This is a genomic window from Alteromonas gracilis, assembly GCF_002993325.1.
In the GTDB taxonomy this organism is placed as follows: Bacteria; Pseudomonadota; Gammaproteobacteria; order Enterobacterales; family Alteromonadaceae; genus Alteromonas; species Alteromonas gracilis.
In genome coordinates this window covers 173,015-230,685 of sequence record NZ_PVNO01000026.1, presented here as the reverse complement: position 1 = coordinate 230,685, position 57,671 = coordinate 173,015, and the positions used below count along the sequence as shown (strand labels likewise).

54 protein-coding genes (2 of these 54 running past the window's edge) are annotated in these 57,671 nt (G+C 45.1%); 18 read left to right on the top strand and 36 right to left on the bottom strand.

Going from position 1 to position 57,671, the window contains the following annotated elements; genetic code table 11:
- The 3 genes in view from C6Y39_RS12865 to C6Y39_RS12855 are tightly spaced (at most 38 nt apart) and all read left to right on the top strand, a layout consistent with a single transcriptional unit that may run on beyond the window.
- Positions 1-195: the end of a proline--tRNA ligase gene (locus tag C6Y39_RS12865; protein ID WP_105931661.1), read on the top strand. The gene continues 1,524 nt to the left of window position 1, outside the view; the window shows 195 of its 1,719 coding nt (coding positions 1,525-1,719); the start codon falls outside the window, past its left edge; it ends in the stop codon at positions 193-195.
- Positions 196-233: 38 nt separating this feature from the next.
- On the top strand, positions 234-1,076 hold the full coding sequence (locus C6Y39_RS12860; RefSeq protein WP_105931660.1) for an MBL fold metallo-hydrolase: 843 nt from the start codon (positions 234-236) through the stop codon (positions 1,074-1,076).
- Between the two features lie 35 nt (positions 1,077-1,111).
- On the top strand, positions 1,112-2,131 hold the full coding sequence (locus tag C6Y39_RS12855; protein ID WP_105931659.1) for a phospholipase A: 1,020 nt from the start codon (positions 1,112-1,114) through the stop codon (positions 2,129-2,131).
- 104 nt (positions 2,132-2,235) lie between these two features.
- On the opposite strand, the gene C6Y39_RS12850 is transcribed toward C6Y39_RS12855, so the two are convergent.
- The 4 genes from C6Y39_RS12850 to guaB all read right to left on the bottom strand — a co-directional run bounded on the left by C6Y39_RS12850 (position 2,236) and on the right by guaB (position 8,195).
- The gene (locus tag C6Y39_RS12850) at positions 2,236-3,138 is read right to left on the bottom strand and encodes a histone deacetylase family protein (protein ID WP_105931658.1); all 903 of its coding nucleotides are present in this window, start codon (positions 3,136-3,138) and stop codon (positions 2,236-2,238) included.
- A 99-nt stretch (positions 3,139-3,237) separates the two neighbouring features.
- A complete protein-coding gene (locus C6Y39_RS12845; protein ID WP_105931657.1) occupies positions 3,238-4,860 on the bottom strand; it encodes a methyl-accepting chemotaxis protein in 1,623 nt (540 codons plus the stop codon).
- Positions 4,861-5,076: 216 nt separating this feature from the next.
- Positions 5,077-6,654, bottom strand: a complete 1,578-nt coding sequence (gene guaA / locus C6Y39_RS12840; protein ID WP_105931656.1) for a glutamine-hydrolyzing GMP synthase — start codon at positions 6,652-6,654, stop codon at positions 5,077-5,079.
- Between the two features lie 71 nt (positions 6,655-6,725).
- Positions 6,726-8,195 carry an IMP dehydrogenase gene (gene guaB / locus C6Y39_RS12835; RefSeq protein ID WP_105931655.1) on the bottom strand — a complete coding sequence of 490 codons (1,470 nt, stop codon included), beginning with the start codon at positions 8,193-8,195 and terminating at the stop codon, positions 6,726-6,728.
- A gap of 100 nt (positions 8,196-8,295) precedes the next feature.
- Here guaB and xseA point away from each other — a divergent pair, with 100 nt between their 5' ends.
- Both xseA and C6Y39_RS12825 read left to right on the top strand, forming a co-directional pair.
- Positions 8,296-9,648, top strand: a complete 1,353-nt coding sequence (gene xseA, locus C6Y39_RS12830; protein ID WP_105931654.1) for an exodeoxyribonuclease VII large subunit — start codon at positions 8,296-8,298, stop codon at positions 9,646-9,648.
- A 15-nt stretch (positions 9,649-9,663) separates the two neighbouring features.
- Positions 9,664-10,824, top strand: a complete 1,161-nt coding sequence (locus tag C6Y39_RS12825) for a hypothetical protein (RefSeq protein ID WP_105931653.1) — start codon at positions 9,664-9,666, stop codon at positions 10,822-10,824.
- A gap of 71 nt (positions 10,825-10,895) precedes the next feature.
- Here the strand turns inward: C6Y39_RS12825 and C6Y39_RS12820 are convergent, their stop codons facing one another.
- The 24 genes from C6Y39_RS12820 to C6Y39_RS12710 all read right to left on the bottom strand — a co-directional run bounded on the left by C6Y39_RS12820 (position 10,896) and on the right by C6Y39_RS12710 (position 34,396).
- On the bottom strand, positions 10,896-11,060 hold the full coding sequence (locus C6Y39_RS12820; protein ID WP_105931652.1) for an exodeoxyribonuclease VII large subunit: 165 nt from the start codon (positions 11,058-11,060) through the stop codon (positions 10,896-10,898).
- Positions 11,061-11,120: 60 nt separating this feature from the next.
- Positions 11,121-11,846, bottom strand: a complete 726-nt coding sequence (locus tag C6Y39_RS12815; RefSeq protein ID WP_105931651.1) for a choice-of-anchor E domain-containing protein — start codon at positions 11,844-11,846, stop codon at positions 11,121-11,123.
- A gap of 432 nt (positions 11,847-12,278) precedes the next feature.
- Positions 12,279-13,724: a ribosome biogenesis GTPase Der gene (gene der / locus C6Y39_RS12810; protein ID WP_105931650.1), complete on the bottom strand. Its 1,446-nt coding sequence runs from the start codon at positions 13,722-13,724 to the stop codon at positions 12,279-12,281.
- 296 nt (positions 13,725-14,020) lie between these two features.
- Positions 14,021-14,146 carry a hypothetical protein gene (locus tag C6Y39_RS18970; RefSeq protein ID WP_276309297.1) on the bottom strand — a complete coding sequence of 42 codons (126 nt, stop codon included), beginning with the start codon at positions 14,144-14,146 and terminating at the stop codon, positions 14,021-14,023.
- Positions 14,147-14,297: 151 nt separating this feature from the next.
- Positions 14,298-15,557: an outer membrane protein assembly factor BamB gene (gene bamB / locus C6Y39_RS12805; RefSeq protein WP_105931649.1), complete on the bottom strand. Its 1,260-nt coding sequence runs from the start codon at positions 15,555-15,557 to the stop codon at positions 14,298-14,300.
- A 46-nt stretch (positions 15,558-15,603) separates the two neighbouring features.
- The gene (locus tag C6Y39_RS12800) at positions 15,604-16,224 is read right to left on the bottom strand and encodes a YfgM family protein (RefSeq protein WP_105931648.1); all 621 of its coding nucleotides are present in this window, start codon (positions 16,222-16,224) and stop codon (positions 15,604-15,606) included.
- A 12-nt stretch (positions 16,225-16,236) separates the two neighbouring features.
- Positions 16,237-17,520, bottom strand: coding sequence for a histidine--tRNA ligase (gene hisS, locus C6Y39_RS12795; protein ID WP_105931647.1), 1,284 nt, complete (start codon positions 17,518-17,520; stop codon positions 16,237-16,239).
- 82 nt (positions 17,521-17,602) lie between these two features.
- Positions 17,603-18,721, bottom strand: coding sequence for a flavodoxin-dependent (E)-4-hydroxy-3-methylbut-2-enyl-diphosphate synthase (ispG, locus tag C6Y39_RS12790; protein ID WP_105931646.1), 1,119 nt, complete (start codon positions 18,719-18,721; stop codon positions 17,603-17,605).
- Between the two features lie 8 nt (positions 18,722-18,729).
- Positions 18,730-19,764 carry a RodZ domain-containing protein gene (locus tag C6Y39_RS12785; RefSeq protein WP_105931645.1) on the bottom strand — a complete coding sequence of 345 codons (1,035 nt, stop codon included), beginning with the start codon at positions 19,762-19,764 and terminating at the stop codon, positions 18,730-18,732.
- A 6-nt stretch (positions 19,765-19,770) separates the two neighbouring features.
- Positions 19,771-20,961 carry a type IV pilus biogenesis/stability protein PilW gene (gene pilW, locus C6Y39_RS12780; RefSeq protein ID WP_105931644.1) on the bottom strand — a complete coding sequence of 397 codons (1,191 nt, stop codon included), beginning with the start codon at positions 20,959-20,961 and terminating at the stop codon, positions 19,771-19,773.
- A 24-nt stretch (positions 20,962-20,985) separates the two neighbouring features.
- A complete protein-coding gene (gene rlmN / locus C6Y39_RS12775) occupies positions 20,986-22,104 on the bottom strand; it encodes a dual-specificity RNA methyltransferase RlmN (protein WP_105931643.1) in 1,119 nt (372 codons plus the stop codon).
- Between the two features lie 310 nt (positions 22,105-22,414).
- Positions 22,415-22,846 carry a nucleoside-diphosphate kinase gene (gene ndk, locus C6Y39_RS12770; protein WP_012519000.1) on the bottom strand — a complete coding sequence of 144 codons (432 nt, stop codon included), beginning with the start codon at positions 22,844-22,846 and terminating at the stop codon, positions 22,415-22,417.
- A 314-nt stretch (positions 22,847-23,160) separates the two neighbouring features.
- Positions 23,161-23,571: a SufE family protein gene (locus C6Y39_RS12765; protein ID WP_105931642.1), complete on the bottom strand. Its 411-nt coding sequence runs from the start codon at positions 23,569-23,571 to the stop codon at positions 23,161-23,163.
- Positions 23,572-23,631: 60 nt separating this feature from the next.
- On the bottom strand, positions 23,632-24,165 hold the full coding sequence (sufT, locus tag C6Y39_RS12760) for a putative Fe-S cluster assembly protein SufT (RefSeq protein ID WP_105931641.1): 534 nt from the start codon (positions 24,163-24,165) through the stop codon (positions 23,632-23,634).
- A 50-nt stretch (positions 24,166-24,215) separates the two neighbouring features.
- Positions 24,216-24,572, bottom strand: coding sequence for a HesB/IscA family protein (locus C6Y39_RS12755; RefSeq protein WP_105931640.1), 357 nt, complete (start codon positions 24,570-24,572; stop codon positions 24,216-24,218).
- A 9-nt stretch (positions 24,573-24,581) separates the two neighbouring features.
- Complete coding sequence (locus C6Y39_RS12750) at positions 24,582-25,799, bottom strand: aminotransferase class V-fold PLP-dependent enzyme (protein WP_105931639.1); 1,218 nt, start codon at positions 25,797-25,799, stop codon at positions 24,582-24,584.
- Positions 25,796-27,052, bottom strand: coding sequence for a Fe-S cluster assembly protein SufD (gene sufD / locus C6Y39_RS12745; protein ID WP_105931638.1), 1,257 nt, complete (start codon positions 27,050-27,052; stop codon positions 25,796-25,798). The genes C6Y39_RS12750 and sufD overlap by 4 nt, the downstream gene beginning before the upstream one ends.
- Positions 27,049-27,810 (bottom strand): Fe-S cluster assembly ATPase SufC, encoded by a 762-nt coding sequence (gene sufC, locus C6Y39_RS12740; protein ID WP_105931637.1) that lies wholly within the window; start codon positions 27,808-27,810, stop codon positions 27,049-27,051. Before sufC ends, sufD begins: the two co-directional genes overlap by 4 nt.
- Positions 27,811-27,813: 3 nt before the next feature.
- The gene (gene sufB, locus C6Y39_RS12735) at positions 27,814-29,250 is read right to left on the bottom strand and encodes a Fe-S cluster assembly protein SufB (protein ID WP_105931636.1); all 1,437 of its coding nucleotides are present in this window, start codon (positions 29,248-29,250) and stop codon (positions 27,814-27,816) included.
- A gap of 339 nt (positions 29,251-29,589) precedes the next feature.
- Entirely contained in the window at positions 29,590-30,756 is a 1,167-nt protein-coding gene (locus tag C6Y39_RS12730; protein ID WP_105931635.1) for an IscS subfamily cysteine desulfurase, read from the bottom strand.
- A gap of 18 nt (positions 30,757-30,774) precedes the next feature.
- Entirely contained in the window at positions 30,775-31,260 is a 486-nt protein-coding gene (gene iscR / locus C6Y39_RS12725) for a Fe-S cluster assembly transcriptional regulator IscR (protein WP_105931634.1), read from the bottom strand.
- Between the two features lie 174 nt (positions 31,261-31,434).
- Positions 31,435-32,343 carry an alpha/beta fold hydrolase gene (locus C6Y39_RS12720; RefSeq protein WP_105931633.1) on the bottom strand — a complete coding sequence of 303 codons (909 nt, stop codon included), beginning with the start codon at positions 32,341-32,343 and terminating at the stop codon, positions 31,435-31,437.
- A gap of 30 nt (positions 32,344-32,373) precedes the next feature.
- On the bottom strand, positions 32,374-33,846 hold the full coding sequence (locus tag C6Y39_RS12715) for a flavin-containing monooxygenase (RefSeq protein WP_105931632.1): 1,473 nt from the start codon (positions 33,844-33,846) through the stop codon (positions 32,374-32,376).
- Positions 33,847-33,949: 103 nt separating this feature from the next.
- Positions 33,950-34,396 (bottom strand): Lrp/AsnC family transcriptional regulator, encoded by a 447-nt coding sequence (locus tag C6Y39_RS12710; protein ID WP_236547194.1) that lies wholly within the window; start codon positions 34,394-34,396, stop codon positions 33,950-33,952.
- 152 nt (positions 34,397-34,548) lie between these two features.
- Between C6Y39_RS12710 and putA the strand changes: the two genes are divergently transcribed.
- From putA to putP, 3 genes are all read left to right on the top strand, one after another.
- A complete protein-coding gene (gene putA / locus C6Y39_RS12705) occupies positions 34,549-38,055 on the top strand; it encodes a bifunctional proline dehydrogenase/L-glutamate gamma-semialdehyde dehydrogenase PutA (protein ID WP_105931631.1) in 3,507 nt (1,168 codons plus the stop codon).
- Between the two features lie 52 nt (positions 38,056-38,107).
- Positions 38,108-40,669: a TonB-dependent receptor plug domain-containing protein gene (locus C6Y39_RS12700; protein ID WP_105931630.1), complete on the top strand. Its 2,562-nt coding sequence runs from the start codon at positions 38,108-38,110 to the stop codon at positions 40,667-40,669.
- Between the two features lie 70 nt (positions 40,670-40,739).
- Positions 40,740-42,224: a sodium/proline symporter PutP gene (gene putP, locus C6Y39_RS12695; protein WP_105931629.1), complete on the top strand. Its 1,485-nt coding sequence runs from the start codon at positions 40,740-40,742 to the stop codon at positions 42,222-42,224.
- Positions 42,225-42,276: 52 nt separating this feature from the next.
- On the opposite strand, the gene cysE is transcribed toward putP, so the two are convergent.
- Both cysE and trmJ read right to left on the bottom strand, forming a co-directional pair.
- The gene (cysE, locus tag C6Y39_RS12690) at positions 42,277-43,101 is read right to left on the bottom strand and encodes a serine O-acetyltransferase (RefSeq protein ID WP_105931628.1); all 825 of its coding nucleotides are present in this window, start codon (positions 43,099-43,101) and stop codon (positions 42,277-42,279) included.
- A 6-nt stretch (positions 43,102-43,107) separates the two neighbouring features.
- Complete coding sequence (gene trmJ / locus C6Y39_RS12685) at positions 43,108-43,872, bottom strand: tRNA (cytosine(32)/uridine(32)-2'-O)-methyltransferase TrmJ (RefSeq protein ID WP_105931627.1); 765 nt, start codon at positions 43,870-43,872, stop codon at positions 43,108-43,110.
- Between the two features lie 359 nt (positions 43,873-44,231).
- On the opposite strand from trmJ, the gene suhB reads away from it, so the two are divergent.
- Positions 44,232-45,008 (top strand): inositol-1-monophosphatase, encoded by a 777-nt coding sequence (suhB, locus tag C6Y39_RS12680; RefSeq protein WP_105931756.1) that lies wholly within the window; start codon positions 44,232-44,234, stop codon positions 45,006-45,008.
- Positions 45,009-45,223: 215 nt separating this feature from the next.
- Here suhB and secF read toward each other — a convergent pair whose 3' ends face one another.
- The 6 genes from secF to C6Y39_RS12650 all read right to left on the bottom strand — a co-directional run bounded on the left by secF (position 45,224) and on the right by C6Y39_RS12650 (position 51,375).
- A complete protein-coding gene (secF, locus tag C6Y39_RS12675) occupies positions 45,224-46,165 on the bottom strand; it encodes a protein translocase subunit SecF (RefSeq protein ID WP_105931626.1) in 942 nt (313 codons plus the stop codon).
- 10 nt (positions 46,166-46,175) lie between these two features.
- Positions 46,176-48,020, bottom strand: coding sequence for a protein translocase subunit SecD (gene secD, locus C6Y39_RS12670; protein WP_105931625.1), 1,845 nt, complete (start codon positions 48,018-48,020; stop codon positions 46,176-46,178).
- Between the two features lie 55 nt (positions 48,021-48,075).
- Positions 48,076-48,411, bottom strand: coding sequence for a preprotein translocase subunit YajC (yajC, locus tag C6Y39_RS12665; protein WP_105931624.1), 336 nt, complete (start codon positions 48,409-48,411; stop codon positions 48,076-48,078).
- 24 nt (positions 48,412-48,435) lie between these two features.
- Positions 48,436-49,548 (bottom strand): tRNA guanosine(34) transglycosylase Tgt, encoded by a 1,113-nt coding sequence (gene tgt / locus C6Y39_RS12660; protein WP_105931623.1) that lies wholly within the window; start codon positions 49,546-49,548, stop codon positions 48,436-48,438.
- Positions 49,549-49,695: 147 nt separating this feature from the next.
- Positions 49,696-50,742, bottom strand: coding sequence for a tRNA preQ1(34) S-adenosylmethionine ribosyltransferase-isomerase QueA (gene queA / locus C6Y39_RS12655; protein WP_105931755.1), 1,047 nt, complete (start codon positions 50,740-50,742; stop codon positions 49,696-49,698).
- 429 nt (positions 50,743-51,171) lie between these two features.
- Complete coding sequence (locus C6Y39_RS12650) at positions 51,172-51,375, bottom strand: DUF6471 domain-containing protein (RefSeq protein WP_233095149.1); 204 nt, start codon at positions 51,373-51,375, stop codon at positions 51,172-51,174.
- Positions 51,376-51,710: 335 nt separating this feature from the next.
- On the opposite strand from C6Y39_RS12650, the gene C6Y39_RS12645 reads away from it, so the two are divergent.
- From C6Y39_RS12645 to C6Y39_RS12605, 9 genes are all read left to right on the top strand, one after another.
- Positions 51,711-52,100, top strand: coding sequence for a DUF2170 family protein (locus C6Y39_RS12645; protein WP_105931622.1), 390 nt, complete (start codon positions 51,711-51,713; stop codon positions 52,098-52,100).
- Positions 52,101-52,124: 24 nt separating this feature from the next.
- Complete coding sequence (locus C6Y39_RS12640) at positions 52,125-52,805, top strand: PspA/IM30 family protein (protein ID WP_105931621.1); 681 nt, start codon at positions 52,125-52,127, stop codon at positions 52,803-52,805.
- 149 nt (positions 52,806-52,954) lie between these two features.
- A complete protein-coding gene (locus C6Y39_RS12635) occupies positions 52,955-54,010 on the top strand; it encodes a potassium channel family protein (protein WP_205664201.1) in 1,056 nt (351 codons plus the stop codon).
- Between the two features lie 12 nt (positions 54,011-54,022).
- Positions 54,023-54,667 carry a YjfK family protein gene (locus tag C6Y39_RS12630; protein ID WP_105931620.1) on the top strand — a complete coding sequence of 215 codons (645 nt, stop codon included), beginning with the start codon at positions 54,023-54,025 and terminating at the stop codon, positions 54,665-54,667.
- A gap of 16 nt (positions 54,668-54,683) precedes the next feature.
- On the top strand, positions 54,684-55,100 hold the full coding sequence (locus C6Y39_RS12625) for a DUF350 domain-containing protein (RefSeq protein ID WP_105931619.1): 417 nt from the start codon (positions 54,684-54,686) through the stop codon (positions 55,098-55,100).
- Between the two features lie 10 nt (positions 55,101-55,110).
- Positions 55,111-55,779: a DUF1190 family protein gene (locus C6Y39_RS12620; protein ID WP_105931618.1), complete on the top strand. Its 669-nt coding sequence runs from the start codon at positions 55,111-55,113 to the stop codon at positions 55,777-55,779.
- A gap of 2 nt (positions 55,780-55,781) precedes the next feature.
- Positions 55,782-56,948, top strand: a complete 1,167-nt coding sequence (locus C6Y39_RS12615) for a glutathionylspermidine synthase family protein (RefSeq protein ID WP_105931617.1) — start codon at positions 55,782-55,784, stop codon at positions 56,946-56,948.
- A 22-nt stretch (positions 56,949-56,970) separates the two neighbouring features.
- Positions 56,971-57,510 (top strand): rhomboid family intramembrane serine protease, encoded by a 540-nt coding sequence (locus C6Y39_RS12610; RefSeq protein WP_105931616.1) that lies wholly within the window; start codon positions 56,971-56,973, stop codon positions 57,508-57,510.
- A 46-nt stretch (positions 57,511-57,556) separates the two neighbouring features.
- On the top strand, positions 57,557-57,671 hold the 5' end (the start) of the coding sequence (locus tag C6Y39_RS12605; RefSeq protein WP_105931615.1) for a VC0807 family protein. The gene runs 587 nt beyond the window's last position; the window shows 115 of its 702 coding nt (coding positions 1-115); it begins with the start codon at positions 57,557-57,559; its stop codon lies beyond the right edge, outside the window.

Genomic DNA, 57,671 nt, shown 5'->3' with positions numbered 1-57,671 from the left:
GAAGTACTGTTTGACGACAGGAAGGAGCGTCCGGGTGTTATGTTTAATGACATGGAATTGATTGGTATACCTCACAGTATTGTTATCGGCGAAAGAAACCTCGATAATCAACAGGTTGAGTATAAAAATAGACGTACTGGCGAGAAGCAGTTATTAGACCTCAGCGCAGCAAAAGACTTTGTAGCCGCACTCTAACATCTGAACTTGCCCCAAAGTTAAAGAAAAGAGGGCGTATGCGGTTAACATTCTATGGCGTAAGAGGGTCTATACCCACACCGGGAGCAGCTTTCGTTCGCTATGGCGGTAACACAGCATGCGTTCATATCGAGCTTGAGGACGGTACAGATATCGTCCTCGACTCAGGTACTGGTATTCGCCTTCTTGGCGAGCACTTAGCGAAAAAGAACACCCCTATCCATCTTTTGCTGAGCCATAATCATTGGGACCACATACAAGGTTTCCCCTTCTTTCCTCCCATATATCAAGCCGAACGCGAAATAAATATCTATCCAGGACAAACTCTGTTTGAAGAGCCGGACCAAATTTTAAAACAAATGGAAGGATCGTTATTCCCCGTACCAAGAAGTGCGCTCAGAGCAAACATCGCGCTTATTGAAATACCGAAAGCGGACAACACCTTTGTAATAGGAAGCGCAAAAATCACGCGACTTGCAATGAATCATCCGGGAAGCGGCAGTGCCTATTGCATAAACGCTGACGGTGTGAAGGTTGCTTACATTACAGATAATGAGCTTTACCCTCCTTATAAAAAAGAAACCGACTTTATCGATTTTGCTAAATTTGCTGAGAATGCAGACTTACTTATCCACGATGCACAGTATATGCTGTCTGATATGCCTGCTAAAAACGGATGGGGCCACTCTGTGGCTGAGGAGGCGGTTAAACTGGCTATGGCGTCCAATGCAAAAAAATTAGCACTGTACAGTCATGATCCAGAACGCACCGATGACGATATAGATGATGTTGTAAAACATTGTAATGAGTATGTCACAGTAGCAGAGTCTACTTTACACGTATTTGCATCTTCCGAAGGCCTCACACTGGACTTCAGTTAAGCATAAAAATAACCCCATGTTACGGAGAATTAAAGGTGTCTGTGTTAAAGCCTTTTGTATTTTTGGCAGCGTTTGCTGCTAGCACGAGTGTGTGTGGACAAGAAACATCCTCAGATGTTGTTAGCACTCAACCTCAAATCGTCGATAGCAGCGAGCAACAAATAAGCAATCAAAAAGAAACCAACGATCCCTCTCAAGATGAAGAAGGTATCGAAGTCATTGATATTATAAAGCGTGATACCACCTCAGAAAGCGCGTTAGATGACCGTTTAGAAGGTGATAAGGAAGCGCTGGATAATGTGTTTGCTATTACGCAACACCGCCAAAACTACTTTCTTCCCATCACTTACGTTTCCAATCCGAATACCACGGGTAATGAAGATTTGACGGATGAGAACGTAGACAACAAAGAAGCAAAGTTTCAGGTTAGTGCTAAACTGCCTCTTTATTTGGAAGATACGGGATTCGATGGCGTGTATTTTGGGTTCACGCTGACCTCATTTTGGCAGCTTTATAACAGTGAAGCATCAAAGCCTTTTCGAGAAAATAACTACGAGCCAGAAATTTTTTGGCAGGAAACCGCTGATTATTCCGTACTAGGGTATAAATTTAATACCTTCCAAGTAGGCTTCAATCACATGTCTAATGGTCAAAGCGGCCTACAATCAAGAAGCTGGAACCGCTTATTTGCCTCTATTGTATTCAGTGATAACGACGATATTTATTACCTAAAAACCTGGTATCGCATTCCTGAAGACGAAAAAGAAGACCCATTAGATCCTACGGGCGATGATAACCCTGATATAGAGGATTATTACGGACGTATGGAGTTTGGTTATGGTAGAAAAATTGGGGCTTTCAAAGTGCTTGCCCTATTGAGAAACAACCTGGACTTTGATGAAAACCGAGGCAGCATTCAGCTAGACTTCACCTACCCGATTTCAGACCGCTACGAAGTACTTCTTCAATATTTTAACGGGTACGGTGACTCGCTTATTGACTATAACCGCTCACAAGAGCGCATTGGTATCGGATTCCAGTTGCTCTTCTTGTAAAACGACTAAGCATGCTTAAAACAAAAATGCGCGCTACAAACGATTCGGTTCTTTATCACTTCGTTTGAGCGTGCTTTTTATTTTTCGCTTAATACACATTGCAGTTAATCAATCACGCCGGCTGCGCGATAAAGCTGAATATGCACATCTACCAGTGCTGCAATATCTCGTTGGTAACCCCCGCCAATGACTGCTGCTATTGGAACACCTAAACGATCAGCTAACGCGAATACCTGCTTATCTCTTTCATAAACGCCTTGGGTAGAAATATGCAGATGCCCTAAGTCGTCATTTACGTGCACATCGACACCTGCATCATAGATGATGGCGTCTGGCTGAAATTGCCGTAAAGCTAATGTCAGCGCTTGTTCAAGCGTAGTTAAATATTCATCGTCTTCGGTGCCTTTAGCAAGACCAATATCAATATCTGAATGCTGCTTCCTATGCGGAAAGTTTTTTTCTCCGTGAATGGATAAGGTAAAAATATCTGAATCATTCTCAGCAAGCTTTGCCGTACCGTCGCCTTGATGTACATCTAAATCAACGATAAGCACATTATCGATAGATGAGTTTTTCTGCATAGTTTTAGCGGCAAGGTATAAATCATTGAATAAACAAAAACCAGAGCCGAAATCTGCGAAGGCATGGTGATACCCCCCTGTGAGGTTGAGGGCTTTACCGCTCTCGAGAGCTAATGACGCAGTTAAACAGGTACCAGCAACCGCTGTGCGTGTTCGTTCGATAAGCTGCTGCGACCAAGGGAACCCAATACGCCGCATGGCGTTTTTATCTAACGAACCTGCGGTGAGCGCTTTAACATATATAGGATCATAGAAGGTAGTGAGAGTCTCATCGCTGATAGGCTCGGGCTTAATAAACCGCGCCGCACTCACACCGCGCTTTATGAGTGCATCACGAATACCCACATACTTTTCTATTGGAAAACGGTGGCGGTCGGGAAGGTCCAGCTGGCTATAAATCGGGTGAAAAACAAGTGGTGTTGTCATTAGAATCAGCGTAATTTCTCGAAAAAAAGCGAACAATGCGCTATGAAAAAAGGAGCAAAACGCTCCTTCAAGTTATCGATTCATACTGACAAATAGGGACTAGCGGGTCAAACTATTCACCACTTTTTCCACGTTATCTGACATACTTTTCATGGAGCGAGACATATCGTCACGCTGCGCCAACTGGTGATATTTCTCTGACGACGTAACCACATTACTAATAATTGCCTCAACCTGATGCAGCACCGCTTCCTGTTCATCAGCAGCATCATTAAGGGCAACAACGACGCTCGCAGTTTCCTTTATATCTCTCACCACGTTGTTAAGCGTCTCAAGTGCGGCTGCCGCTTCAGCAGCATTAGTATCGGATAGCTGTTTACCCGACGACATGGCTGACACTGCACCCTTTGCCTCAGCCTCAAAGCTGCTCAATATATCGTTAATTTCTTTCGTCGACTGTTGTGTTTTAGCCGCTAGTGCGCGAACCTCGTCTGCAACTACTGCAAAGCCTCGACCGTGCTCCCCTGCCCTAGCAGCTTCAATTGCTGCGTTAAGCGCAAGCAGGTTCGTTTGATCTGCAATCTCGTTGATAACGTTTACTACTTTCAAAATATTCGTGCTGCGCGTTTGAAGGTCTAATACGATGTTACTCGATTCTGTCACCGTTTTAGCTAGCTGTTTAAAGCCCGCGTTTGCACTTTCAAAGGTGGCATAACAGCTTGCCACATTTTTTTCTGAGTTATTCGTCGCTACAGCGACTTGGTCAGTAATTGCTACCAAGTTTTGCACAATTTCTCTAAGCTTATCTGTACTGTTATCAAGGGATCGGGATGCATCTCGCTGACCATTCGCGCCTTCCATGATTGATTGACTAACATTACCTAAAGTTCCGAACGCTTTTTCCATTTCTATCTCAGCTTGCTGCAATTGCGCCACCGAGTCTTTTAGCTTGAACTGTAATGCACGAGCTGAATCTGCCAGCATCCCGAGTTCATGGTCGCTTGAATACGTTAAGCTGTAATCATAACGACTGTTGGCAAGGTTTGATATGCACGCAGCGACTTGTTTCGTTGGCTTAATAACTTGAGAGCGCAGTCGAGCAATCACATACACCATAGAAAGTACAGACAGTACTATGGCGGCCAATAAAATCATCCAAAGCATAGCCCGAGTATTTGATTTAAGCTCAGCAATGGCATTTGCTGAATCTGTTGCAATATCTGACGCTATGGCGGTTAAAAGCTCAGCGGGCTCACGATCAATTCCCCGTACGTAACTATCTCCCACTTTTGGGTCAAACCCTGAATTGACAAAAGCGTCATAACCCTCTCGGTATTTTTGTGCCATGACCGAGTGAGCTTGCTGAAACCTCCGTATGTCAGATTTAACAGCATCACTAATGACACCGTTTGCTAGCATCATGTCAAACTGGCGGGTGATCTCAGCTTCCCGTTTTTTGAAGCGATCCCAGTACTTTTCTCTATCACTTTCCTTGTAGCCACGAAGCAATACGTTTTTCCACTCTTGCACCTGAGTTTTAAACGTACTAAGCGTAGTATTTACGTCACGTTCTGACTGAACAAGGGTGTTCTCCAGCTCGTCAAAAGAGTTAAGCAGTGAAAACGACTTATAGATGGACGCGCCGTTTAGTAGGACAAGAATGAGAAAGCTGGCGAGGACGGGCGTCATCACCAAACGGCTGATACTTGTGTAGTTGAACACGGCTTAACCTTTAGTATGAATTAGAAGTGGGACGTCGCCATTAAATGATATTTTTGTGACATTTAAGTGACACATTAGGTATGATAACGAATACTTTTATATTTATCTTTATACTAAATTTTACGTAGTATTTTACGAGCAATAAAAAAGAGCCCGGAGGCTCTTTTAGTATAGTAGCTGAGAATAGCTAGCTAAAAATAGGCTGTAAACTTCGACCTATTCCCACTCAATCGTAGCTGGTGGCTTACCTGATATATCGTAAACCACACGGCTGATACCATCGATTTCGTTGATAATCCGGTTCGACACTTTACCTAAGAAATCATATGGAAGGTGTGCCCAATGCGCTGTCATAAAGTCGATGGTTTCTACCGCACGTAAACTTACTACCCAGTCGTATTTACGGGCATCACCCATTACGCCTACCGAGCGCACTGGAAGGAATACGGTAAACGCTTGGCTAACTTTTTGATACAAATCAGCCGCGTATAGTTCTTCGATAAAGATTGCATCTGCACGACGCAGTAAGTCGCAATACTCTTTCTTTATTTCACCAAGTACACGTACACCTAAGCCTGGGCCAGGGAAAGGGTGACGGTAAAGCATGTCGTACGGTAAGCCTAGCTCAAGGCCGATTTTGCGAACTTCGTCTTTGAATAGTTCACGCAATGGCTCAACAAGGCCTAGTTCCATATCTTCTGGAAGACCGCCCACGTTGTGGTGAGACTTAATCACGTGAGCTTTACCTGTGGCAGAGCCCGCTGACTCAATCACATCTGGATATATAGTCCCCTGCGCTAACCATTTGGCGTTCTCAAGCTTGCCCGCTTCTTCATCAAATACTCGAACAAACTCATTACCGATAGCTTTACGCTTAAGCTCTGGATCTTCAATACCTTTAAGGCGATCAAGGAAGCGTTCTTCAGCATCGACGCGGATAATGTTTAGCCCAAAGTGGTCACCAAACATTTCCATAACCTGATCGGCTTCGTTTAAACGAAGCAACCCATTATCAACAAACACACAGGTTAGGTTTTTGCCAATAGCACGGTGAAGCAACATCGCGGTTACTGATGAATCAACACCACCAGATAGCCCTAAAATAACTCTCTCATCGCCTACCTTTTCTTTAATGCGCTCAATGGCGTCATCAATGATAGCGTCAGCAGTCCAAAGCTTCTCGCATTTACAGATGTCCATAACGAACTGGGTGAGCAGTCGCATGCCTTGGCGAGTGTGCGTTACCTCAGGGTGAAACTGTACCCCGTAGAATTGTTTTTCAGCGTTATACATAGCTGCATGCGGGCAAGATGCAGTTTGCGCGATGGTTTCAAAACCTTCAGGAATCGCCGCTACCTTATCACCGTGACTCATCCATACATCTAAAAGTGCTGCGCCATTATCACCAATAGCATCTTCAATTTTATCTAGCAGCGGGCTTGGCTTTATTACTTCAACTTGTGCATAACCAAACTCACGTTTGTCTGAACCTAGTACACCACCACCTAATTGCTGAGCCATGGTTTGCATGCCATAGCACACACCTAGCACGGGTACGCCGGCTTCAAATACGTATTCAGGCGCGCGTGGTGAGCCTTCTTCGGTTACCGACTCAGGGCCGCCTGACAGAATAATACCCTGCGGGTTGAATTCGCGGATTTGTTCTTCGGTCACATCCCAAGCCCAAAGCTCACAGTAAACACCGATTTCGCGAACACGACGCGCTATCAACTGCGTGTATTGCGAGCCAAAATCCAAAATAAGTATGCGTTGGTCGTGGATATTTGTGGTCATGTTTTATTTTTACCCGTTAAATAAAAGAACAAAGGCTGGTGTAAAAACCAGCCTCGCAGTCGTCGGTCGCCTTAACCTAAGCGGTAGTTTGGCGCTTCTTTAGTGATGCTCACATCGTGAACGTGGCTCTCGCCCATACCGGCAGAGGTCACACGCACAAACTGTGCTTTAGTATTGAGTTCTTCAATTGTAGCACAACCGGTTAAACCCATGGCTGAACGCAAGCCGCCCATTTGCTGGTGAATAATGTTTGCAATTGGACCTTTGTACGCAACGCGGCCTTCAATACCTTCTGGTACCAATTTTTCCGCGTTATCAGACTCTTGGAAATAACGATCTGACGACCCATGGCTTTGATCCATAGCGCCCAGTGAACCCATTCCGCGATAGGATTTGTAGTAACGACCTTGGAAAAGCTCCACTTCACCGGGTGCTTCTTCAGTACCTGCCAGCATGCTGCCAACCATTACGCAGCTTGCGCCAGCCGCCAGTGCTTTGGCAATATCACCAGAAAAGCGAATACCGCCATCAGCGATAACGGGAATGTCTGTGCCTTTTAGCGCTTCAACCGCATCAGATACCGCGGTAATTTGAGGTACACCACAACCAGTAACGATACGGGTTGTACAAATTGACCCTGGGCCAATACCAACTTTAACCGCGTCTACGCCTGCATCGGCCAGTGCTTTTGCACCGTCGCCCGTTGCAACGTTACCTGCGATTATTTGAACTTCAGGATAGTCAGCGCGTACTTTCTTAACGCGGTCAATAACGCCCTGTGAGTGGCCGTGAGAGGTGTCAATCAGCAATACATCAGCACCGGCTTCAACCAATAGTGCAATGCGCTCGTCAGTACCTGGGCCAACGCTTACTGCTGCACCTACGCGAAGACGGCCAAGCGAGTCTTTACATGCATTCGGTTTATTTTCTGCTTTTTGGAAATCTTTAACTGTGATCAAACCGGTTAGCTTAAACGCGTCGTCAACCACGAGTATTTTCTCAATGCGGTGCTCGTGCATAAGGTCTAGCACAACGTCAGAGCTTGCACCCTCTTTAACGGTAACCAGATCATCCTTACCAGTCATTACGTTACTAATAGGAAGGTTTAAACGTTTTTCAAAACGAAGGTCGCGGCCAGTCACAATACCAATTAGGTTATTGTCTTTGTCTGTTACTGGGAAGCCAGAGTAACCAAGACGCTTAGATAGCGCGATAACTTCACCGATAGTAGCGTTCTCTTCTACCGTTACCGGGTCAGATACCACGCCACTTTCGTATTTTTTAACTTCACGTACGTGCTTAGCTTGCTCTTCAGGTTTCATATTCTTGTGAATGAAACCAATACCACCCTCTTGAGCCAGCGCAATAGCGAGTCGGGCTTCAGAAACCGTGTCCATGGCAGCAGACACCATTGGAATATTCAGCGTTACACCGCGCGTTAGACGGGTCTGTAAATTTGCAGTATGGGGAAGGACGGTCGAGTGGCCGGGAACCAGCAACACATCGTCAAACGTCAGGGCTTCTTGGATGATACGTAGCATGCAACAACACCTATTCAGTTGAGGGTTAATTGCGGCGCAATTGTAGTGTTTTTTGTTTTTCAGGTAAACTCTAAATGTATTAAACCCTGTGATTTTTTTTATGTTTACAAATTCGCCATCTACATCTCGACAAATTTTAACAGTTACCAAGCTAAATCGCTTAGCCAGAACCGTACTAGAGGGAGAGATTGGTCTTATTTGGCTGTCGGCCGAAATTTCTAACTTTGTTGCGGCAGCATCAGGGCACTGGTACTTCACGCTCAAAGATAATAAAGCTCAAGTTCGAGCCGCAATGTTTAAAGGGGCCAATCGCAATGTGCGCATTCGCCCAAAAGAAGGCGATAAAATACTCGTGCGCGCGTCTGTGGGGCTTTACGAAGCGCGCGGCGACTATCAACTGGTCGTTGAGCATATGGAAAGCGACGGCGAGGGTGCACTCAAGCAAGCGTTTGAAGCGTTAAAGTTCAAACTTAACAACGAAGGTTTATTTGATACTTCAAATAAGCGCTCTTTACCTGACCGTATCAATCGCATTGGCGTAATTACTTCGTCAAGCGGTGCAGCACTTCACGATGTATTGAGTGTGTTAAAGCGCCGTAGTCCACAAACTGAAGTCATTGTCTATCCGTCAATGGTGCAAGGAGAAACTGCACCGCTTCAATTGATTAATGCATTGCGCACAGCAAACAGACGTGCAGAAGTAGACGTACTACTACTCACTCGGGGAGGCGGCTCGTTAGAAGACCTGTGGTGTTTTAACGATGAAGGTTTAGCCCGAGAAGTCGCGGCAAGCAAGCTTCCCATAGTAAGCGCTGTGGGTCATGAAGTAGATTTCACCATAAGCGATTTCGTGGCTGATTTACGCGCCCCTACTCCATCCGCTGCTGCCGAAATCTTAAGCCAGGATTCAACTGCCCTTTATCAAACGTTAAATCAGCAAAAACAGCGTTTGGCACGCGCTATTAATCAGTATTTGCAGGCAAGTAAGCAGCAACTAACGCTTAAGAAGCAGCGTTTAAATGCTTTGCACCCGCAAAGCCGTATTCAGTCTCAGTGGCAAACCTTAGACAGACTGCAGCTTCGTTTAGCCCATAAAATGCAAAGTGACCTAGCCAAGGCCGAAAAGCAACTGCACGCGCTTGAGTACAGGCTAAACCAGCAATCTCCATCGGCAAAGGTAGCTCGAGCCAAAGACAAACTTGAGTATGCCAGTAATAAACTTACCTCTAGTATGAGCGCACTTATTAAGGGTAAGAAAAATGAACTCGGTGGAAAGGTCAGCCTCTTACAATCGGTGAGCCCGCTTTCAACACTAGCGAGGGGTTATAGCATTACACTTAACAACAAAACTGCTATTAACAGTGTGGATAAAGTGAATATTGGCGATGAGATAAAATCACGAGTGACGGACGGTGAAATAATCAGTAAAGTGACAAACATTCAGCACCATTAGGTAGCCTTTAGTATTATGCCCGTTTATGTAACAGCGATTTCATTTTCTAGTTTGTGCCAGCGGGCTCATGCATTTTTTGGCGAGTTTTTTAAATTATCAGCGCCAACGTCTTTGTTTTTCTCGTGCTTTTTTATCCCTACGATGCTGTCTAGTGTTGCCCATGCCTACGCAGTCAACCAAAGTGTGTCGGTCTTTTCTACCTACCCAAGCGAAGCCTTGCTTCAGTCCTGTTATTCACAACAAAAACCTACCCACTCACCGCCAATTGATACAGACAATACTAACCTGTGCTTCGAAGATGCTATTTCGCCAGACAGCTTCATTAATGTGCTCAGCGAGTCTGGCGAATTTAATAACCTACTCCCCTATGGCGAAGGGAGCGACTATGAGTTACTTATCGCCAATGTGGGCGCCGCGCCCCACGAGCACCAGCAATATGCAACGCAATTCGCTGAATTCACGCTGCAATGGCGAGGTATAGAAATAGATTCTTCACTGTTTGATTCTGGCGTTGAGACACGCGATGGTGATTACAAAGAAAATGCTGATATCGGAAAAGAAACTAAGCGACTGATATCTCGCTGGCTTCAACACGTTAGGAAAACTGGGTTGTTTACCAGTAAATACTTATTTAATGCGTTAGAAGCAAGTAATTATGATGTGGCACTGCAGGTGCCTGACACCGTTGGCGAATTCAAAAAACTAGACACCCAGCTTTTTCCTGACCCCTTTAGCGGTGCAATCACTCGCTACACCCATCCGGAATTTGAAGACGCCTTAGTTGATGTCACTGTGTACCCCTTTATTGGTCAGCTATCTATCACAGAAAATGAGTTATTGCCGAAACAATTAGAAAGCGACTTACAGAGAGCCAGCGCAACCGCAGAGCGACAAAAGCTAACCTTAGCTCAAATTAGCCCAGCGTCACCTTATGCGGTAAATAGCCAATTGGTCGGGTGGAAATTAGGCTTAAGCGCCGCCTCAGATAACTTGCCGACAATTTACGCCACCACCTATGTATTCAGACAGCAGGATAAAATCGTTAAAGTATCTACAACCTTTCCGCCTGACTTTTCAGATAACATCGTCAATCAGCTGATTGTTAAGATACAGGTACCTCAAGAGTCTGTAATGATGAAAAAGGTTCGCTCTATGCTTGTGGAAAGCATGAAGTAAGGCGAAGCACATGAGCTTTATACCTATGCGCTTTACTGTGCTCAAGAAATAAGAGCGAACCGTTATTGCTTTTATTTTTCAATAAATCGTCTTACTGGGTTAATTGATTTACGTTTCACACTACTACTTAAGATGTGAATTTTCGCCTGCTCCTTTGGCTTATATTTGTCAAACCAATTATAAACTTGATTTTTTTGAAGCGGCTGGCTCGCTGAGTGCAATTTTTCCACTGCCATAACTTTTCCTTTACATGGACTAAAAACGTTTGACTTTGCAATGAACGAAAACCATCCCACTCATTTTTTGGCAGTTTTTCTTCTATTTGCTAGCAGAAATAAAAGACCTGCACCAAAAAGGCTAAATGCTGCGGGCTCTGAAACATTTGTGGCTGAAGGGGCATAGTCGAACTCTACGAATACTTTACCCCAAGAACCCGTTGAGAATTCATTAGTAAAACTACCCGACCCCCCATCAACTTGGTTGAAAAGGTTCGTTCTTGCATCAGTTGAGAATAAAAACTCGATTGGCGTTCCAGACAGAAACGCTGACAAGTCAACATTGTTTAACATACCCGATCGCTCGCCTGTAGTAACATCGAACTCAAACTCAGCAGAATCTTGGCCTGGAATCATTGTAAAAGTTCCCTCTGGAGAGCTTTGTGCTGAAACGAGAGGATTAACGAAATTTGCATTCTCAAATATAAATGTGTCAGCGACGCTACTGGAAACTTGCCAGTTGGATGCTAAAAAGATGTTCACATCGGTGCGTCCGGCTTCTGTACTTCCGTTAACTGATCTACCTTCACTGTCTATTTGGCCGTAAACCGTAATATTAACAGCGTTTAATGTGCCAAGCGTTTGATCGAATGAATCGATAAATATACTTTCCGATAGGGGTGAAACTTCTGCCACATCGAAAGGACTTCCTTGCTCACCGAACGACACTTCTTGTGTAATAATTGCTGCTTTTAATGGCATTGTAGTCGCTGCGACAATGGCAGCGGCAATAATTCGCTTTTTCATAAATTAATCCTGCTCATGTAATTAGAATTCTCCCTACAGACGTTGGGCATAATGCATTTGCAAGAAGGGAACCAAAGATCAATTTATGCGCAATGCCGCATACGGTAAGGGTTAACAGAATTTAATATTTATGAAAGAAATTAGTAAATGCTTTAAAAAGGAAAATATTACATTTCATTTGTAATAATGACCAACTGGTAACAACTTGGCACGTCTGATGCAATTGAATTTAAATAACGCTCGAAACTGGTGTTCGTGATAAGAAAAACGAATGATACGAATTATTCGAAGCGTAATGTAAAGCCCACTGTTGAGCATCGTGAGCTTTTTAAATATATCATTATTGATATTTGATAATCTGTCTCTAACGCCTTTCGACAAGAATATTAAGAGGCCGCTACGCCATGAAGCGCAGCTTTTTACTAAACATCTCTATTTTTTATCTTTATAGTAAGACATCATGCGTCGGCGTTTACGCTGCTGCGCCAAGGTTAAATTGGCTTTTTTACCTTCAAATGGGTTAGCACCCTCTCTGAATTCTATCTTGATTGGCGTGCCCATTATTTCGAGTGCTTTTCTAAAGTAATTCATCAAAAAGCGTTTGTAAGAGCTTGGTAAGTCGTCAACTTGGTTGCCATGAATAACAATCACAGGAGGGTTGTACCCGCCAGCGTGGGCGTATTTCATTTTCACTCGACGACCGCGCACAAGAGGAGGTTGATGGTCATCTTGCGCCATTTCCATAATCTGCGTCAGTAATGCGGTATTGATACGCTTAGTAGCGCTTGAGTAAGCCTCTTGAACTGATTCAAACAAATTGCCAACACCAGAGCCATGCAGTGCAGAAATAAAGTGAATACGGGCAAAGTCAATAAAGCCTAGACGACGATCCATCTCACGTTTGATATCGTCTTTTACATCCGTACTCAATCCATCCCATTTATTCACGGCTACCACCAGTGAACGGCCCGAATTAAGCACAAAGCCCAGTAGGCTTAAGTCCTGGTCAGTAATCCCTTCTCGGGCATCAATGACTAATAGAACCACATTGGCCTCTTCAATGGCCTGTAGGGTTTTTACTATTGAAAATTTCTCTACCGCTTCGCTAATTTTTCTGCGTTTTCTCACCCCAGCGGTATCGATGAGAATGTACTCTCTCTCGTCGCGCTCCATAGGAATATAAACGCTGTCACGCGTCGTACCTGGCATATCGTATACAACAACGCGCTCTTCACCGAGAATACGATTTGTGAGCGTAGACTTACCCACGTTTGGCTTGCCTACTATAGCAAGCTTGATGGGAAGTTCTTGCAAGCGCTGACGCTGGGTTTCCGCATCTTCTTCTTCCTCTGGCTCTTCATCGATAATCTCCATGTCAGGAAAATCAACTTCCAAAGGTTTCAGCGCATCTTGCAATAGTTGGCTTATGCCGCGTCCATGTGCAGCTGCAATTTGCTTTATGGCACCTAATCCAAGTGAATAAAACTCAGCACTCTCACTATCGCCATCAATGCCGTCAACTTTGTTAGCTACAACGAATACCTTTTTATTTATGCGTCGAAGGTGGTCAGCTATGCCTTGGTCTGCTGGCAATAAACCCGCTCGCGCATCCACTAAAAAAAGTACAACATCAGCTTCTTCTATGGCTAAAAGTGACTGCTGGGCCATTTCAGCATCAATGCCCTCTTCATCGCCCGTAATACCGCCGGTATCCACTACGATAAACTGGCGCTTTTCAAATTTCGCTTGGCCATATTTACGGTCGCGAGTAAGGCCCGGGTAATCAGCAACAAGTGCATCACGGGTATTTGTAAGGCGATTAAACAAGGTTGACTTGCCTACATTTGGGCGGCCAACCAAAGCAACAACGGGTAACATTTATCAGATCCTAAGGGTCATGAAAGCTAAAAAAAGCACAAGCCATGCACACCAAATATCACAAACTAGGTTTAAGAGAATGATTCTCCAACATGTGGTGTTTTAGATGAGGCTTTCGAGAATGGGCGCATTATACCTTGTTCACAACCTAATACCAATGCAGTTCTGGGAGACTTAATACCAGTCCGCATAGATAATTACCCACTCAGCGAGAATTAAAACGTTCGTAATCGCGGCGTGTTACCGCAGGTATAGTGGTCCTACATCAAGGTGACACAACAAAGAGTACGGACATTTTAAACTCGCCCTTCGGGAAGGTCTGGCAAGCTTCCTAGCTTCATTCTGGGAATTTGAAAGGGAATGGCCATTCCTGCATTCCCACGCTTCGCTAGGAAACTTGCCAGCGCCTTCTGAGTGGACACTTATCTATGCGGACTGGTATGACACATTGCCCTAACAAAATGAATTAGGTGATCGAAAGCTGTGAATATATTGGTGTAGACAATAAGAAAAGGCGTTTCGAATATCATCCGAAACGCCCCTATTTAACTCGGTTTTTAAGCAGTAATTTTTCTAATTCGGTATGCGTACAGACACTACAACACCATTTCGCGTTACCGCAACTACACTGTCATCTACTTTAAGAGGCGCAGCAAAAATAGCGTCGTCTTCGTCATCGCCCCCCACATCTAAGCGAGCAACAACTTCACCGGTTTCTTGCTCAATCCAATGAAGGAAACCCCAGTTATCGCCAACCACAATGTGGTCACCCACAGGCGTAGCAGCCGTTAACGAACGTTTCTTAAGTAATCCTTGAGACCATAGTTCTACACCATTGCGTCTGTCGAGGGCGTAAACGTTAGAGTTGTTATCAACAACAAAAATTTTGTTCCCCTCGATAGTCAGATTGCGAAATGATGCATATTCACGTTTCCAAATAACGCGACCTGAACGAAGTTCGACTGCAGCAAGTGTACCGTTGTACGACACGGTAAAAATGGTGCCGCCAAACAATACTGGTGTGGTATCGATATCGACGATACGCTCTAGCTCTGTTGCACCAGAAGGCGTCGCTATTACGGTTTCCCATGCAAGCACACCTGTTTCGATAAGGTTTACCTGAATTTTTCCAGTTGGCGTTCCTACAATAGCACCACCGTTAGATGCGATGGGACCTGAAATGCCGCGAAGGGTCAACGGAGGAGTGTCGCCTTCATGTCTCCAAAGCTGTTCGCCAGTGCGTGTGTTAAAACCGAAAAGGCTGCCTGCACCAGTGTTAACCACTAAAATGCCTTCATCGGCTGCTGGCGCTGCTAAGATTTCGCCGGGAACTGTGGCTTCCCAAACAAGCTCACCGCTTTCTGCGTCCATTGCCGCTACGTAACCATTTTCAGTGCCAATGAATACATGTCTGTCAGCAACAGCAATACCACCAATACGCGCAGTTTCTCCGCTGCGCCATAGCTTGGTTACCGCGCTCATCATGCCTTCAGAACGGAATTGAGCGAAGTCCTTTTGCCACAACACTTTGCCAGATTCTGGTTCCATCGCCACGACAACACCATGACGGTCTGCCGCGTAGAGTTTGTCATAAGCGTAAACCGGACGAAGACGCGAAAAGTAATGGTCAACACCGTCTCCAATATCACGATCCCAGACTACCTGTGGAGAGAACTTAGCTTCAATAGGCTTTAAACGGCGAATCTCTAATTCTTCGTCATCTGCAAACCAATCAGAAATGGTTGAACAGCCTGACATTGTGATAGACACCGCGAGTGCCATACCTATCGTGCGAGCAAATCGACCTTTACGGCCACACGTGTTGTGAAACAAATTGCGTACCTCTTTATTATTTACACCAGCCCAATGGGACTATCGCTTACTGAGCTGCAGATACCGAAAGGTTATCTAGCTTCATTTGCAAAAGCGGATTGTTGGCATTTTTTTCTAACGCATTTGAATAAGCTAATCGCGCATCGTCAAACTTGCCTTGTTTCTGATACACGTCGCCTTTTAGTTCAGAAACTTCTGCTGAAAATGCGTCGTTCGTTACATTGCTAAGCGTAGACAACGCCGCGTCCAGCTGGTTCATTTCAATTTGCACGCGAGCTAAACGAAGTGACGCAAGTACCTTTAATTCATCGTTTTCAGCAAAGGTAACAACGCTGTTTAAATGCGAAGCCGCTGCGTCTAAATCACCCGCATCTACCGCTTGCTTAGCCGCTAGTAGGCCCGCAATACTCGCATAGCCACTGTCTTTATTCTCTTCAATAAACGCATTAACTTTTGCATCGCTGCCTTCGGTGCCAAAAGTCTCAACGGCATTTTGATATGCAACAGATGCTGCTTCTTTGCTTTCTATTTGCGCATCTGAGTAATAACGCCAGCCCCAAAGGCCGCCTAACCCGAGTGCAGCACCAACAATGATTGCAGTACCGTGTTCTTTCCAAAAGCGCTTGATCGCTTCTACTTGTTGTTCTTCTGTTGCGAACTGTTCCATAGTGTCCTCTTTTTATTGTGCGCTCAGCATTTCTGCAACCTTATCAGATAAGGCATCAAAGCTAACTGTAACTTGTTCTTGACCGTCGCGTAGCGGTTTCACCCCTACTTCGCGAGACTGCATTTCGTCAGTACCTAAAAGCAGCGCCAAACGTGCACCTGTTTTATCTGCACGCTTTAATTGTTTTTTAAAGTTGCCGCCGCCACAGTGCATCATAATGCGCACGTTTGGAAGCCGATTGCGAAGGTGTTCAGCAACCTCTATGGCATAAGACTGTGCATCATCGCCCATTGCCGTAACGTAAACGTCAGCAAAGCTTGAATCTTGGCCTTCTTCTGTAAGCGTAGTCAGCAACAGTACCAAACGTTCGATACCCATGGCAAAGCCAACCGCTGGTGTTGCCTTACCGCCTAACTGTTCAACCAAACCATCGTAGCGACCACCTGCACATACGGTGCCTTGGGCGCCTAAGCTATCGGTAACCCATTCGAACACAGTACGGTTGTAGTAATCTAGTCCGCGTACTAAACGAGGGTTTACTTCAAATTCAATGCCCGCTTGCGTTAAGCGCGCGCAAAGCGTTTCAAAGTGAACTTTAGATTCTTCATCCAGGTGATCGATAAGGGCTGGCGCATCGGCAATAGCCGCTTGAACATCTGGGTTCTTAGAATCAAGCACGCGAAGCGGGTTAGTTTCTAGTCGGCGTAATGAGTCTTCATCTAGTTGATCAGCTCTTTCTTTTAAGAACTCCACTAGCGTATCGCGATAGGCCGCTCGCGCTTCGTTTGAGCCTAGGGTATTTATTTGCAGTTTTACATGCTGCTCAATACCGAACGCTTTCCAAAAACGTGCGCTAAGTAGAATAACTTCTAGGTCGATGTCCGGGCCATCCATGCCATAGGTTTCCACACCAAACTGGTGGAATTGGCGGTAGCGACCTTTTTGTGGACGTTCGTGGCGGAACATCGGCCCCATGTACCACAAACGCTGTTGTTGGTTATACAATAAGCCGTGTTCGTTACCTGCACGCACGCAGCTTGCTGTACCTTCTGGACGAAGCGTCAAGCTGTCGCCATTTCTATCTTCGAAGGTATACATCTCCTTTTCAACGATATCGGTTACTTCGCCGATGGAACGCTTGAATAAGTCGGTGCTTTCAACGATGGGAGTACGTATTTCTTGGTAACCGTAACTCGCCACCACTTGACGAAGTACAGATTCTACCTTTTGCCACGTACCGGAAATCTCCGGTAGGCAGTCATTCATGCCTCGAATTGCCTGAATAGTCTTAGCCACGTGAAATTCTCATACTGCTATATAGTGAAAAGCCCCGCATTATAGGGGCTTTAGGAATAAACAACAATGAACAAAAAATCTCTTAGTCTTTTACCGAGACCTGTATTTTATTTTGCTCACTTATACGCGATGCTTTTGCGCGTATCTTAGCTTCAAGTTTGTCGACCAAATCGTCATTAGGAAGGCGTTCTTTTACACGTTTGCCGTCTTCGTAAAGGCCGCTCATGTTGCGCGCACCGGTAAGGCCTAAATCAGACACTTCCGCTTCACCTGGACCATTAACCACACAACCTATGATAGACACATCCATTGGAGTAAGGATGTCTTCCAGTCTTTGTTCAAGGGCATTCACTGTTCCGATTACGTCAAACTCCTGTCTTGAGCAACTCGGGCACGCAATGAAATTGATCCCACGCGAGCGAATGCGCAGTGACTTCAATATATCAAAGCCAACTTTTATTTCTTCTACTGGGTCAGCTGCAAGAGACACGCGAATAGTATCGCCTATACCCTCAGCCAATAGCATGCCTAGCCCTACCGCACTTTTGACTGCGCCCGCCCGTTGACCGCCAGCTTCAGTAATGCCTAAATGAAGAGGTTGATCAATTTTTTGCGCCAACAAACGGTATGCTCCTACAGCAAGAAACACATCCGAGGCTTTAACACTTACCTTGAACTGATCGAAGTTAAGCTTGTCGAGAATATCAACGTGACGCATGGCAGATTCAACAAGTGCTTCAGGCGTAGGTTCGCCATACTTTTCTTGTAAATCTTTCTCTAGAGAACCGCCGTTTACACCAATGCGAATAGGAATATTTTTATCTTTCGCACAATCAACAACAGAACGCACCCGTTCCATGTTACCGATATTACCAGGGTTTATACGCAAGCAATCCACACCGTATTCTGCCACTTTGAGCGCAATACGATAATCGAAGTGAATGTCAGCCACGAGTGGCACACTTACCTGCTTTTTAATTTCTTTGAACGCTTCAGCCGCTTCCATGGTGGGAACAGATACGCGAACGATCTCACCACCTACGGCAACAATGCGATTAATTTGATCAACAGTCGCCGCCACGTCAGTGGTGCGAGTATTTGTCATAGACTGAACAGCAATGGGAGCACCATCGCCAATGGGAACGTTACCTACATTAATACGCGTAGACTTTCTGCGTTTAATAGGACTATCTGCAAACATCTGATTACCTATAAAGGAAGTGCGAACCGAGCTGTTTTACCGTTCTGGTATGAAGAAATATCAACAGTCTCGCCGTTAACTGATACACGCACATTATCCGGTGCGCCGAGCGTAACTTCAACAGGAGGAACCCCCTGAATTTCCATCACACGCCCTTTTTGCTTAACCCCGTAGGCAATTGCTTCACCGGACGCGTCTTTTATATTGACCCAGCAATCGTCAACGAAAGTAAAAACCATAGAAATGGGCGCTGTATTACTTTCTGCGGCAATGTCAAGATTAGGCTCAGATTGGCTATTGCTGCTTACTAATGCCGTTAGGTTATTGCTTTCGTTGATGTCCGTATCAGGGGCTGAAATGGCCCCCTCATTTATACTACCGTCTTGCGCAAATTCATCACTTTCTTCATCAATAACTGGCTCATTAATTGACGAAGCGTTTGAATTCAACAAATCGTTATTTATAGAGGTGGATGATGCAGGGTCACTTGATAAATCACTGCCACCCAGCTGAGTTCCATTCGATGCACCACCCTCAGATGTGATAGGTGTATTAGCCGCCTCTCGTTTAACTGCTTCAGTGAGCGGAACGTCTGAAACCGCCTCATCATTTGGCTGCTGATACCACCACATAACTACACCAGCAATGATGAGCAGCAAAATAACATAGGTGACCATCATCCAGCGGTCATCGTGTGTCTGTTTAGCGACACGTTTTGAAAAACTTTGAAGTTTTTCTGAAGATGGGACCGATGTTTGATTGTGATACCGTTCAAATGCCTCAATGACTTCGTGAGAATTCATGCCTAATTGTTTGGCATAGTTTCTTACGTATCCCTTCGTAAACGTTACAGATGACTTTTCGTCAATGACATCGTTTTCTAAATCATTGATTTGTTTTGATTTTAAGAAAAGCTTATCAGCAATATCCTGTTGAGATAAACCCAACTTCTCTCGGCGTGCTTTTAGCATTGCCCCAGGGCTTGGCGTTTTTTCTTCTTGTTGCGAAATGACTTCTTGATTCGCGTTTTCTTCTGACACCATTAAACCTTATTCCTCCTGCATATTAGGTGGTACTAACCAAAGCTTCTGACCAGCAATAATAGCGCCAGTATTCTCTAGGTTATTCCACTTCTGCAGTGTCGCCATTCTGATATTGTGCAGTAAAGAAATACGATATAAGTTTTCACCATCTTTTACTACATGGAATTTATTACTTTGGGCAGATAATTCGGTGTTTTGGTTTATTTCATTGTCCAACCCGTCGTTCACTTCAGGCGTTTCTTCATTACTGTAAAGTGTAGCCTGTTGATTCGGTTCACTTTCACCGCTACTCGATTCAGCCTTCAACGTTTGCGCTAGACGCTTTTCCTCTGTTTTATCTCCTTCTACCAAACTTGAACCTTGACCATCACTTGGTTCAGCTTTGGCAGATTTCACCGTTCTGACCACTTTACTTTGCATCGTTTTTCGTTCGGCTAGATAGCGCTGGGTTAATTCGCTCTCGGGATAGACGGCAATCATCATATCACCGTATTCATTAGCAGCTTGGTAATCGCCCTTACCTTTCGCAACTTCATACGCTAGCCATAAATAGTCTGGAGATACTCTGGCTACCCGCTCATATTTACGTAAAGAAGACTCGGCTAGATCCCACTGCTGTGTAATAGTGTACAACTCACTTAACAAGAAAAGGGATTTGCCCCGCGCCGGCTGATGATTGAGCGCCTCTTGAAGGTAACCAATCGCGTCTTCTAATTCGCCTTGGCTTTGTGCACACAGCGCAAGGTTTTCGTAGGTTTGGGCCGCATTTGCATAAAGGCGGTTATTTATGGCTTTAAAGAAATAACGCTTTGCGTCGTCATAATCGCCGTTTTGGCATTTAAACGCACCATAGCTATTGGCAATGTCACCATTATCAGGGGCTATGTCGATAGCGGTTTGATAGAACTCTTCGGCACGGCGGTTATCGCCAACCAGCTGGTAATAATAGGCCATAGCAAATTGAACGTCCGCAGAACGAGGATTGAACTCTAACGCCTTGTCTAAGTTCTTTTTTGCTTGCGTATAGTTATTATTTTTAAGGTAGGTGAGGCCCAGAGATGTGCGTGTTCTTGCCGCTTCCTCGTGGTCGAAATTACCACCGTACAAGCCAGACTGGCTGTTACTTACACAGCCTGTCGCTAATAAAACCGCACTTAATAAACCAATGCGAAGTGAAGTGCGCAATCCTGCAACCATATTCTTACCCTAATATCTTAATGATTATTGGGCTATTTTTACTGAAATTGCCTCGCCCTTCATCTGTTTTTTTAACATTCTTTTCGTTCTGTCCACTACATCGCCTACTAATTGACCGCATGCAGCGTCGATATCATCACCTCGGGTTTTACGGACTACGGTGGTAAACCCATATTCCATAAGCACTTTAGCAAACCTATCGATGCGAGAATTGCTTGAACAGGTGTATGGAGAACCAGGGTATGGATTGAAAGGTATTAAGTTTATTTTACTAGGTGTATCTTTCAATACCTTTGCCAGCTGATGAGCTTGTTCAGTGCTATCGTTGATGTTCGAAAGCATTACGTATTCAACCGTCACACGACCTTGGTTCGCTTTAGACTTGGCAAGGTAACGTCTCACACCCGCTAAGAATGCCTCAATGTTGTACTTTTTATTAACAGGTACAATTTCGTTACGCAACTCGTCCGTTGGCGCATGTAGCGAGATAGCAAGCGCAACGTCAATTTGATCGCCAAGCATATCAAGGGCTGGTACAACACCAGAGGTACTTAACGTAACACGGCGTTTTGATAAACCAAAGCCAAAGTCGTCTAACATGATATCCATTGCTGGCACCACGTTTTTAAGATTTAACAGCGGCTCGCCCATTCCCATCATCACAACATTCGTAATTGGACGCTTGCTTGTATCCTTAGAAAGGCCAAGGAAGGTCGCAACGCGCCATACCTGACCGATAATTTCGCTTACACTGAGGTTACGGTTAAATCCCTGCTGGGCCGTTGAACAGAAAGTACACTCAAGGGCACAACCCACTTGTGAAGAAACGCACAAGGTTGCGCGGTCGGTCTCTGGGATCCAAACCGACTCAACCTCTTGACCACCTTCTAAGGTAAGCGCGAATTTAATAGTTCCATCGCTAGCTTCTTGAAAGTATGCAATTTCTGGGGCTTTAATTTCGCAATTTTCGATGAGCATCGCGCGAAGGTTTTTATTGAGGTTACTCATTTCTTCAAAATCGCTTACTCCGTGCTGGTAAATCCATTTCATTACCTGATCGGCACGAAATGGTTTCTCGCCCATTTCTTTAAAGAAACTGCGCAAGCCTTCGCGATTTAGATTTAATAAGTTAGTTTTTGCCATGAATACGATGACCCTTGTACCTTCGAGGGATACCCCTCTTACTGCTAAAAATGGTGTAAAAATCAGGCAACACGAATGTCGCTAGAACGGCGAATGGCTGCTGATTAAAATTTGCGCGGATTTTACCACAGATGAGATTTGAGAAAAAGCCGATTTAACGCAGAGTATCGTTAAGTTTCGCTATACTTGAAACGCCCGATTTAGCTTACCTGCATGAGAAACATGCAGAGCACATAAAACGCACATTTCCTCTTTTTCAGCGCAAAAAAAACGAGGCGCTGTAGCCTCGTTTCTTTCTACTTACGTAATCTTAGCGAGTACGTGGGCAGATTTCTTCTTCAGAGAAGAAGTATGCGATTTCACGCGCTGCTGATTCTGGAGCGTCAGAACCGTGAACTGCGTTTTCGTCGATTGACGCAGCGTAGTCAGAGCGAAGTGTACCTGCAGCTGCATCAGCTGGGTTCGTTGCGCCCATGATTTCACGGTTAGCTAGAACAGCGTTTTCGCCTTCTAGTACTTGAACCATAACTGGACCAGACGTCATGAAGTCTACAAGTGCGCCGAAGAAAGGACGCTCTTTGTGTTCTGCATAGAAGCCTTCTGCTTGCTCTTTGCTCATGTGGATCATCTTAGATGCCACGATGCGAAGACCTGCAGATTCGAAACGGTTGTAAATTGCACCGATAACGTTTTTAGCTACCGCATCAGGCTTGATAATCGAAAAAGTACGCTCAAGAGCCATGTTCTCTCTCCAAACAATTAGTGTATGTATCTTTAAAATTTTGGCCGCGAATTATAGGCAATTAATAACGGCTTGACCAGCGCCTTTTTAAAACAGGCGTAACGTGTTGTTTTTATTAGGATGTATCGTCAGATTAGCGCATTACCCATGACAATTTGATGACAGTGTATACTTTATTTTGCAATGGCAGATATGTAATAGCCATAATATCTGCCCTAAACAAAGAACCACGATGGAATAACAAAACGCCTATTCGGCTAAGTGTCTCAAGTAATTAACTCGTATGTAGCTAAGGCGTCAACAACTGTGAAGTACTAAGCGTTCGCTTTTGCTAGCTCTTGAATCTTTCCAACTATTGCCCGCAAACCATTACCCCTTGTTGGGGTGATATGGCGCTCTAAATCTAACGCTTCAAAGTAGCCGTCGATATCAAACGCTAGAATATCCTTCGGCGTTTTTTCGTTGTAGGCGGCAAGTACTAACGCAAGTAGGCCTTGAACGATAACGGCATCGCTGTCTACGTCAAAGTTGATTTTATTGCCATCATAAGACTCAACCAACCAGACACTGCTCTGACAGCCTTTAACTAGGCGCTCTGGTGTTTTTGCATCTTCAGGTAAACCCGGAATAGATTTGCCTAAGTCAATGATGTACTGATAACGCTGTTCCCAATCATCGAAGAACGCTAAATCATCAATAATTTCGTCACTGCTAGGTAGTTGCATTGCTATTTCCGTAATTTTGTAAAAAAGAAAATGAGTCGGGCGGTAAGTTAACTTAACCGCTTAAAAGAATAAACCCGCTTCAAGCTGAGCTTCTTCGCTCATCATATCGCGTGACCATGCAGGGTCGAAGACGAGTTCCACGTTTACATTCTTAACGTGTGGCACCATAGCAACTCGATACTCAACGTCACCAACCAATACCGGTCCCATGCCACACCCGGGTGCAGTAAGCGTCATATCGATATTTACAGCGCCTGATGCCTGGTCTATCACCACTTTATAAATGAGACCAAGAGACACGAGGTTTATCGGAATCTCGGGATCATAAATAGTTTCTAAAGCGTCCCACACCTGCTGTTCGCTGATGTTTCCATCTTCGGGGGCGTCAAAGCTCAGCGTCATGGCTTTGCGGCCAATTGCACCAGCATCTGTGCCATCAATACGGTACATATTACCGCGCCACGTTACCGTATAGTTACCACCGAGTTCTTGGGTGATATTCACAAACTCGCCCTCAGGGATCACGGTAGGGTTACCCGCAGGAACTAAGCGCGCTTTACAGTCGCGCTCGGTGGTCACCATTTTTTGCTTCATAAACTACTTAGTACTCTTTGTTCTACTGTTGATGGTCTTCATCGCGGCGCTTAGCCTACGTTAAAGCTCTCACCACACCCGCACTCATCAACCACGTTAGGGTTGTTATATTTAATAACGCCGTTTACGCCTTCCGTCACGTAATCAATTTCGGTGTTACGCAAAAGGTCTGTTGCATCTGCAGCAACTGCCACATTCACAATAGGCGAGATTTCCACTATCTCATCACCCGCCTGCGCACAATCAGCAAAATCAAGCACGTATGCATAACCCGTACAGCCGCTGACTTTTGTTGATAAACGAATTAACTGACCAGGTTTGTCTTTAAGCTTACTTTCGAAATGCTTAACGGCACTGTCAGTTAGCGTAATGAGCTTTGTACTAGGTACGAAAGTTTCAACACTCATAATGCCTCCTTAGGCCAACATCATTTTTGCTTTTTTAAGTGCAGCAAATAGGCTGTCTACTTCTTCAAGCGTGTTATAAATTGAGAACGATGCACGAGCAGTTCCGGGAACACCAAGACGCTTCATTAATGGCTGTGCACAGTTATCGCCTGTACGAATTGCCACACCTTGCCTGTCTAAAATAAACCCAATATCAGCCGGGTGTGCGCCATCAAGTGCGAAGCTTAGGACGCCCACCTTATTAGGGGCCGTTCCTATGATACGCATGCCTTCAAGTGCTTCAGCCTGCTGTGTCGCATAAGCAAGCAGTTTTTGCTCGTGCTCGTGCAAGGCTTTTACATCAAGGCCACTAAACCAATCTACTGCGGCTCCCATGCCGATAGCACCGGCAATGTTAGGCGTGCCTGCTTCCAAACGATTTGGTAAGGCTCCCCATGTAGCTTCATGGTACGTGACATCTTTGATCATTTCGCCGCCAACCTGCCATACCGGCCAGGTTTCTAACACGTCTTTTTTACCCCACAGGCAACCGATGCCCGTTGGGCCAAACAGTTTGTGACCAGAAAAAGCGTAGAAATCGCAGCCGATATCTTGAACATCAACGCCGCCGTGAGCTATGCCCTGAGCGCCATCAACTAAAACCCATGCGCCAACAGCTTTGGCTTTTTGGGTTAGTAATTTGATAGGGTTAACGGTGCCTAGTGCATTAGAAACATGCGGAAAGGCCACCATCTTGGTGTTTTCAGACAGCAATCGATCAAATGCTTCAACATCCAGTTCTCCACTATCGAAGATTGGGACAATGTTAAGCGTTGCGCCCGCACGTCGACAGGCCTGCTGCCAAGTAACCAAGTTGGCGTGATGCTCAAGCTCAGTCACCATTACTTCATCGCCTTCGCTCAAAAGCTGCCCTACTCCATTCGCCACTATGTTAATGGCTTCGGTGGTGCCGGCCGTCCAAATGACTTCTTCGCGAACTGTCGCGTTAATAAACTTAGCTACGCTGGTACGTGCATTTTCATAGCGGCGGGTCGCTTCATCTGAAAGATGATGGGCGCCACGGTGCACGTTCGCATTCGTCCCTGTATAAAAGTCGACAAGCGCATCAATCACAGCCTGAGGCTTTTGAGTCGTCGCTGCATTATCAAGATAGACAAGCGGCTTGCCGTCTACCGTTTTAGATAAAATAGGAAACTGGGCACGAAGTGCTGCAACGTCTAAGCTCATTTAACCTCCATTTGGGAAAAACGCTCACTCAAGATGGGCGCTAGCCATTCACGTACCGCCGCATTGGGCACGTCGTTAATAAGCTCTTGAATAAACCCAAAATTAAGCATGACCAACGCTTTGCTGCGAGAAATCCCGCGGGTTAGCATGTAGTACAGCGCTTCTTCTTCAATCTCGGCAACCGTTGCGCCGTGGGCACATTTAACGTCATCAGCGTAAATTTCAAGCTCTGGCTTCGTATTAATAACGCCACGACGAGACAGCAACAAGTTACGGTTGTTAAGCTCTGCTAACGTTTTCTGTGCATCACGATGAATATGAATACGACCATTAAAGACAGCACGGGCTTTGTCACCTACGATGCCGCGCGCGTTTTCTTCTGTTGTACCGTTTGGCATAGCATGCTCAATGGTTGAGTGAAGATCGAATAACTCGCCCTCAGCCAGAAGATAAATGGCATTCATTTTCGCATCGGCAAATTCGCCAGCGTGATGGATATCAACGTCTAAACGAGATAGCTCACTGCCATACCCCACCATAGTGCTGTTGAGCGTAGTGCGGTTGTGAAGTTTAAAGTGGCTACCACCTAACTGTTTTGCTTTGCCAGTGAACATGGCAAAGCGATAATGCTCTAAATGCGCATCATCAGCTAACTCGTACTCAGCAAACGCGGTCGTTAAGCTTTCGGTATCACCGAAACCTTGTTCAATAACGGTAGCGCGTGCGCCTTCGGCTACTTTAACGACTACGCGGGTATGGGCATCTACATCTTGTGAGGCCATGTTAACGATACGAACCGGCGTATCAATTTTCGCGTTTGCTTCTACGTTTATAAATATACCGTGTTGGCATAATGCATCGTTCACCAAACCAAACATATGACGGGCAGGTTTAACTTGGCCATACACGCTGCTAATGGCCTGCTGTGTTGCGGCATCATCGGTATTAAGTGACGTAATTGTCATGCCAGCTGGTACGTCTAGCGTATTGACCTGTGTAACCAAAACGCCATCAACAAAGATCAAGTCTATAGCATTGAGGTTATCAATAGCCGGTACTGGCAGCATCTCTGCTTGTACAGCTTGTCTGGCTTCACGCTTTTCTACAGGCGTGAGCGGCGTAAAGCGCCAGCTTTCGCTTCTTCGAGCTGGCCAACCATCGGCTTTTAACTGTGCTAAGGCCTGTTGACGCACGGGCGATAAATAGTCGTCGCGCTGCGCTGTATCAATGACCTGTTCTAGCCATTGACTCATGCCTCAGCCTCCTCGTACGCCTTCCCTAGGAATGCGTATCCGCTCTTCTCTACTTCTAGCGCTAATGACGCATCGCCGCTTTTCACAATTTTGCCATCAGCAAGAATGTGTACAAAGTCAGGCTTGATATAGTCAAGAAGACGCTGGTAGTGGGTAACAACGATGAAGCTGCGCTCACCGTCGCGCTGGCTGTTTACGCCATCGGCAACAACCTGCAGGGCGTCAACGTCAAGGCCAGAGTCTGATTCGTCAAGAATACAAAGTTTTGGCTCTAGCAAAATCATCTGCATGATTTCGTTGCGCTTTTTCTCACCACCTGAGAAACCTTCGTTTACACCGCGCTTAAGAAAGTCGAGTGGAAGCTGAACTTGCTTACAGGCCTCTTTCGCCTTTTTAAGGAACTCAGCAGCAGTCAGTGGCGCTTCGCCGCGCTCTTCACGCATAGCGTTTACCGACTCTTTCATAAATTCCATGTTGCTAACGCCAGGAATCTCTACTGGGTATTGAAACGCAAGGAAAAGGCCTTCTCGTGCACGCTCTTCAACATCAAGCTCTAGCAAATCTTTACCGTTAAGGGTCGCTTCACCTTCACTTACTTCATAGCCGTCACGTCCAGAGAGCACGTAACCTAGTGTACTTTTACCGGCACCGTTAGGGCCCATGATAGCGTGTACTTCACCAGGTTTAACTTCAAGGTTAAGACCCTTAATGATGTTTTTCTCTTCCACGCTGGCATGTAAATTCTTGATACTAAGCATTGATTACCCCACTGAACCTTCAAGACTAATTTCGAGCAGTTTGCCGGCTTCTACGGCAAATTCCATTGGCAGCTCTTTGAATACTTCTTTACAGAAACCGTTAACAATCATAGAAACGGCTTTCTCTGTGTCTAGACCGCGTTGCTGACACAAGAATAATTGTTCGTCGCTCACCTTCGATGTTGTTGCTTCGTGCTCAACAATGGCCGAAGGGTTACGGCTTTCGATATAAGGAAACGTGTGTGCGCCACACTTGTCGCCGATAAGTAGCGAGTCGCACTCGGTGAAGTTACGTGCACCGTCTGCGCGCGGGCCCATTTGAACCAGTCCGCGATAAGCATTGTTGCTGTTACCCGCTGAGATACCCTTAGAGATGATGGTCGACCTAGTGTTTTTACCCACGTGGATCATCTTCGTACCGGTATCGGCCTGTTGACGACCGCGTGTTAGCGCTACTGAGTAGAACTCACCCACACTGTTATCGCCTTTAAGTACACAGCTTGGGTACTTCCACGTTACCGCTGAGCCCGTTTCAACCTGCGTCCACGATATTTTCGCGTTGGTATGCGCAATACCGCGTTTCGTTACGAAGTTATAGATACCGCCTTTACCGTTCTCATCACCCGGGTACCAGTTTTGTACCGTTGAGTATTTGATTTGGGCGTCGTCCATCGCAACTAATTCAACCACCGCAGCATGCAGCTGGTTTTCGTCGCGCTGCGGTGCAGTACAACCTTCTAGATAGCTCACGTAGCTGCCTTCGTCGGCAACAATCAACGTACGTTCGAACTGCCCCGTGTTCATTTCGTTAATACGGAAATAAGTAGAAAGCTCCATTGGGCAGCGTGTGCCTTTTGGAATATAAACGAATGAACCGTCTGTAAATACCGCACTGTTTAGCGCAGCGAAGTAGTTATCCGTGCGCGGAACTACTGAGCCAATATATTTCTTAACAAGGTCTGGATATTTGTGAACCGCTTCAGAAATCGGACAGAAGATAACGCCCGCTTCTTCAAGTTTTTCGCGATATGTGGTCACAACAGATACCGAGTCAAATACAGCGTCAACTGCAACACCCGCTAACATTTCTTGTTCGTGTAGCGGTATACCCAGCTTCTCATAGGTACGCAGTAGCTCAGGGTCAACTTCATCTAGCGACTTCGGCTTATCCTTCATACTCTTTGGTGCCGAGTAGTAAGAAATTGATTGATAGTCGATTTTAGGATAGTCAACGTGTGCCCAATCTGGCTCTTCCATTTCGAGCCATGCACGATAAGACTTTAAGCGCCATTCAAGCATCCATTCTGGCTCGTTTTTCATTGCTGATATGCGGCGGATAACCGACTCGTCCAGGCCGCTTTCAAACGTTTCTGATTCGATTTCTGAATAGAAACCCGCATCGTACTTTCTTTCTAACGCCTGTTCGATCTGTTCACTCATGTTGGGATCTCACTTGTTTGCCTGCATTTGCTGCCACTTTGCTTTTCTGACGATTAAATTACCCCACGGTCTTGGTAATTTAAGCACTCACTTTTGTTCGACCTTTAATCTATTAAGCATCTATTCGCTTACCTAAACGGCCGAAACTGCCAGTTACATTGAGGACAGCCTAAAATTTTGGTGCCGTAGTATATAATACCCGACTATTTCACTCAAATATTCAGCCGCTATTTTACAGCGGTAAATACTCTTTTGACGCTACATGTGGCATTTTCGACGCCCCATGGCTATTAATTTTAATTCATAGTCTTCACATGAAGACTCACTCTGAATGGTGATTTACGCGGTAATCGCAGCGCGTAATTTGGTAGTTACGTCAACAACCTTCCTTACTACGTAATCTATGTCATCTTGGGTCGTAAAACGTCCAACGCTAAAACGAATGCCCGCATGGGCAAGTTCGTTGCTTCGGCCGATAGCCTTTAAAACATATGAAGGCTCTAAGCTAGCCGATGTACATGCCGAGCCAGACGATACCGCAATATCGTTCAACCCCATCATTAAGCTTTCACCATCAACACCAGCAAAACTAACATTAAGAATGCCTGCTATACGCTGTGTCGCATGGCCGTTAAGATAAATATCGTCAAGCTGCTGCAAGCCTTGCCAAAGTGAATTTCTAAGCGCGAGTATGCGCGCATTATCATCATCCATCTTCGATACGGCTAAAGAAAGCGCTTCACCCATTCCAACAATTTGATGAGTAGCTAGCGTACCCGAGCGCATGCCCCGCTCGTGTCCGCCACCATGAATTTGTGAAACTAACTTAATCTTAGGACGTCGGCGGACGTAAAGTGCCCCCATTCCTTTCGGGCCATACATCTTGTGAGCCGACATCGACAGCAAATCTATGGGTAACTCCGCCAAATCCATTGCAATTTTACCCACGCTTTGCGCTCCATCCACATGAAAAAGCACATCACGCCCGCGGCAAATATCACCAATAGCTTGAATATCTTGAATTACACCTAGCTCATTATTCACGTGCATAACAGACACTAAAATAGTGTCTTCGCGCAGCGCATTTTCTAGATCTGTTAATTTTATCAGCCCGTCTTCTTGTACGTTAAGATAAGTAACTTCAAAGCCTTGGTTTTCCAGGTACTCGCAAGTGTCTAGGACTGCCTTATGTTCAGTGGCCACGGTAATAATATGCTTACCCTTCTCAGCATATCCCTCGGCTACGCCTTTTATCGCAAGATTATTAGACTCGGTGGCACCTGAGGTAAATACAATTTCTCTTGGGTCACAGTTGAGGGCGTCGCTTATTTGATTTCTTGCGACATCTACCGCTTCTTCTGCCATCCAGCCAAATCGATAGCTACGAGAGGCTGGATTGCCAAAGTTTCCGTCAAGTGTCAGGCACTTTGCCATTGCCTCGGCAACGAGTGGGTCCACCGGTGTGGTTGCCGCGTAGTCTAAATAAATGGGTGTTGATAAAGCCATGGGTTAGTCAAAACCTACTTAAAGTTGAATACTTACTTCAATGTCGCTAGTTATGTGACGCAGGGATGCGTTACTGTCTTGTCGACCAGCCACCTCCTGTACATCCCGCTTTGCCATCAGCTCACCTAATGTGATTGAATTTAAAAACGTAGCGATGCGATCACTTAAATCCTGCCACAAACTATGGGTTAGACAGCGATCGCCGCCTTGACAGTCAGCTTGGCCTTGACAGCGTGTAGCATCGATTGATTCATCCACTGCGCGAATGACTTCACCTATCGCTATCTCGCTGGCTTCACGGCCTAATAAATAACCGCCGCCAGGACCACGAACGCTATCAACTAATTTCTCTTTACGAAGACGAGAAAAAAGCTGTTCTAAATAGGATAAGGAGATTTCTTGTCGTTCTGAAATGTCGGCAAGAGGCACTGGACCGCGCTTTGAATGCAAAGCGACGTCAAGCATCGCGGTAACCGCATAGCGCCCTTTAGAAGTGAGTTTCATTGGATTCTCCCGCCGTTTTATAATGGCGGAAATTTTCACATACCCGACTAAATTGGTCAAGTATAAAACCTAGTAAAATAGTCAAGTATTATTGATACGTGCAATCGGATTTATAAATTAGAAAAAGTAGTTCAGACTCCTTGATATGAACGAACTACTTTAAAAGCGGTCATCTTATTTAGTGTTTAGATGAATGTGGGCGAGAATACTGTCGGCTATCCGATGAGACTGAAGGGTATCAATTTGGTGGCGTAACCCGCGCAGAACCTGATGTTTTGCCCCTGATATTGCTTTGGCTGTAGCGGCCCCGCCACTTGGGTGAACCATGCGATCCACATCACCATGTATCACTAACGTAGGGGCGGTGATCCTCTGAAGCGATGTGGTGCGGTCGCCGGACTTCATAATAGCCCCAATTTGTCTAAACATGGCTTTTGCATCACTTTTTGCGCCATTTCTTTGCCATGCTAGTCGCGCGTATTGATGCCACTGATTAATAGCATCTTCTGCCACACCATCGCCAATATGTGTCATCATAGCGTGGTAGTTTTTAATCGCCTCGCTTTCATTCATCGGCGCTTTTGCTCTGGCCATTCGCCATAGCGTTGAATAAGAGGGCTGCCCTACCCGTCTATTCCCTGTTGTAGAAAAAATCGAGGTTAAAGACTTAACGCTTTCAGGATATTCGCTAGCCAGCGTTTGGGCTATCATTCCACCCATCGACATGCCTACGATATGCGCTTTTTCAACATTTAATGCTGACATGAGCTGCACGGTGTCCTCTGCCATTTTATCTAAACCATAAGCACCTTTGGGGGCTTTACCCCGCAACTGCTGCAATAAACTTGGGTGAGGAGTATTGCTGCGAACAGAGCGACCTGCATCACGATTATCAAAGCAAATTACGTGTAAACCACTTTCAACTAACCGCTCAATAAGGGCTTTCGGCCAATATACTAGCTGTAAACCTAGCCCAGCTATTAAAATTAAGGTGTCGTTATTGCCCGCTCCGTGCTCTGCGTAGCAAAATTTGTCGCCGCATTTAAGCGTTATATACTGTTCATTATGCTGCGCTAAGCTCATATTTACTCTCTTGAAATTTCGACAAAATTATCAGTCTTGCTCTGTTCTTTTTTCAAATTTCAGCGCAGGATCATCAACACGACCTTTGCGAAAAATCTTCACATCTTCTGCATAATTAAACGACATCGACCAGGGAAAATGCATGCCTTGCCGGGGTAACTTATCTAATGAGCGCTGAATATATCCCGCACCGAAGTTTAGTAGCGGCTGTGTCTCCATATCTGGTTCTGCCACAGGCGTGCACTGCACAAAGCCGTGATGCTTCATGTGATTCAGTAACCGTGTAAAATGCTCGCACAAAAGCCCTATTTTTAATGTCCAAGAAGACGCTGTGTACCCCACCGCAATAGCAAAATTAGGGACACCGCTAAGCAACATGCCTTTGTACGTAACGCATGTTGGAAGGGATACAGGGTCACCATCTATCTTGGGGATAAGCCCCCCTAACGGTAAAAGATTCAACCCTGTGGCAGTAACAATAATATCTGCATCTAAATGTTTGCCTGACACAAGTTGAATACCCGTTTCGGTAAACGTATCGATAGTATCGGTAGCAACCGAGGCCTTCCCTTCAGAGATGGATTCGAACAAATCTCCGCCTGGAACAGCGCAAAGTCTCTGCTCCCAAGGATTATAAGGCGGGTTGAAGTGCTTATCGACGGGATAACCCTCAGGCAACATTTTGATGTTTAGGCTACGAATGATTTTTCGCGCTCGTTTCGGGAAGCGCTGGCAAAATGCGTATACCCAGCGCTGTTTCGCAATGTTAAACCGTCTGGCTGCATTAAATGCGATATCGTCGTTAAACAACGCACGTAAATACTTTGCGATAGGATCTTCTACAGGCACAGGCAATACGTAAGACGGCGTTCTTTGAAGCATCGTCACGTGTGAGGCTGTTTTTGCTATTGCAGGCACCAGTGTTACCGCGGTGGCGCCGCTTCCTATTACGACTACTCGTTTATTTTCGTACTCCAGATCTTCGGGCCAATGCTGAGGATGAACAATCTGACCTTTGAAGCGGGATTGCCCTGAAAAATCTGGCGTGTAACCTTTGTCATAACGATAATAGCCCGACGCATTGAAGATCCATCTTGCAGCTACTTGTTCACTTTGCCCGCTTTGTTCAGACTCAAGCGTTACCAGCCAATACTGTTTGTCAGTTTGCCAATTTATATCAACCACACGGGTTAAAAAGCGTATGTGCTCTTTAATTCCGCTTTCTACTGCCGTCTCTTCTATATAGGCTTTTATAGAACGGCCATCTGCAATGGCTTTTTTCTCTTTCCACGGTTTGAAGTCGTAACCAAAGGTAAATAAATCGGAATCTGACCGTATTCCCGGGTACTTAAATAAATCCCAAGTGCCACCGAGGTCGCCTCGTACCTCAATAATCGAATAGGACAAGTCAGGACATTTCTTTTGAATGTGATAAGCACAGCCAATTCCGGAAATTCCCGCGCCAACAATCAATACATCTAAAAATGGCACTGTATTTTGCATGCTTGTCTCTAATGGTCATCAAAAAAGATATAACGTTAATCTATGTTGCCGTTGTTCTTCCGTCAATGCTTGCACGCTTTCTTAAGGACCATACCAAGTTTATTTACCCTTGCTCCTTGATAGGTTGCATAGAAACATACGTTGACGTTGACTCTATGAACGGAAGAACAGAAACAGTTTCCGCTAATATTTTACGGTATTGATTCATGTTCCTAGTTCGTATTTTAAGGAGGTAATCGAATGTTCCCGCTATTAAATGACACTGCTCTATCTCAGGTATTTTGCTGACTGCAGTATTGAAAGCTGCAAGCGCTGACTCTTTTGTATCTGACATAGTGACTTCTGTGAACGCTACCATTTCCATATCCAGCTTTGCATGATTAACAATCGCTTTAAAACCTAATATGTATTCGTTTTCTATAAGTCGCTTCAGTCGATTCTGACACGGTGTTTTTGAAAGCCCTATCCGATCAGCTAATTCACTTACGGACATTCGGCCATCAGAAGATAATTCCTTGATGATCTTTTTATCATAAGCATCCAAATTCACTAAAAAACCCCACTCTACGAATCAAAAAGACTAAAAATAGCAATAAAAAAGTTAATAAACCACACTTAATCGATTAATTAAAGGAAATAAAACCACACCTCAAAGCGTAGAATCATGCTCAGACTTTAATCACTTTAACGAGACCTAACTGTATGCTTGACGTATGCAAACTACATTCGAGAACCGATATCAACAACGCAATTAGAGAAGATGAGTCTGTTGTGATTAAGAAGCTCCTCGATCAGCTATCTCTGCCTATTGCCCATGAAGCGCTGACAAAAGAGTATGCGCAAAAGCTTGTTCATCACCTTCGCAATGATGTAAAGCCAAGCTTAATGGAGACCTTCCTATCAAAGTATGGTCTTTCAACGGATGAAGGTATCGCTCTGATGTGTTTGGCTGAGGCATTACTGCGAGTGCCAGATAGTTTTACTGCCGAGGAATTAATCGAAGATAAAATAGCCTCTTCCGAATGGGATAAGCATCTAGGCCAGTCTAGTTCGTCTTTAGTTAATGCTGCAACATGGGGATTAATGCTAACTGGGAAAGTACTCAGCAACAACGAGCAGAAACGCATTACTAAAAAAGTTAAGCCACTCGTTAAGCGCATTGGTGCGCCTACTATTCGTGTTGCCGTAAAAATGGCAATGAAAGAGCTTGGGCATCAGTTTGTACTAGGCGAATCTATTTCATCAGCAGTGAAGCGCGGGCAAGCGAATGTTAAAGCTGGCTTTGGTTATTCTTATGATATGTTAGGTGAAGCTGCGTTGACGCAACACGACGCTGAGCGCTATTTTGCTGAATACAAAAAGGCGATTAAACACCTACTCACGCTGTCTAGAAGTGGCGACGTACATCAAAACGCGGGCATATCAATAAAGCTTTCAGCCCTTCACCCCCGTTATGAATCTATAAACAAAGAACGAGTATTAGAAGAACTTACGCCAAAGGTGCTGGAGCTCGCTCAACTTGCCAAATCTGGTAATCTAGGGCTAAACATAGACGCTGAAGAATCTGATCGACTTGATCTGTCGCTTGAGGTTATTCAAGACGTATTAAGTGATGTTAGCTTAGAAGGGTGGGACGGCTTCGGTGTTGTGGTTCAAGCCTATAATAAAGCAGCTCCACACGTTTTAGATTGGCTATTTGAACTTTCAACGCGACTGGCTCGCAAAATAACAGTAAGACTTGTCAAGGGTGCTTATTGGGATGCGGAGATAAAGAAAGCGCAAGTAAATGGTGTTAAAAACTTCCCAGTTTACACATCTAAAGCGGCAACCGACACATCATATTTATACTGTGCTAAAAAACTTTTAGATATGCGACATGTAATTTACCCACAGTTTGCAACACATAATGCATGTACTGTCGCCGCCATTTTACAAATGACAGATGATAACAATGGTTTTGAGTTTCAACGTCTTCATGGTATGGGAGAAAGTCTTTACCGCTACCTTGTATCAAAAGAACGTATAAAATGCCGAATCTATGCACCAGTAGGTAAACACAGAGATCTGCTTGCATACCTAGTCCGTCGACTACTGGAAAATGGCGCAAATTCATCTTTCGTCAATCAAATTGTCGATAAATCGGTGCCAGTATCACAGGTTACACAATATCCGCTTACGCAAGTTCAAGTCCCCAAAACATCGGTTATTGCTATGCCTGAGGCCATTTTTGGTGAACATCGCAAAAACTCTAAAGGATTCGATCTCTTTCAGCCCATAGACCAAGATGCATTTAATGAATTGCGATACCACTTTTCGAATACGCAATGGCACGCTACTCCACTGGTAAACCATGACGTAGGCCACAAGCAGTCATTTGATGTCGTAAACCCTGCTAACCACAATGACGCTATTGGTTCAGTTGTCTTTGCAGATGAGTCTGACGTGCTTAGAGCCATCGATAGTGCCCGAATTTGGAAGGAACACGGTGTACGTTCCAGAGGTGTAATTCTTAATCGAGCCGCGGACCTACTCGAACAAAACAGCGGAGAAATTTTTGCCATACTCTGCCGCGAGGCGGGAAAAAATGCGTTTGATGCGGTCGCAGAAATTCGCGAAGCAGTAGACTTCTTACGCTACTATGCGGCGGAAGCGATAAGTCAAAAAGCATCGAAACCATGTGGTATTTTTGCTTGTGTTTCTCCATGGAACTTTCCGCTAGCGATCTTTATCGGCCAAGTTGCCGCCGCTCTGGCGAGTGGAAATGCTGTTGTAGCAAAACCCGCGGAAACAACAACGATTTCCGCTTGGTTTGCCTCAAAGCTACTATATCAAGCGGGCGTACCACGTGAAGTATTTCAGCTGGTTCCAGGAGAAGGAGCTACGGTTGGAAATACGTTAACAGCTTCTCCGAAAATCGACGGTGTATGTTTCACAGGCTCAACGCTCACCGCGCAACGCATCAACCGCAACATGGCTGAACATTGCGCCCCTGACGCGCCGTTAATTGCCGAGACGGGCGGTCTTAATTGCATGATCGTAGACTCTACCGCGCTTTTAGAGCAAGCAGTAAAAGACGTGGTGCGCTCTGCGTTTCAATCTGCTGGCCAACGCTGCTCAGCGTTACGCATGCTCTATATTCAGGAAGATATTTACGCAAGCTTTTTATCAATGCTAAGCGGTGCAATTAATGAATTAAAAGTCGCTGACCCGTGGCATTTAGACACGGATATTGGGCCTGTAATTAGCGAACAAGCGCTAAACACCATAAGTACTTATATAAACGATAACGCTGACAATATTGTTGTTTCATTTGAAGGTGAAGTGCCAAATGATGGTTACTTTATTCCACCTACTGTTATAGAAACAACGGGAATTGATGCACTTGAGACTGAGATTTTTGGCCCTGTCTTACATGTTGCAAAGTTTAAAGCAAAGCACATTGGTCAAATAGTAGAGCGCGTAAACGCGAGTGGTTACGGCTTAACTTTTGGCATTCACAGCAGAATCGATTCTCGCGTAGAAAAACTCGTATCAAGCCTAAACGTTGGCAATATCTACGTGAACCGTGATCAGGTTGGTGCCATCGTTGGCTCACAACCTTTCGGCGGAGAGAACCTCTCCGGTACAGGACCAAAAGCAGGTGGACCACATTACTTAAGTAAATTCATTAAGTCTGAATCTACCATGCTGAATTTGGCGTCTCACGACATTGGTAAAGAAACACTAGCCTTTGACGTCGTCCAAAACAAGATTAACAGCCTCGGCCAAATTCACAATCGTCACATACTTAATGAAACCACTATGCCAGGACCTACAGGCGAATTGAATGTACTTAGAGAATTCGGTAAGGGCGTTATTTTGTGTCTTGGAGAACATTTCGATGAAGCGGTTCGTCAGTCTCAAGCGGTTAAACAAGCTGGGGCAATACCTCTTATTATCTGTAAAGGCGCAAAAGGTGCCAATGCTATCGATGGCACCCTTTCAGCAAACGATTTAACTAAATTGAGTGGCTTCTACGGGGTAGCTATCCACTGTGAAAAAAATCGATTAAGAGAAATAAGAAAAGCATTATCACTACGAGAAGGAGCAATACTATCACTCACAACTTCGCCAGAAGACGTTCAAAAATGCTGTACTTTTGAGCGGCACGTCTGTATTAACACAACTGCAGCAGGAGGGAACGCATCGCTACTCGCGATTGCCTGCTAACCTAAAACTAAAACAATTAAGAAAATAACAAACAACAAGTAGAGGAAATAAAATGAACTATAACTTCAACAAAAGAAAGTTCTTACCGCTGTCGATTGCTATAGCGTTATCTTCGACAGCTTACCTTTCTGCACAGGCATACGCGCAAACCGAAGAGGCAGCAGATGACGCAGCTGACTATGAACAAATAGCCGTATTGGGTTCAAGGAGAGCGCAAGCACGCTCGGCGATGGAAACGCCAAGTCCAATCGACATTGTGGATTCTCAAGAATTAATGCGTCAGGGCAGCACTAATGCTATTGACGCACTAACAGCTGTTGTCCCCTCCTTAAACGCAAGCAGAGAACCTATATCTGACGCAGCAAGTATGGTGCGCCCAGTAAACCTTCGCTCACTTGCAGCAGACCAAACCCTTGTGTTAGTAAATGGTAAGCGTCGTCATCGCGGTGCCGTAGTAGGCGAATTTGTTTCCGGTGTTAACCGCGGAGCGCAAGGCGTAGACGTAACGCCATTGTTCGGTGCGGCACTAAAACGCGTAGAAATCTTGAGAGATGGTGCGGCTGCGCAATATGGTTCTGATGCAATCGCAGGCGTAATCAACTATGCACTTCAAGATGATCCTGAAACCAGAATGATTACCGCTCAATATGGTAAGTCATATTATAACGATGGTGAAACGTTTGAGGTTTCAGGTGCCTATGGATTCCATTTGGGTGACGATGGTTTCTTGGTCGCATCATTTCAAGCTAAAGATTCAGGCCCAACTAGCCGAGGCGTTCAGGATGGTGAAGGGACCAATAGCGGCGCAACTGCGCTAGATGCTGCAGGTTTTCCTATTCAAAACCCGGTGGTTGTCTGGGGTGCTCCCGAAGTCTCTGACGATTACAAATTTTTTGTAAATAGCGGCTATGACATCAATGAATACGTGCAAGCTTATGGCTTCGCAAACTACGCGACTCGTGACGTCGATGGTAGCTTTTTCTACCGTAATCCGACCAACAGACAAGGCGTTTTCGCTAGCGGTTCGGACGCACTTTTTGCCGACTCTACCGGTGAAGGCTGTCCTACAGGACCTCTTCCAACGACCAGCTTTGACGATGCACAGAACTTTGTAAATGGTGCTGGCGATAACTGCTTTTCATTCTTTTCATGGTTCCCGGGTGGATTCACGCCTCGCTTTGGCGGAAATGTGGAAGATTACAGCATTGCGCTAGGGCTTAAGGGCGAATTAGATAACGGTTTAACCTACGACGTGAGTGTTGTTAACGGCGAAAATAATTTGTCTTATGAAATTTACAATACCGTTAACGCATCATTAGGTTCTGCCTCTCCTACTGAGTTCTACTTAGGCGCGCAAATTGAGAATGAAACCGTTTTCAACGCAGATTTCTCAAAGGTTGTTGAAGTTGCTGCATTCGCATCAGATTTAAACGTCGCTTTCGGTCTTCAGTATCATGATGAATCGTTTGAAATAACTCCCGGAGACGAGGCTTCTTATACGGCGGGTGAATTCGTTTCACAAGGCTTTTCAGTAGGCTCTAACGGCTTCCAAGGCTTCAATCCAAGCATCTCTGGAGATTTTTCTAGAAATAGTTCAAGTGCATACGTAGATTTTGAAGCGGATGTTACCGATGACTTGTTACTTGGCCTCGCCATTAGATACGAAGATTACAGTGATTTTGGTACTACGACGAATGGAAAGTTAACCGCTCGTTATATGGTTAATGATGACTTCGCAATACGTGGGGCAGTAAGCACCGGATTCAGGGCCCCTAGTGTTGGACAGTCTAACTTACAAAGAGCAGCGACTAACTTTAATAATGGACAGTTAGAAGAGCTATTAGTCGTTTCGACTACAAGTCCATTTGCGGCGCTATTTGGTGGAGGTCAGTTAGGGCCTGAAGACGCTCGCAACGTGAGTTTAGGTTTTACCACATCTTTAGGTGACCTATCGTTGACCGTTGATTATTTCAATATAAAAATTGACGATCGAATTGCACAAGTTACTCGCGAACTTACACCAGAACAACGCGACCAGTTAGTCGCAGGTGGCGTAGCTGAGGCGGCTACTGTAAGCCAAATCTCTTTCTTTGTTAATGACTTCGATACAGAGACCTCAGGTGTAGATGTGGTTGCAAACTACCCTATCAACTGGGACAACTCATCTACAAAATTCACATTGGCATTGAATTACACCGATACCAAAGTAACTAATCGCGGTGAAACCGTATCAGATGCAAGGGCACGTGAAGTAGAAGACGCCTTGCCTGACTATCGCACAACATTTACTGTTGATCATAGCTTCGAACCATTTAACGCACTGATTCGCGTTAATTACTACGGTGAAGTTTATGAGTCACTCTTCAATGATGAAACGCTGCCGGTGGTCACACCCAGTATGTTTATTGTCGATGCTGAATTAGCCTACGACATCAGTGAGAATATGTCTGTTGCAATAGGTGCCAAAAACCTGTTTGACGAATTCCCTGACGAATGGGAAACAGCAGGTTTTACGGGTAGAGATGGCGGCTTCCTAGGTGCTATATATCCCCTTAACCACCCTGCGGGGCTTGGTGGTGGTAGTTACTACTTAAGACTATCGGCAAACTTCTAATCATACCTATATAGCATAGGGGCTCGTTTCCAGAGCCCCTATTTAATCATACAAAAAAGAAGAGAAAACTATGCTAGATAGTGTTTATCTATCGTTGGCACTTTATTTCATTGTGCTATTAGGAATTGGTGCTTACGGATACTTTTCTACAAAAAATGACGTATCGGGCTTCATGCTTGGCGGACGTCAACTTGGCCCAGCGGTGACAGCATTGTCTGCTGGTGCATCTGACATGAGCGGGTGGATTTTAATGGGTCTTCCTGGACTCATATTTTTAGTCGGAATAAATGGTATATGGATGGCCATTGGATTGACCATAGGCGCCTATTTAAATTACAGGCTACTCGCCCCTAGGCTACGCGTATATACAGAACAACTTGATGATGCCGTGACAATACCTGAATACTTAGAGCGTCGATTTAACGATAACAGCCGCATAATCCGCGTATTGTGTGCCGCCGTCATCATTGTATTTTTCGCTATATACACCACATCCGGTTTAGTTGCAGGTGGCAAGCTGTTTGAGTCTTCATTTGGTTTAAGCTACGAGACAGGAATCTACCTCACAGCGTTAGTTGTGGTTTCGTATAGCACATTCGGTGGCTTTACCGCGGTTAGTGTTACTGACTTCGTGCAAGGTTGCATTATGTTAGTTGCATTAGTTTTGGTGCCTGTGGTGGCGGTTTTAGAAATAGGAGGTGTGAACACTACGATAACCCAGTTACAAAACTTGCAACCCTCCCTACTCTCCTTTCAAGATACTGCCCTTATTACTGTTGTTTCAGCCATGGCTTGGGGACTTGGCTATTTTGGTCAGCCACATATCATAGTGCGCTTTATGGCAATCCGTGGATTGAAAGACCTGGTTGCCGCTAGACGAATAGGCATGAGCTGGATGTTGACCGTCACACTAGGGACAATTGGTGTAGGGTTAACGGGCGCTGCTTTCGCCGCGGCAAATGGGCTTACCATAGAGGACTCTGAAACAATCTTTATCGTGATGTCTACCACGCTTTTTCATCCTTGGGTCACAGGCTTTTTATTAGCGGCTATCCTCTCTGCGATAATGAGTACGATCTCGTCTCAGCTATTAGTGTCATCGAGTTCGATAACAGAAGACGTTTACTACGCTTTCATTAGAAAAAAAGCGAGTCAAAAAGAACGAGTCATCGTTGCACGACTTTCGGTTGTTGGTGTAGCTTTCGTCGCACTTTTTCTTGCACAAGATAGAAGTAACAGCGTGCTATCTTTAGTAGGAAACGCATGGGCAGGCTTTGGGGCAGCGTTTGGACCTTTGATTCTTATCAGCCTTTATTGGGATAAAATGACGAAAAACGGCGCCATTGCAGGTATTGTATGCGGAGGTCTAACGACTATCTTGTGGTCGAATATGAACGTTTCGCTAGGATTTGGACTTAACACTAGTGATGTTTATGAACTTATTCCTGGCTTCTTAGCGAGTACACTCGCCATTTTATTAGTGAGCATGACGGAGAAGCATTCAGAACGCTTCGAGCAATGCCACCATAACGTTTTGAAAAAGCTTCAGAACTAATAGCAAAGGATACCCATCCCAATTACTCTGTGGGATGGGCCTTTACCACATTTTATATCGCCGGGTCGAATGACGCGTGTTCGCCATCTTTTTGTTTTGACTCGTTAAATTCGATACCCGTTTCAGCAAAATCCTCAGCGCTGATATTATGTAAATTGTCTGTACACACTTCACCACCGAGCGACTGAATAACCTTGCACATCTCTTCCACTTTTGTGTCCATTTGGTGCATATGTTCTAGCATTATACCCATGGCATTCGCCACAGGATCTGGATTATCAGGCGCAACCGCATAGGCATCAAAACCATATTTCTGCGCTATTTTGTCGCGCTGCGGATTTGTAGCCGCAGAGATTTCCTTTTGCTTAGAAATGATAATACGGCCAGGGATCCCTACCGCCGTTGCGCCATCAGGAATGTCTTTTACCACAACAGAGTTAGAGCCTACTTTGGCGTTTTCACCTATGGTGATGGGCCCTAGGACTTTAGCCCCCGCTCCCACCACCGAGCCATTTTTGAGTGTAGGGTGACGTTTACCTGCCTTCCAGCTAGTACCGCCAAGCGTGACGCCGTGATAGAGGGTTACGTCATCACCAATCTCGGCGGTTTCGCCGATAACGACACCCATACCATGGTCGATGAATACTCTGCGACCTAAGGTGGCGCCAGGGTGAATTTCGATGCCCGTCAGCCAGCGGCTAAATGTTGATAAGGTGCGTGCCAACCATTTCCATTCAGCTTTCCAGAGCTTGTGACTGACGCGATGCAGCCAGACTGCGTGAAGACCAGGATAGTTAGTTAACACTTCAAACGTGTTTCTTGCCGCGGGGTCACGATGAAAAACACCTTTGATGTCATCTTTAATACGGGCAAACATACGCGTTTACTCTTTCTCTTCTTTTGTTTCAGTAGAGTGGGAGTCACCTGAGGCAGCATTGTTCACTGACTTATCGATAGACGCCAATATACCGCGCAAGATATTTAGCTCTTGTGACTCAGGGCGAGCGCGGTTGAAAAGTCGGCGAAGCTTAGTCATCACAATGCCAGGATGGCTTTTGCGAATGAACGATGTCTTTTCTAACGTCGACTCTAAATGCACGTAGAAACGCTCCAGATCTTCATTAAGCGGGTACTCTTCTTCAACACTTGGATAGGTTTCACGATTCAAAAATGCCATACGAATTTCGTAACACAGGGTTTGAACAGCAGCTGCCAAGTTTAAAGAGCTATATTCAGGGTTAGCCGGAATACACATATGGAAATGGCACTGTTGCAATTCTTCGTTCGTTAAACCACTGTTTTCGCGACCAAACACCAATGCAACTGGGTACTTTTCCACTTCTTGAACAAGCTTTTCTCCACAATCCCGTGGACCGAGCATGGGCCATGAATGCGTGCGAGAACGAGCAGATGTTCCCACTACTAAACCACAATCCTTCACAGCTTCTTCCAATGTGCTGACAATTTTGGCATTTGCTAGTACATCCCCAGCGCCGGCCGCTAACGCACTTGCTTGGCCGTCGGGTTCATTTACCGGGTCTACCAGATACAAGCTGCTTAATCCCATGGTCTTCATGGCGCGCGCCGTCGAGCCAATGTTTCCAGTGTGAGATGTGTTAACTAAAATGATGCGAATATTTTCGAGCATGCCTGCAATACCTACGTACTTTCTTTAAAAGATGACACTTACCTATTTCGCATCACCTAACTAGCTTCAATTACGCAAGTTTAACACAGCGGCAGTATAGATGGCTATTCAGAGCTGTCTCCAGACTAACGAATTGGATGTCTATGCCAGTCCCTTTTAAAGTTCTGTAACGCAGCCGCTTCTTGCTTTTCTGTATTCGTCATCTAATCCAGGCTTACTTTTTTGATTAACACTCTCTTGTGGGATTTCATTTGCATCGCTCACTGATTCTGGTAGACTCCGCCCGTTTTCGAAAACAACTAGCTATTTTTTATACAGCTGGATTGTTTCATTGGTCTTTTACAATTGGTGGTTTATCTATGCATCCTATGCTGAATATTGCGGTGCGCGCTGCGCGTGCGGCTGGAACAGTTATTGTTCGCGGTTTTGAAAAACATAACGAAGTAGCAACAGAGTCGAAAGGCTTAAACGACTTCGTGACACAAGTTGATAAAGAAGCAGAACAAGCGATTATCTATAAAATTCAGCAGTCATACCCAGAACATTGCTTCCTCGGTGAAGAGTCTGGTGAGGTTCATGGTAAAGAGACAGATTATCAGTGGATTATCGATCCATTAGATGGCACCACCAATTTCGTGAAAGGCATCCCTCATTTTGCCGTTTCAATTGCACTTCTTCACAAAGGCCGTTTAGATCAAGCCGTTGTATTCGACCCTATCCGCAGTGAATTGTTCACCGCTAGCCGTGGACAGGGCGCACAGCTGAATGGTTACCGTATTCGCGCTTCTAAGCCTCGTGACCTTTCAGAAACCATCATTGCTACTGGTCTTCCATTCAAAAACAAGTCTGCATTCGGTGAATACGCACTTAGCCTTAACAAAATTTTCCATGAAGTGGGCGATATTCGCCGCGCAGGCAGCGCAGCGCTAGACCTTGCTTATGTAGCTGCTGGTCGTCACGACGGTTACTGGGAGCGCGGGATCAAATCTTGGGATATCGCAGCAGGTGAACTGATTGTTCGTGAAGCGGGCGGTTTGGTAACCGACTTTAAAGGTAACAATGACCCACTGCATAAAGGCGAAATTGTTGCTGGAAGTGCAAAAGTAGTTCAAGGTTTGGTTAAACACCTTAAGTAATTCGCTTTTAAGCACGTAAGAAAATGAGATTAGTAAACAAAGGCGCTTTTATACAGCGCCTTTTTTGTAAGCGTTGAGCGGTAACCTATAGCCTTTATTAGCTACTAATAAAATTGAGCGATGAATCCGCCGTGAAAACCTGATATACCAATACCTACAAAAAAACCGCATCACTGGATGCGGTTTTTGAATTTAAATGCTATCGACCTCAAATCTTAAGGCATAGGATCTAAATCTGCGCCTTCTTTTTCCACTTGTGGTGGCATTAGGTCTTCTTTACTAATACCTAAAGCAAGTGCTACTGAACTCGCAATATAAACTGACGAGTAAGTACCTACTACTACACCGAATAACAACGCAGTGGCGAAACCATGAATAAGCGCACCACCTTTATAGAACAAGGCAACCAATACTAACACCGTGGTTAGTGAGGTGATGATAGTACGGTTAAGGGTTTGCGTTAGTGAGATGTTGATAATCTCAACTGGCTCACCTTTACGGATTTTGCGGAAGTTCTCACGAATACGATCACACACAACAATGGTATCGTTAAGTGAATAACCAATCACCGCAAGCACCGCCGCCAGTACTGTGAGGTCAAATTCAATTTGAAGTACTGAAAATAAACCCAGCGTAAGTATAACGTCGTGCGCTAGCGCCGATACTGACCCTAGAGCAAATCGCCATTCAAAACGCATCGCGACATAAACGAGGATACATAACAGTGCGACTAGCATTGCAAGACCGCCCTGCTCTGTTAACTCTTCGCCTACGTTTGGACCTACGAATTCGATACGACGCATATCAACCGCAGTACCGTCAGCACGTAGTGCTGCAAGCACCTGCTCGCCAATAGTAACGGCTTTAACGCCATCACGAGGAGCAATGCGGATTAGTACATCTTGGCTGCTGCCAAAATTCTGCACTATAGCATCTTCGAAATTAGATTCGTTGAGCTGAAGGCGAATCGCCTCTAGATCAGCTGAATCTTCATAGCCCACTTCAATAAGCGTACCGCCAGTAAAATCTAGACCCCAATTAAGGCTGTTCACTCCAAGAGAAACAAATGAGCCAATAATGAGAAGTGTCGATAGTACCATCGCAGGAATGCGAAGGCGCATGAAATTAACGGTTTCGGATAATTTTAATAACTGCATTTTACGCTCCTTAAATCGCTAATTTCTCTACACGTTTGCCGCCCCATACTGCGTTAACAACAACGCGAGTAACCAAAATAGCGGTAAACATTGAAGTTGCGATACCAATCATTAGCGTAATAGAGAAGCCTTTAATTGGGCCGGTACCTACCGCAAACAGGATAAGACCAGCAATGAAAGTAGTTATATTCGCATCCAAGATGGTTGAGAATGCACTGTCGTAGCCGTGATGGATAGCTTGCTGTGGACTACGCCCGTCGCGAAGCTCTTCTCGGATACGTTCATAAATAAGCACGTTCGCATCTACTGCCATACCAACGGTTAGAACAATACCCGCCATACCTGGTAATGTTAGCGTTGCGCCTGGAATCATCGACATAATGCCAACAATCATTACCAAATTGGTAATAAGAGCGATGTTCGCCACAACGCCAAATGCTTTGTAGTAAATCAACATGAAAACAAGCACTGCCGCTAAACCATAAACAATGGCCTGCATACCTAGCTCAATGTTTTCCTTACCTAAGCTTGGCCCTACAGTGCGTTCTTCAACAATTTGAATTGGCGCAATCAATGCACCTGCGCGAAGTAATAACGCTAGGTCCCGTGCTTCTTTCGGAGAGTCAAGGCCAGTAATTTGAAACTTACTGCCTAGCTGGGCACGAATAGTTGCAACAGAGATAACCTGTTCTTCTTTCTCAAAGATTAACTTGCCGTCTTTGTTTCTCTCACCTGTGGATTTGTATTCAATGAATACAGTCGCCATTGGCTTACCAATATTGCCTCGGGTCGAGCGAGACATCTTGTTACCGCCTTCGGAGTCCAGTGAAATATTCACGTTTGGAAGACCGTACTCATCTACCCCACTGTTTGCATCTATAATATGGCTACCAGTAAGCATAATACGCTTTTCAAGTAGCTGAGGAATACCTTGTTGGTCTTCGATAACCTGAGAACCAGGAGGTACACGACCATTCAATGCGTCGCGAATATCGTTTTTCTGGTCAACCATGCGAAATTCTAGCGTCGCTGTTGCGTTTAGAATTTCTTTTGCACGAGCGGTATCTTGAATACCTGGTAGCTGAACCACAATGCGCTCTGCACCTTGTTTTTGAACAAGCGGCTCTGCCACACCAAGTTGGTTCACACGATTGCGAATAATGGTGATGTTTTGCTTAACCGCGTTGTCGCGGATTTCCTGTAGTTTACTTTCAGCGAAAACAGCGCGAAGGGTTAGGTCATCGATTTGATTGAAGGTAAGATCACGGCTTTGATTGCGTAGGAAGAATTCAGCCTTATCGAGGGTCTCTTCATCACGAAAAGTAATGTCGATATGATCATCAACCTGCTTTACGCCGCGATAGCGAATACCTTCTTCACGCAGTGAGGTACGGAAACCACTCTCTGCATCTTCAAGCGACTTAGTGATAACTTCTGACATATCTACTTCCATTAGGAAGTGAACGCCACCGCGAAGGTCAAGGCCAAGCTTCATTGGCGAACCACCTAGCCCTTCAAGCCACTCTGGTGTGTCTGGCGCTAGGTTCATGGCAACGTAGTAGTCATCGCCAAGTACTTTTTCAAGGGTTTCGCGAGCAACAAGCTGCGTATCTGAGTCAGAAACACGAACTAAAATTTGGTCGTTTTCAAACTCAACGCGCTTGGGTGAAATATTCTTTTCGGCAAGGGCCGCTTTTACTTGCTCAACTGTAGCGTTTGTAACTACAGCATCACGGCCTGCTGAGATTTGTACGGCGTGATCTTCGCCATAAATATTAGGAAGTGCATAGAGTGCGCACATTGCAACAACAATGAGTACACTCAATACCTTCCATATGGAGTTTTTGTTTAGCACTGGATAATCCTTTCGTGCCAAAACCGGGAAGCGTCCCGGCCCCGGCGGTTGTTACTTACAGTGACTTCATTGTGCCTTTTGGCAGCACAGCAGTTACTGAAGACTTCTGAACAACAATGTTGTTTGATTCATTTAGTGCAACTTCAATGAAGTCTTTTTCTTCTGACACTTTAGTGATTTTTCCTACCAAACCACCTTGTGTGAGCACTTCATCGCCTTTGCTAAGTGAAGATACTAGGTTTTTATGCTCTTTTACGCGCTTAGCCTGTGGGCGGTAAAGCAAGAAGTAAAAAATTAAACCGAATACAGCTAGCATGATGATCATTTCCATACCGCCACCTTGCGGCGCACCAGCAGACTGTGCGTAAGCGTTAGAGATAAATAGGCTCATAAAATTCCCCAAATATTATCGTTGTTATAGTGCCGGAACCGGCAACCCTTTTTGTTCATAAAATTCTTGTACAAACTCATCAAGTGTACCTGCGTCAATCGCATCGCGAAGACCCTGCATTACACGCTGATAGTAACGAAGGTTATGGATGGTGTTTAAGCGCGCACCCAAGATTTCGTTACACTTGTCCAAATGATGTAGATAAGAGCGAGAATAGTTTTTACAAGTGTAGCAATCACAATTCTCATCTAATGGTGAGGTATCGTTTCTGTGTTTCGCATTGCGAATCTTCACTACGCCTTCCGTCACGAACAGGTGACCGTTACGGGCGTTACGCGTTGGCATTACGCAGTCGAACATATCGATACCGCGACGCACAGACTCAACCAAATCTTCAGGTTTACCTACGCCCATTAAGTAGCGCGGCTTATCTTCAGGAATTTTTGGTGCAGTGTGGTCGATAATGCGGATCATATCTTCTTTCGGCTCGCCTACTGAAAGACCGCCAATGGCATAACCGTCAAAACCAATCGCTTCAAGACCAGCAAGCGAGACATCGCGCAGTCCTTCATACATACCGCCCTGAATGATACCAAACAGTGCCGCTGGGTTATCGCCGTGGGCTTCCTTACTACGTTTAGCCCAGCGAAGCGACATTTCCATCGAGATACGCGCTTCTTGTTCAGTAGCAGGATACGGTGTGCATTCGTCAAAAATCATCACGATGTCAGAGCCTAAATCACGCTGAACTTCCATCGATTTTTCAGGTGTAAGAAGAATCTTTTCGCCATTAATAGGTGAGCGAAATGTTACACCCTCTTCGGTAATTTTACGCAAGTCACCCAAGCTAAATACCTGGAAGCCGCCTGAATCAGTAAGAATCGGCTTGTCCCAATTCATAAAATCGTGCAGATCGCCGTGCTGGCGAATAATGCCAGTACCAGGGCGTAGCATTAGGTGAAAGGTATTTCCAAGACAGATGTGTGCACCGCTGTCTTTTAATTCTTCTGGGGTCATCCCCTTAACCGTACCGTAAGTGCCTACGGGCATAAACGCTGGAGTTTCAACAACACCGCGTTCAAACACCAAACGACCGCGTCTGGCTCGGCCTTCGGTTTTTAACAACTCAAATTGCATGTGAAAGCATTCCCACTTTGATGCGCTTCTGCGCTGGGTATAAAAATAAATTGGCGGCGATTATACCAGTAATTTGGCTGAGATCATGCCCCGTATCTATGTTTATCTGTAACTAAACGAGTACGAGGCAATTAAACGCCTATTTTTTCAGGCGCGCTCAATGAACATTGAATCACCATAGCTAAAGAATCGATATTCTTTTTCTATGGCTTCTTGATAGGCATTCATCACATTGTCTTTGCCTGCAAACGCGCTAATCAGCATCATTAGCGTGGATTCTGGTAGGTGAAAGTTAGTGAACATGGCGTCCACCACCTTAAATTCAAAACCAGGGTAGATAAAAATTTCAGTATCTTCGTTAAATGGCGCGATAACGTCTTTATGTTTGCGATCAACGCACGCTTTAGCGGCTGATTCTAAGGAACGCACTGATGTAGTACCTACCGCAATGACTCGTTTGCCGTTGGCTTTTGTTTCAAGCACAGCATCTACTACATCTTGCGGTACTTCCGCGAATTCTGCATGCATTTTATGTTCTTGGATGTTATCAACACGCACTGGCTGAAACGTCCCTGCACCAACATGCAACGTCACAAACGCCAAATTCACACCTTTCTCTTTTAACGCAGCTAGAATAGCTTCATCAAAATGCAGCCCGGCCGTGGGGGCAGCCACTGCACCTGGCTTTTCATTGTAAACCGTTTGATAACGCTCTTTGTCTGAGTTTTCATCCGGGCGGTCGATGTAAGGTGGGAGTGGCATGTGGCCATGAGCTTCTAGCAACGACAGCACAGTTTCATCGTGGTCAAATTGCAGAATAAATAATGCATCGTCCCTACCGGTGACCGTTACATTCACCTTTTCTTCTAAAATAAGTTTTGAACCCGGTTTGGGCGCTTTACTGGCACGCACATGGGCAAGCGCAGTGTGGTCAGACGTAATACGCTCTATGAGCACCTCTACTTGGCCACCTGTTTCTTTCTTACCCAGCAGACGCGCTGGGATCACGCGTGTATTGTTAAAAACTAGCAAATCGCCAGGCTCTACAAATTTCAGCATGTCAGCAAACATGGTGTGTTCTACGCTTCCGCTTTTGCCGTTTAGGTGTAATAAGCGACTAGCTGTACGCTGTTGAGTGGGATATTTGGCGATAAGTTTTTCGGGTAGCTCAAAGCTAAAATCTGATAGTTTCATAGTTACAACAATATTAGGTGTTAATGTTAAGCCAAGGTGCAATTTTAAGTATCGTTAAGTTTATACCATTCTCTAATATAATGGCGACAACGCCTGAACAAGGGGCTGAAAGCACGCAAAAAAAACATTATTTTTTAGAAAGTTAAATTATTTAGTATTACTTTCAATAACTATTTATAAAAAGAAATACACAAATACGGCATACAGTGATAGCTTCTAAAACCTTAAACAATTAAGATACGAAAATAGTGATGATGTTCTCCCGTAACATTCCTTATTATTTGTACCCAGCATTTGCTGGGTATTTTTTTATCCGCACTGCAATGCCGATATCTCATCCCCGCTTTCATATTATAAATCTGGTTATAAATCAGGCTCTGTACCAATCGAACCTCTACGGCCCAACGATATTCTCGCATTTTACGCGTTTTAGCGCTCAAGGTCAGTTAAGATTTCTTCTAAAAGTGCAGCATCTAATGGACGTGCTTTCAACACGTACAAAATTTGTAACAGCAAATCTGCACCCATTATACCTTTGTTCACCTTGTTTCTAAGATTGTCTGCACTTTGCTCAACCCCAATTTCCTCAAGCCTTTGGCTTAATGCTTGATACTTTACGCCCCGAACCGACATTTCAGACTTCACTACTCTAGCCACCGTTTGTCTCCACGCATTTTTAGCTTTTATCGTCGTCAAGATGGCCTCCAAAACCACACATTTGTGATATATATTTTACAAAAACACACTTTTTTACACTTAAAGCACGTATTTAATATTGACGATTATGGCATAATGCGTCTACACTGCAAGTCAAGATATTGGCGAGAGTGAAAATAGTCGGTACAGTAAAGCGGGTGTCACAACCTTTGATTGGTCTATTTACTAAGTAAAGAAGCGCAATCAGGTTAGCGCCACACACACGACATTCATTTTCAAAATTATCGCTTCAATAATTAAAGGAGAAAGGTATGAGCTGGGAACTGGAGAGCATCGAGAGCTTATTAAAAGAGCACGATGACTTCGTGGTAACACGTGAGGAGAACTGCCTGCTTATTGCTAATCAAGACGGCATTGATGCATGGCTTGCTATCAGCGGAGAGCAGATTTTAGTAGAAAGCCTCTTGTTTGCTGCTTCTGATGTGAAAGATAAACCTGCGTTAGACCATGAAATTCTGTCTACCCATATGGTATTTCCTCTTACCACAGTAGGCATTTCAAACATTGGTGGCGAAGAATACTACACCGCCTTTGGTGCACTAAGTGCCCAGTCGAAAGCCGAAAGTATTGTTATTGAAGTTGAAACCCTGTTTCAGAATGTTGCATCGTTCTTAGATGCTTACGAAACACACCTTAACTAAAATTTACTTCTTAAGGAGAAGCGAATGTCAGTGTGGAAAAAACTTATTACTGCAGTAAAAGGTGGTGCTACCGAAGCTGCTCAGTCTGTTGCAGATAGTCAGGCTATTCGAATTCTGGAGCAAGAAATCAGAGAAGCCAAAGAAGAATTGCGCAAGTCAGATCATGCACGTACGCAAATTTTGGCGAAGTGTAAGCTTTCTCAACAGAAAGTCGATAGCTTTAATTCGTCGATTGCGGAGTATGAAGAGCACGCTCGCAAGGCGATTGATAGCGACCGTCAGCTTGCGCTAGACTGCGCGCAGAAAGTGGCTGAGCTGAAAGAAGAACGCGAGCAAGAGCAGGCTTACCTTGACCAGTTTAAGCAGTCAGAAAAGCAACTTGCACATAATATTCAGCAGGCTAAAGCAAATTTGCGTCGACTTGAACAACAGGTTGATATGGTAAAGGCCACTGAAAGCGTTCAGAAAGCACAAGTTGCTGTATCTTCACGCCACATGGGTGCGAATAGCAAAATGAAGACGGCAACAGAGTCATTGTCTCGCATTCAGGATAAGCAAAAGATGCGCAATGCTGAACTACAAGCGGCGGAAGAACTGGCTAGCGAAGAGTCGAGCAGCGATCTTGAAAAGCGCCTAGCCGAAGCGGGTATTAAAGGCAGTAAAACCTCAGCTGATGACGAGCTAGCGCGAATTCTTGGCAAGTAACTATGTGAAATGGGAGCTTTAACGCTCCCATTTTTAATTCTTGTTACAAAATCATACAGTTAAACTCACCTTATGGTGATAACCTAACCTAGACAAATCAAGCACTTCAAGGCAGAGTAAGGGCACGCATAACAAGGGCTGTTTCTTTTATGTCTCCATGGATAAAACTGCGAAAAATCATGCTGCAATATTTTGCAGAATCACGTTGGTACACCATAGTTGGTGCCACTGCTTTTTACGCAGTAACAAGTTACTGGCTGCTGTACGCTGCTAACGAAAACGATCTCATTGCCAATACCGACTTTGTCTACTGGCTAGCGGTAACCGCCTCAACGGTAGGCTATGGCGACTTGTCTCCTGTCACACCAGCCGGAAAATTAATTGTAGCGCTTTACGTCATACCGCTTGGTTTAAGTATCTTCGCCATGGTTATTGGTCGAATTGCAGCTTGGGTTTCATTAACGTGGAAGAAAGGATTGTTGGGTATGAATAGCTTAATGCTGAATAACCATATCTTGGTAATTGGATGGAATGAGCAGCGTACCATGTTGCTTCTCGATTTGATCCTTAAAGAGCGTGACGCCATGGCGGAGCGCCCAGACATTGTGTTGTGTGTAAAAGCCGATATTACTAACCCAATGCCAGGCGTTATTGAGTTCGTGAAAGTCGACTCATTCAATAAAGACGAGGACATGGACCGCGCCTGTGTTGGCACTGCCCGAACCATTCTTATTGATAACCCTCAAGATGATGTCACTATGACCACCGCGCTTTACTGCACCAAACGTAATCCGGACGCCCATCAAGTTGCTTATTTTAATGATGATAGCTTGGTCAGCCTTCTGCAAGACCACTGCCCAAAAGTGGAGTGTACCCCCAGTGTTGCTATTGAAATGCTGGTCAAAGCAGCCTTCGATCCAGGCTCAAGTATGCTTCATCACGACTTATTAAGTATTGATGAGGGGCAAGCGCAATTTTCTGTCAAAATTCCGCAAAGTTGTTCAGCGATTTCCGTAGCCAAATTGTTTGTTAACTTGAAACGTAAGCACGACGCCATATTTATCGGCTATGCGCCCAATGGTTTGGTAAAAGAAATGGTCGTAAACCCATCATTAGATGCTACGTTGAATCCGGGCGATACGTTATTTTATATTGCCGAGCGCCGAATTAATGCAATTAACTGGTCGTCTCTTGACGCTGACTAAGAGGCCGTAGATATGTTTAGTAAGCTATTTAAAAAAGCGGAACCCAAAAAGCCTAAAGCGCCTGAAATCATGGGGCTTTATCTTGGTGGTTCCTTTGAATTGGATAATTTAAAGCTCTCCCTTTTAGAGCCAGAATTAACCATAGAAGGCGCTGCACGCTCCCAGCTTATTCAAGCAGTTGGCGAAGCACCGCTAGATACTGGCGGTACCCTACTTCGATTTTATACCGATGACGACGGCTTCTTACAGGTCGTTACCGATGGCGGCTTATCAGAAAACCATGTTACTGATGTTAAGCTATGGCACTTTTACGAAACGAAAACCATTGGCAATAACGCCCAGTGGAACGATTGCTTGAAAAACGTCATTAGCCAGCCTACCTATGAGCTAGATGGCAAAGTATTTACCCGGGTTTGGGGCGCAGTAGGTGACGAATCGCCGCCGGTAGCGGTAACCGAAACCACTTATGAAGAAGATGGTGATGTAAGTAAAACCGACCAGTTTATGATGCTTTACGAGCGGCCTATAGAAAATAATAGAGTAGAAACGCTGCTTGTTGTAGGTGAAGAAAAACAAGTGGGTAATAATTTAGACAGATGTTTGGTGGTCTCTACAGGTTTCGATATAGAGCCTGCCGATATCACGATAAACGGTTAATTAAAAAGGAATAGTTATGGATACAATTATGCAATCTTTGGCAGGCTTAGATAACTTTGCGCTTTACTTTGGCTTGTCGATTGTCTTTCTGTTTATCTTTAAACTCGTGTATGCGCTAGTTACCCCACACGATGAATGGAAGCTGGTTAAAGAAGATAAGAATGTCGCTGCCGCTATCGGTTTCGGCGGTGCCATTATTGGTTTTGCCATCGCTTTGGGCAGTGCAGCTTCAAACTCCGTTGCCGTGGTCGATTTTGCTATTTGGGCGCTAGTCGCTGTTGTTGCGCAATCTCTCGCCTTCGCCATCTTACGCTTTAGCTTCATGCCAAAAATCGCAGAGCGCATCAACAACAATGAAGTTTCGGCAGGTGTGATGCTTGCCAGCATGTCTATTGCCGTTGGCTTATTAAATGCCGCTTGCATGACCTATTAAGGGGGCAGCGATGACTGATAAACAAAATACTCCTCTTAACCTTCATGAAAGTATGCAAGGTGAAAAGCGAGCACTAAAGCGTACCAAACACATTGACCTTAGCCGCATGCGAAAAGGCTTTAGTGTTAAGCCCTTGGCGTTGGGTGTCGCCAGCGTTATTTTAAGCGGTTGTGGTGGGGAAAAAGAAGATGCCACTATTTACACTTCACTAGAAGACTGTAAACAAGACTACCCTGGCGCTGTAGAGCGCTGTGAAGCGGCTTACCAAACGGCGGTAGACGAGGCCATGCGCACCAGCCCGCGCTTTAGTTCTGAATATGACTGCGAACACGAATTCGGTCCTAATCAGTGCCAGCAAGTGAATAATGGTGGTGGTAGTTTCTTCATGCCATTTATGGCGGGCTATATGGTGAGCTCTTTGCTTTCACCAAGTCGTTATTACTCTCAACCTTTATACACGTCGTATTCGTATAACTCACCGTTTCGTTCACGCTGGATAACCGCAGACGGCTATGTCTTCGACGGTGATATACGAAAAAGAAATTACCGAGTAAATAAGGACGTTTACAAACCAAAGCCCACTGTGAACCGCACTATGAAACGAGGGGGGTTTGGCAGCAGCGTGCGTGCTAAATCGTCTTGGGGCAGCAGCAGCCGTAAAGGCGGCTGGGGCGGATAACTATGTTTAGAATGCCATGCCAGCCTCGCAAAGGCTGGCAGCAACTGGCCAACGAGTTCGGTTTTCATTTTCATACCATGTATGGCGAACCCTACTGGGATGAGAGCGCCTACTACCAATTCACGCTAGCGCAAATCGAAAACGATATTGAAGATCCTACCGCCGAGCTACATCAAATGTGCTTAGCGGTTACCGAGGATGTGATGAATAGTGAGGAATTACTCACTCGCTTTCGCATCCCAGAACAACATTGGGACTTAGTACGCAATAGCTGGCGTGAGCGAGACCCAAGCTTATATTCACGTCTTGATCTTGTTTATAACGGCAAGGGGCCTGCAAAATTATTAGAGAACAACGCAGATACGCCCACCAGCTTGTATGAGTCAGGCTTTTGGCAGTGGCTATGGCTATCGCAAAACGTAGACGGGGGAAAGCTGCCCTTGCACGCCGACCAATTTAACAGCTTGCAAGAGAAACTGGTGCACCGTTTTCGAGAAATAGCCCTTCATTATAAGATCAATCAGATACACATGGCATGCTGCAAAGATACCGTAGAAGATCGCGGAACCGTGCAGTACCTTCAAGATTGCGCGAAGGAGGCTGGTCTAAGCGCCGACTTTACTTTCATTGAAGATATTGGCTTGGCGGACACCGGCGTTTTTACTGACCTCCAGGATGCCCCCATTACAGATTGCTTTAAGCTTTATCCTTGGGAATTTATGCTGCGCGAAGAATTTGGCGACGTATTGGAAAATGCCCAGGTTAATTGGATAGAGCCGCCATGGAAATCAGTGATTTCTAACAAGGCGCTTTTGCCTCAACTCTGGAAAAAATTTGAGGGCCATCCCAACCTTCTCCCCTCTTATTTCTCAGATGAAATAAGCGCAAAGAATCTGTCTGGAAAATGGATTAAAAAGCCACTTTTTTCCAGAGAAGGCGCCAATGTTTCTATGATTGAGAGTGGCATTGAAAACGAGCTTAGCGAAGGCCCCTATGGTGAAGAAGGCTTTATTGTTCAAGCATTTGAACCTTTACCCGTTTTTGAAGGTAATCATACTCTTATAGGGAGTTGGTTGGTAGATGACATGCCAGCGGGTATTTCGGTAAGGGAAGATGCGTCTGCTATTACTCAAGATCTTTCTCGCTACCTTCCTCATATTATTCTGTAGTCTATTTTAGGGGCCCTTTTTGATGAAGCCGCTTTCTTTTCAAATTCGCGTACTGCTAACGCTTGGAGCACTGTTAATTGTAATAGAAGCTGCCAACCTGCTTACCGGTAATTCACTCAACCAATTTGGTGTGGTACCGCGCACGCTATCAACACTGCCCTATATTTTTACAGCCCCTTTTCTTCACGGTACGCCAACCCATTTAATGGCAAACTTGCTCCCCCTGCTATTATTTATGTGGCTAACCATGCAATGGGGAAAGCGCACCTTTATTATTGCCACGTTCAGCGCACTTATTATAGGTGGCTTGGGTGTGTGGCTATTTGGCAGAACGGCAACACATATCGGCGCAAGTGGTATGGTATATGGCTATTTCGGCTTTCTCGTATTGGCTGGCTTTCGTAGTAATAAAGTACGGTATTTACTTATTTCACTCGTGGTTGCTGCGCTTTACGGCGGAATGCTAGTTGGCGTACTTCCCATATCGAAATTTATTTCCTTTGAATATCATTTGTTTGGCTTTATTGGTGGCTTATTTGCCGCATGGCACTGGGCACGCTAATTAGTTCACGTATAATTGGCCACAAGATAAGACGTTGTTAAAAGATATGTCAGCAGTACAAGAACCGACTCAAAAAAACCAAGGCTTTTTCGGCAACCTCGCGTTTAACATTGTTATTCCCGTGGTTCTGATGAGCTATGCAAGCTCTGAAGATTATTTAG

What these genes read in the sequence shown, in the direction of transcription:
- guaB (WP_105931655.1), bottom strand. Translation starts at nt 8,195, where the DNA reads ATGCTACGTATCATCCAAGAAGCCCTGACGTTTGACGATGTGTTGCTG.
- C6Y39_RS12645 (WP_105931622.1), top strand. Translation starts at nt 51,711, where the DNA reads ATGAGCTGGGAACTGGAGAGCATCGAGAGCTTATTAAAAGAGCACGAT.
- pilW (WP_105931644.1), bottom strand. Translation starts at nt 20,961, where the DNA reads ATGGTTGCAGGATTGCGCACTTCACTTCGCATTGGTTTATTAAGTGCG.
- C6Y39_RS12800 (WP_105931648.1), bottom strand. Translation starts at nt 16,224, where the DNA reads ATGGAACAGTTCGCAACAGAAGAACAACAAGTAGAAGCGATCAAGCGC.
- C6Y39_RS12715 (WP_105931632.1), bottom strand. Translation starts at nt 33,846, where the DNA reads ATGCAAAATACAGTGCCATTTTTAGATGTATTGATTGTTGGCGCGGGA.
- C6Y39_RS12825 (WP_105931653.1), top strand. Translation starts at nt 9,664, where the DNA reads ATGCCCGTTTATGTAACAGCGATTTCATTTTCTAGTTTGTGCCAGCGG.
- C6Y39_RS12610 (WP_105931616.1), top strand. Translation starts at nt 56,971, where the DNA reads ATGAAGCCGCTTTCTTTTCAAATTCGCGTACTGCTAACGCTTGGAGCA.
- secF (WP_105931626.1), bottom strand. Translation starts at nt 46,165, where the DNA reads ATGCAGTTATTAAAATTATCCGAAACCGTTAATTTCATGCGCCTTCGC.
- C6Y39_RS12785 (WP_105931645.1), bottom strand. Translation starts at nt 19,764, where the DNA reads ATGGTGTCAGAAGAAAACGCGAATCAAGAAGTCATTTCGCAACAAGAA.
- C6Y39_RS12640 (WP_105931621.1), top strand. Translation starts at nt 52,125, where the DNA reads ATGTCAGTGTGGAAAAAACTTATTACTGCAGTAAAAGGTGGTGCTACC.
- ndk (WP_012519000.1), bottom strand. Translation starts at nt 22,846, where the DNA reads ATGGCTCTTGAGCGTACTTTTTCGATTATCAAGCCTGATGCGGTAGCT.
- sufD (WP_105931638.1), bottom strand. Translation starts at nt 27,052, where the DNA reads ATGAGTCAATGGCTAGAACAGGTCATTGATACAGCGCAGCGCGACGAC.
- C6Y39_RS12630 (WP_105931620.1), top strand. Translation starts at nt 54,023, where the DNA reads ATGTTTAGTAAGCTATTTAAAAAAGCGGAACCCAAAAAGCCTAAAGCG.
- putA (WP_105931631.1), top strand. Translation starts at nt 34,549, where the DNA reads ATGCTTGACGTATGCAAACTACATTCGAGAACCGATATCAACAACGCA.
- C6Y39_RS12765 (WP_105931642.1), bottom strand. Translation starts at nt 23,571, where the DNA reads ATGCAACTACCTAGCAGTGACGAAATTATTGATGATTTAGCGTTCTTC.
- guaA (WP_105931656.1), bottom strand. Translation starts at nt 6,654, where the DNA reads ATGACCACAAATATCCACGACCAACGCATACTTATTTTGGATTTTGGC.
- C6Y39_RS12615 (WP_105931617.1), top strand. Translation starts at nt 55,782, where the DNA reads ATGTTTAGAATGCCATGCCAGCCTCGCAAAGGCTGGCAGCAACTGGCC.
- yajC (WP_105931624.1), bottom strand. Translation starts at nt 48,411, where the DNA reads ATGAGCCTATTTATCTCTAACGCTTACGCACAGTCTGCTGGTGCGCCG.
- suhB (WP_105931756.1), top strand. Translation starts at nt 44,232, where the DNA reads ATGCATCCTATGCTGAATATTGCGGTGCGCGCTGCGCGTGCGGCTGGA.
- C6Y39_RS12720 (WP_105931633.1), bottom strand. Translation starts at nt 32,343, where the DNA reads ATGAGCTTAGCGCAGCATAATGAACAGTATATAACGCTTAAATGCGGC.
- sufB (WP_105931636.1), bottom strand. Translation starts at nt 29,250, where the DNA reads ATGAGTGAACAGATCGAACAGGCGTTAGAAAGAAAGTACGATGCGGGT.
- C6Y39_RS12755 (WP_105931640.1), bottom strand. Translation starts at nt 24,572, where the DNA reads ATGAGTGTTGAAACTTTCGTACCTAGTACAAAGCTCATTACGCTAACT.
- C6Y39_RS12860 (WP_105931660.1), top strand. Translation starts at nt 234, where the DNA reads ATGCGGTTAACATTCTATGGCGTAAGAGGGTCTATACCCACACCGGGA.
- ispG (WP_105931646.1), bottom strand. Translation starts at nt 18,721, where the DNA reads ATGTTTGCAGATAGTCCTATTAAACGCAGAAAGTCTACGCGTATTAAT.
- putP (WP_105931629.1), top strand. Translation starts at nt 40,740, where the DNA reads ATGCTAGATAGTGTTTATCTATCGTTGGCACTTTATTTCATTGTGCTA.
- xseA (WP_105931654.1), top strand. Translation starts at nt 8,296, where the DNA reads ATGTTTACAAATTCGCCATCTACATCTCGACAAATTTTAACAGTTACC.
- queA (WP_105931755.1), bottom strand. Translation starts at nt 50,742, where the DNA reads ATGAAACTATCAGATTTTAGCTTTGAGCTACCCGAAAAACTTATCGCC.
- C6Y39_RS12820 (WP_105931652.1), bottom strand. Translation starts at nt 11,060, where the DNA reads ATGGCAGTGGAAAAATTGCACTCAGCGAGCCAGCCGCTTCAAAAAAAT.
- C6Y39_RS12750 (WP_105931639.1), bottom strand. Translation starts at nt 25,799, where the DNA reads ATGAGCTTAGACGTTGCAGCACTTCGTGCCCAGTTTCCTATTTTATCT.
- cysE (WP_105931628.1), bottom strand. Translation starts at nt 43,101, where the DNA reads ATGTTTGCCCGTATTAAAGATGACATCAAAGGTGTTTTTCATCGTGAC.
- C6Y39_RS12650 (WP_233095149.1), bottom strand. Translation starts at nt 51,375, where the DNA reads ATGTCGGTTCGGGGCGTAAAGTATCAAGCATTAAGCCAAAGGCTTGAG.
- sufT (WP_105931641.1), bottom strand. Translation starts at nt 24,165, where the DNA reads ATGAAGCAAAAAATGGTGACCACCGAGCGCGACTGTAAAGCGCGCTTA.
- C6Y39_RS12730 (WP_105931635.1), bottom strand. Translation starts at nt 30,756, where the DNA reads ATGGCTTTATCAACACCCATTTATTTAGACTACGCGGCAACCACACCG.
- rlmN (WP_105931643.1), bottom strand. Translation starts at nt 22,104, where the DNA reads ATGGCAAAAACTAACTTATTAAATCTAAATCGCGAAGGCTTGCGCAGT.
- C6Y39_RS12815 (WP_105931651.1), bottom strand. Translation starts at nt 11,846, where the DNA reads ATGAAAAAGCGAATTATTGCCGCTGCCATTGTCGCAGCGACTACAATG.
- der (WP_105931650.1), bottom strand. Translation starts at nt 13,724, where the DNA reads ATGTTACCCGTTGTTGCTTTGGTTGGCCGCCCAAATGTAGGCAAGTCA.
- C6Y39_RS12620 (WP_105931618.1), top strand. Translation starts at nt 55,111, where the DNA reads ATGACTGATAAACAAAATACTCCTCTTAACCTTCATGAAAGTATGCAA.
- C6Y39_RS12625 (WP_105931619.1), top strand. Translation starts at nt 54,684, where the DNA reads ATGGATACAATTATGCAATCTTTGGCAGGCTTAGATAACTTTGCGCTT.
- tgt (WP_105931623.1), bottom strand. Translation starts at nt 49,548, where the DNA reads ATGCAATTTGAGTTGTTAAAAACCGAAGGCCGAGCCAGACGCGGTCGT.
- sufC (WP_105931637.1), bottom strand. Translation starts at nt 27,810, where the DNA reads ATGCTTAGTATCAAGAATTTACATGCCAGCGTGGAAGAGAAAAACATC.
- C6Y39_RS12850 (WP_105931658.1), bottom strand. Translation starts at nt 3,138, where the DNA reads ATGACAACACCACTTGTTTTTCACCCGATTTATAGCCAGCTGGACCTT.
- C6Y39_RS12700 (WP_105931630.1), top strand. Translation starts at nt 38,108, where the DNA reads ATGAACTATAACTTCAACAAAAGAAAGTTCTTACCGCTGTCGATTGCT.
- trmJ (WP_105931627.1), bottom strand. Translation starts at nt 43,872, where the DNA reads ATGCTCGAAAATATTCGCATCATTTTAGTTAACACATCTCACACTGGA.
- C6Y39_RS12635 (WP_205664201.1), top strand. Translation starts at nt 52,955, where the DNA reads ATGTCTCCATGGATAAAACTGCGAAAAATCATGCTGCAATATTTTGCA.
- iscR (WP_105931634.1), bottom strand. Translation starts at nt 31,260, where the DNA reads ATGAAACTCACTTCTAAAGGGCGCTATGCGGTTACCGCGATGCTTGAC.